Source organism: Paraburkholderia sp. IW21, assembly GCF_041321145.1.
Lineage (GTDB): Bacteria > Pseudomonadota > Gammaproteobacteria > Burkholderiales > Burkholderiaceae > Paraburkholderia.
This window is the reverse complement of the sequence record NZ_JBGGWA010000005.1, coordinates 285,263-342,933: the sequence shown is the minus strand read 5'-3', so window position 1 is coordinate 342,933 and position 57,671 is coordinate 285,263. Positions and strand designations below refer to the sequence as shown.

Sequence of the window (57,671 nt, the reverse complement as noted above, 5' to 3'; positions counted from 1 at the left end):
TGTAACACCGTGACACGAAGATGGCACCAGAACACGTTACCGAGCGTTACACCTAGCCGATTGTTACCCGGGCTCGCCTTACGGCGCGCAGGTTTTACTGGCCCCTTCGATCCACAGATTGCCCACATGACGCTTGCCCGCATAGAAGCGGTAAGTGGTCGCGCCGTTGTCGCTGCGCACCTTGACGATATTCGAATCGCCGAAGTCGAGCATCTGGCCTTGGGGGATGGCCGTGGATTTGAACGCGGCGTTGTGACTGGTCGCCTCTTGCGTCAGGCAGGCAACCACGTCGTTGACCGAGCGCTGTGTGGTGGTGTCCTTGACCGGCTCGCCGGCATCCGGATTCTTCTGGAAGTACGCACAAGCGCTGAGAAGCAGGGGAACTGATAGGACTACGGCAAACTTCTTCATATCTCTCCTGGCGTTTCATTCGGCCGACGATGGGCAAGACGCCCACATAGTGGCAGCCGTGCCGCGTCGGACCGCGGATCAACCGCCATTATATCGGTGCGGCGCACCTGCTCGAACCGATAGAGCACGCGCTGTGCCCGGACCGTCTGAATTCACTGACCGCAGTCTTCCAGCGTTGTGGGCCGCGATCGCCTATCTGCGGCGCTGGGCCTGCGCCGCGAGACGCACGGCCGCATTCGCCGCGCCATAGCCGTCGTAACCGCCGCGCCGTTCGACGATTTCGAGGAAAAAGCGCTGATCCAGTTGCTCGGTGTAAGCGTGGAAGAACTCGCCCCCGCGCTCGTCCCGGTCATACAGAATATTGTGCGCGCGCAGCGCCTCGAGCGTTTCGTCCGGCAGCGCGTAGCGGGCGGCGAGGTCGTCGTAGTAATTGCGCGGGATGCGCAGCACTGGCAAACCGTCGGCGACAAACTCCGGAATCGCGCTGAAGATGTCGCCGGTGCTGAACGCGACGTGGTTCAGGCCCGAGCCGTGATAGGTATGCAATGCCTCGGCCACCGCCGTGTGATGGTCTACCGACGCGTTCAGCACAATGCGCACCGAACCGTCACGGCTGCGCAGCGCGCGGCTGCGCACCAGCCCGTACGGATCGGGAACCAGCACGCCCGGCTCGGCCTGGAAGCCCAGTGCGGTTCTCAGAAACAGAACCCACGTATCCAACGACGGCGCAGGCACCGACAGGCAGACATGGTCGATGCGCGAGAGCGGTCCCACTTCGGTGGGACCGTTGACGTCGGTCAGGACGAAATCGGCTTCGAACAGCGTGGGCTGATCCGGCGTCTCGTCGACGAAATAGTTCAGGCTGCCGTCGGGCGCCTGCACGGCGGGCAGCACGCGCTCGTTGGGGCCGATCTGACCGGAGAACGGCACGTAGCCGAAACCGGCGGCACGCTCGAACGCCTGATTGGCGTCGTCCACGCGAAACGCCGACGCGCACAGCGACAAACCATGCTGCTGGAAGAAGGCGTTGGCGAACGAATCCGGCTCGGCGTTCAGCACGATCGACGCCGCGCCGTGCTGATACAACGTCACATCTTTCGAACGATGCCGGCCGGCCTCGCGAAAGCGCAGCTTGCCGAGCCAGTCGACGAGGCGCGCGCGGGTGGTGCGGTCGACCGCGAACTCGAGGAACTGGTAGCCGACGTGCGCGGGCGCGGCCGGCGATCGATAGAGCTCGCCCACCGGCTGCTGTGTGCCTTCAAGCAGCGCGCGGGTCTGCTCCTCAAGGAACAGCAGCGAGCGGTGGCCGTCCGCGGCGGTGATCGTGGTGGGCGCGGCGCGAAAGCCGTCGTTGAAAATTTCGAGCGAAAGCGGCCCTGTGTAGCCGCTTTTCACGACCTGCGCGGTAAAGCCGGCCAGATCGAAATCGCCCTGGCCCGGGAAGCAGCGGTAGTGGCGGCTCCATTCGAGCACGTCCATGGCGAGCTTGGGCGCGTCGGCGATCTGCACGAAGGCGATGCGCTCGCCCGGAATGTCGGCGATTGCCTCCACCGTATCGTTCAGCGACAGCGTGTGAAAGCTGTCGAGCACGAGCCCGAGATTCGCATGATTCACCGCGTTGACGAGTTTCCATGCGTGGCGGTAGGTCTTCACGTGCTTGCCCCACGCGAGCGCTTCATAGCCGGCGATCACGCCGGCCGCTTCGGCCGCGCGGGCCAGCGCACCTAACTGGTCGGTGATGAGCGAATCGTCGCCGATGGTGTCGGGCGAAACGTTGCTGCACACCAGAATCCGGTCCGTGCCCAGTTCGTGCATCACGTCGAACTTGCGCTTCGCCCGATCGAGATTGCGCTCGAGGCGCTCCGGGCTTACGCCCTCGAAATCGCGGAACGGCTGGAACAGCATGATTTTCAGGCCGAGATCGTCGGCAATGCGCCGCACATCGGCAGGCGAGCCGTCGAAATACAGCAGATCGTTCTCGAAAATCTCAACGCCGTCGAAGCCCGCCGCCTGGATTGCGGTCAGCTTCTCGACGAGGGTCCCGCTGATCGACACGGTGGCAATCGAACGTTGCATGAACGGCTCCTGCAAAAACGATGAAACGGCGGTTGGAAAGGGCGCGAAAGCGGCCGCCGTGCCGCAACCGCATGTCTTGCGGGCCGCCATGCTGCAATGCGCAAAATGGTCTAACTAGTTACTCTTGACTAGCAATACACAGGCCGGAATAACCCGCTATAGCCCAAGTTTCCGCAATTCTATACAAACTAACTAGATGGTACAAATTCGTATAAACCCCGAATGACGACCGCGGCCAATGGGCGCACACTGCGTTCACGTTGTAGAGCTGCGGCGCGTGTCGTGGCCCGCTTTATGCCTTACTTTTGCAGGAGTGGTCGTCATGAGTTTTGCATCAGTGCTGGTCCTCAACGGACCGAACCTTAATCTGCTCGGCACGCGTGAGCCGACCATCTACGGCTCGGAAACACTCGACGACGTCGCGAAGCTTTGCCGCGACGCGGGCGAGCGCCTCGACCTGTCGATTGACTTCTGCCAATCGAACGCCGAGCATCAACTCATCGACTGGCTGCATGCGGCCCGTACCAAGGTCGACGGCATCGTCATCAATCCGGCGGCTTACACGCATACCTCGGTGGCGATCGCCGATGCGCTCACGGCCATCGAGAAGCCCGTCATCGAAGTGCATATTTCAAACGTGCATCGTCGCGAAGCGTTCCGGCATCACTCGTACGTGTCGGCGGTGGCCGAGGCGATCATCGTCGGTTGCGGCACACAAGGCTATGTGCTCGCGCTGGAGCGGATGGCGACCCTCCTTAAGGATAGGGCGGCCAAATGAACCCACAAACGAACCCACAAGCGGGCACAAAATCGTATCTTGTCGGTCTGATCGGCTCAGGCATCGGCGGATCGCTCAGCCCCGCGATGCATGAAGAAGAGGGCAGCAAGCTCGGCCTGCACTATGTGTACCGGCGTATCGATCTGGAAGCGTTGAAGCTCGACATTACGGCGCTCTCCGATTTGCTGGTGGCCGCTGAACGCATGGGCTACAACGGACTGAACATCACGTATCCGTGCAAGCAGGCGGTCATCCCGCTGCTTGACGAACTGTCCGACGAAGCGCGCGCACTCGGCGCGGTCAACACGGTCCTATTCAAAGACGGCAAACGTATCGGCCACAACACGGACTGGTCCGGTTTCGCGCGTGCGTTTCAACGCGGCTTGCCGGACGTGTCGCTGGAACGCGTCGTGCAACTGGGCGCGGGCGGCGCGGGCGCAGCGGTCGCGCATGCCGCGCTGACCATGGGCGCGCAAACGCTCACGCTTTTCGACGTGGATGCCGCGCGCGCCACATCCCTCGCTGCGGAATTGCAGACGCGGTTCCCTGCCTCCACCGTCAGCGCGGGCAGTTCGCTTGCCGAATCGCTCGCCGCCGCCAATGGCCTGATTCACGCGACGCCCACCGGCATGGCGAAATTGCCGGGCTTGCCGTTGCCGGCCGAATTGCTGCACCGCGATCTGTGGGTGGCGGACATCGTGTATTTCCCGATCCGCACCGCGCTGTTGCAGGCCGCGGAGGCGCTCGGCTGCCGCACGTTGAGCGGCGGCGGCATGGCGGTGTATCAGGCGGTCGACGCGATGCGCATTTTCACGGGTCTGGAACCGGACGCCGAGCGCGTTTACACGCATTTCCAAGCGTTGCTGCAACGCTAAGCCGCGAGTACAGAACCGGTACCGAACGGGTACGCAACCGGACCACGACCAGATCGAGGAGACAAACACAACATGCCGCAACCCACTCAATCCACTCCCGCCGACGCAACGCGCCAGGCGGATGCCACGGCGAGCACCGTGCGCCGCTCGAAAGCCCGCTATCAGATTCTCGGGCTACTTGCGGTCGGCACGATGATCAACTATCTGGACCGCACGGTGCTCGGCATCGCGGCGCCGCAATTGACCAAGGAGCTCGGCATCAATGCCGCGCTGATGGGGCTGCTGTTCTCCGTGTTCTCGTGGAGCTATGTGGCTTCGCAGATTCCGGGCGGCCTGTTTCTCGACCGTTTCGGCAGCAAGCTCACGTATTTCCTGTCGATGACGTTCTGGTCGCTGTGCACGCTGGCGCAAGGCCTCGTGCATGGCATCGGCGCGTTGTTCGTGTTCCGGCTCGGCCTCGGCGTGTCGGAAGCGCCATGCTTTCCGACCAATAGCCGCGTGGTGGCGACCTGGTTTCCGCAGAGCGAACGCGCCATGGCGACCGGCACCTACACGGTCGGCGAATATATCGGCCTCGCGTTTTTCAGCCCGTTTCTGTTCATGCTGATGGGCGCGTTCGGCTGGCGTTCGCTGTTCTACACGGTGGGTGGCGTGGGCCTGGTGTTCGGCGTGATCTGGTGGATGTTCTATCGCGAGCCGCGCGATCATCCGTCGGCCAATCAGGCGGAACTCGACTATATCGAAGCGGGCGGCGGTCTGACGCACCGGAAGAAGGACGCCGATTCCTCCGGCGCACCGGCAAAGAGCGGTTTTGAATGGCGCACCATTGGGCGCCTCCTCAAGCATCGTCAACTGACCGGCATCTGCCTCGGCCAGTTCGCCGGCAACTCGACGCTGGTGTTCTTCCTCACCTGGTTCCCCACGTACCTCGCCACCGAACGCCATATGGCATGGCTGAAGATCGGCTTCTTCGCGATCATGCCGTTCATTGCCGCGTCGATCGGCGTGATGTTCGGCGGTATCTTCTCCGATTGGCTGCTGCGGCGCGGCAAGTCGGCAAACGTGGCGCGCAAGCTGCCGATCATCGCCGGCCTGTTGCTTGCGTCGACGATCATTCTCGCCAACTATGTCGAGAGCAACGTGGCGGTGATCGCGATTCTGTCGGTGGCGTTTTTCGCGCAGGGGATGGCGGCCTTGGGTTGGACGCTGGTGTCGGACATCGCACCCGATGGTCTGCTCGGCGTGACCGGCGGCATCTTTAACTTTGCGGCGAATCTGGCCGGCATCGTCACGCCGCTGGTGGTGGGGTTTATCGTTGCGGCAACCGGCTCGTTTGTCGGTGCGCTGGTGTTTATCGGCGCGATCGCGTTGATCGGCGCGCTGTCGTACATCTTTATCGTCGGCGATATCAAGCGGATCGTGCTGGTGGATTGAGCGGCATGGCTTGACCGGATGGATCGAGAAAGGGGACGCGGCGAGGCCACGTCCCCTTTCTTGCGTTTCAGCGTCGCCTCAATCGTCTTTGCGCACGAAACGCAGCACGGCGTCGACAATCATCGCGCGATGCCGCGCTCGCAAGCGCGGGTGCGACGGATCGCGGCCGAACGCCGTGCCGAACGTATGGCGATTGCCCACGCGGTGAAAACACAGCGAGCTGATCATCAGGTGCAGGTCGATGGCGTCGATGTCGCTGCGGAATTGTCCCGCCGCGATACCGCGTGTGAGCAGATCTTCGATCGTATGGATGACGGTGACGTTACGGCCTTTGAAGGTCTTCACCTGCTCGACATACTTCGCGCCGTGAATGTTTTCGATCGTCACGAGGCGCACGAAGTCGCGCTGGCGGTCGTGGTAGTCGAAAGTGAATTCGACTAGCGCCCGCATGCCCTCTACGGGATCGAGCTCGCTGACGTGCAGATCCTGTTCGAGCGCGCGAATGTCGCCGTACACCTTTTCCAATACCGCCTGGTACAACCCTTCCTTGCTGCCGAAGTAGTAGTACAGCATGCGCTTGGTGGTGTTCGTGCGCTCCGCAATCGCGTCGACCCGCGCACCGGTCAGTCCCATCGCGGAGAACTCCTGGGTCGCGACGTCGAGGATGTTGCGCTTCGTCTGTTCGGGATCGTACTTGCGCCGGGCGTCGCTCCGTCGTGCGTCGGTACGTGGCGTGTCGGACGCGATGCCGTTGGTATCAGGCTCGGCGGCCTTGCTTCCCTTTTTCATTGTGTATTCGAGCGGCAGTGACGGCGCATTCTAGCATGGCGAAACTGGCGTCTGGAGCGGGTCTCCGGCATAAGCGGCAAGGTATTGGAAAGCGTCACGGCGTCGACCGGGTTGAGGGGCGCCGTGCGGCGAGTGCGTCACGCGTTTGCATGGCGGTGTAGGTCAGTTGCGCTGCAGCGAGACCCAGCGCGCCGTAGGCGGGCGTCAGGCCGAAGGCCGCGAACGCCTCGGGCACCGGCCGCTCGCCCGCGATGGCCGCCGCCAGCAATTCGCCGGATACGGTGGTCGGCGCCATGCCGTGGCCGCCGAAGCCGACCGCGTACCAGACGCCATCCGTGCTACGGCCGATTTGCGGCATCTTGTGCCGCGCGTAGCTCATCAGGCCGCCCCACGCGTGGTCGATACGCACGTCGTGCAACTGTGGATAGACCTTCAGCAGATCGCGCCGCAGCAAGCGCGCGATGACTTCGGGAGCGCGGTCGCGCACCGAGATGCGGCCGCCCCACAGAATGCGTGTGTCGGGCAGCGGGCGGTAATAGTCGAAGGCAAAGCGGGTGTCGTAGACGGCTGCTTTGGTGTCGATCGCGTCGTTCAATCGCGCGCCGAGCGGCTCGGTCGCCATCACGTAGGTGGCGATCGGCAGCACCGCGCGCTCGACCCTTGCGTAGACATTGCGCGCATAGCCGCCGCCCGCCATCACGACGTGACGCGCTTCAAGCGCGCCGTGCGGCGTATGCACCACGAAACCGGCGCCTTCGCGCTGCAAGCGTACGACCGGCGACTTCTCGTGGATCTGCACGCCCGCGGCGGCCGCGGCGCCGGCCACACCGAGCACATATTTCAGTGGATGGAAGTGGAACGCGTTGCGCTCGAACAGGCCGCCGTGATAACGGCTCGTCTTCAGTTGCAAGGCGAGCGGCGCTGCCGCCACCGTTTCCCACTCGACGCCGAACGAATTCCGCATCAAGCGCCGTTGCGTGTCGAGCCGCGCCGGTTCGTCGAACCAGTTGGCGAGGATCACGCCGGCGTCGGTCACGTCGCAATCGATGCGGTAGCGCTGAATGCGTTTGCGCATCAGATCCACGGCATCCGTGGTCAGCGTATAAAGTTCGCGCGCGCGGGCCGGCCCGAGGGTTTTCAGCAGATCGGCGCAGTCGAGGCTGTAGCCGCCGAACACGAATCCGCCGTTGCGTCCGGAGGCGCCGAAGCCCACCTGCTGGGCTTCGAGCACGGCTACGTCGGCGACGCCGCGCTCGGCGAGGCCCAACGCCGTGGACAAACCCGCGAGACCGCCGCCGATGATGCAGACATTGGCGCTGCGCCGGCCGGTGAGCGGCGCATAAGGGGACGAGCATCCGGCGCAACGGGTGACGGTGGCTTCGTAATAGCTTTGCATACGGTTAGGGTAGCGGCAATGCCGCGCTCGCGTCCAGCCATTGCCCAACGGTTGTGCCGGGGACCGATAAAACAAAGGCCGGCATCCGCAAAAAGCGAATGCCGGCCTTGCCCACTGATACTGAACCGGCTTAGGACACCGGCAGCAGCTTGCCGCTGAACACCACCGGGCCCGTCGGCGCGTTGTGATCGGGCGAGCCGCCCGGCGCTTCGATCGAAACCGCCAGCGCCGCGTAACTCTGCGGCTTTTGCTGACCGGCGGTTACCTTGCCGCTGGCGCTGTCAGGCAGCAAGCCGAGCGAGACCGGATGGCCGTTCGCCGGAATGCCCCAAAGCTCCATTGCCCGGCCCGCCGGCAAGTCGACCTTGCCGAGTGGATGCAGCGTCATGGTCGAATGGACTTCGTCCCACGCGACCAGCATGACCGGATGGGCTTCCTTGTTGTTCAGCACAGCGACATGCGAAACGGCTGCTTCCGGTTGCTGCGCAACGGTTGTCACGGTGGACGGCACGGTGCTGGACGGCAGCAGCGAGCGCACGGCGACCACCACCGCGACCGCCGCGAGTCCCGTGACGCCGAGCGCCCAGCCGCGCCAGAACGCGAGATTCTCGAAGATGCCGCGGGACGGCCGCGCCGGTGTTTCCACCACGGTGCGAGGCCGGACCGCTTCACGCGTAGCCGCGAGCCCCAGACGCCGCTCGATGGCTTCCCAGACGGCGGCGGGCGGCATGCGCGGCTCGGCGAGTTCGGCCATCGGCGAGATCCGCCGCTGCCATTCGTCGACGGCCCGGCGAATCACCGTGTCGTGGTCGGCGTACAGTTGGAAGCGTCGCCGTGCGCCGCCGCGCAGCGTGCCGAGCACATACTCGGCGGCCAGCATATCGACCAGTTGAGGATAGCGATGCAGGTTCATCACTCGCCCCCCAGACAGGTTTTCAGCTTGGCAAGGCCGCGCCGGATCCAGGATTTGATGGTGCCGAGCGGCACCGTCAGCGCTTCGGCGATCTCGCTATGGCTCTGATCGCGCAGGTAGGCGAGGGCAACCGCCTGACGCTGCGCCGGGTCCAGCTGCTGCATGCAGCCGGCCAGCAAACGTGCCTGCAGGCTGACCGCGGTCAGCGCTTCGGGGTCCGGATCGCCGGTTGCCACAAGATCGTCCAACGCATCGCTCCATTCTGTTTCCTGCGAGTTGACCCGCCGCAGGTGATCGAGAGCACGGTTTCGGACGATTGCCGACATCCACGTCATCGGCGCCGACAGTGCGCGGCGATAGTCGCCGGCAAAGCGCCAGATGTTGATGAAGCTGTCCTGCAATACTTCTTCGGCCCACTCGTGCTTGGTCAATATACGGAGCGCGAGGCCAAACAGTTTCGGGGCGGCGAGATCATATAGCTCGCGCAATGCCGCAGCGTCTTCTTTGGCAATGCGTTCGAGCAGCTCGGCGAGGGTTTCCGGCGTCAGTTCTCGAGGATTGGCGGTCATGGACAGTGGTGTGGTGAGCTTGCGGGGCCTATGTTACTCAATTTCCTCGCGACCTTACATGTGGTTTTCCCGTTGCGCTGCATCCGCTGAGCTTATGGCCGCGTATATCGCTGCGTGGCCCGGGGTTGCGTGCGGGGTTGCGCCATCGCGGCGTGACGGGCACGGCGGCACCGGGTGGCTTGGACGCGGGGTGCGTGTAGGGGGGCAGGGCCGTTGCACAAGCCTGAGGAACGGCGGGCAACGGAGCCACACGATGCGGGATGGATAGCGCATCGTGGGCATGTTCGATGGTGAAGGGACCGGGCTCATTCCCTTTGAGGTCCGGGCAGGCGTTGATTCGTCGACAACTGCCCGGACCGGGATGGGCTCGCGTGCCCCGTTGACGTGTCCTTCAAGGTGCGTGAGTTGCCTGGGGCGACCTTAGCGGCCCCAGCGCAACACCAGCGGATCGAGCCGGCGGGCGACTTTCAGCAAGCCCGCACGCGTGGCCGGATGCATGGGCGGCAACGGATGGCGTACCGCGTCCGAGCGAATCACACCCCCTTCCTTCATCAACGCCTTGCACGACGCGAGGCCACCCTGGCGGTTTTCGTAGTTGATGAGCGGCAGCCACTGCTGATAGTGGGCGGCCGCCGCCTCGGTGTCGCCTGCCGCATAGGCGTCGACAATCAAGCGGATGCCGTCGGCGTAGCCGCCGCCGGTCATCGAACCGGTTGCGCCCGCATCCAGATCGGCCATCAGCGTGATCGCTTCTTCTCCGTCCCACGGACCCACTACTGCGTCGCCGCCCAGTTCGATCAGCTCGCGCAGCTTGTTCGCCGCCTGCGGCACTTCGATCTTGAAGTACGAGACGTTGTGCAGTTCACGCGCCATGCGCGCGAGAAACGGCGCGGACAAGGGCGTGCCGCTGACCGGGGCGTCCTGAATCATGATCGGAATCTCGATTGCGTCGGACACGGTGCGATAGAACTCGTCAATCCCGCGCTCGCCGATGCGGATCGTCGCACCGTGATACGGCGGCATGATCATCACCATCGCGGCGCCCGCAGCCTGCGCGCGCCGGCTGCGTTCGGCGCACAGGTGCGAGCTGAAATGCGTGGTGGTGACGATCACAGGCACGCGGCCGGCAACGTGTTCCAGCACCAGGTGCATCAGCGTGGTGCGTTCCTCGTCCGAAAGCGCGAACTGCTCGGAGAAGTTCGCCAGAATGCACAGGCCGTTGGAACCCGCGTCGATCATGAAATCGATGCAGCGCTTCTGGCCTTCGAGGTCAAGGCGGCCGGCGTCGTCGAAGATGGTCGGCGCGACGGGGAACACGCCGCGCAATGGCGCATGGTTGTGTGTTTGGGTCATGGTGAGGTGCGTTGTGCCGAGGTGGGTCAGGCGTGGGTCTTTGAATGTCTCCGCGGCTGACTATACGGCGCCGTGCGTGGCGGGTATATTGAATTGTTTCCATCTTGTGATCGCTTTTGCGACTCACCCGGCAGCTTCCCGGCATTCCATGAAAGACACCCTGAACGTTCTGCTGTCGAGACTGCGCATGAAGCAGCTGCAATTGCTGATCGCGCTCGACGACCACAAGTCGCTGCACAAAGCCGCCGGCGTGATGTCCATGACGCAATCGGCGGCCAGCAAGGCGTTGCAGGAGTTGGAATCGATGCTCGAGGCGGCGCTTTTCGAGCGCTCGAAGAACGGCATGATTCCGAACCAGCTCGGCCATTGCGTGATCCGCTACGCGCGCCTCGTGGCGACGGACCTCACCGCGCTGTGCCAGGATGTCGCCGAAATACGCTCGGGGCGCGGCGGGCGGCTCGCGGTTGGCGCGATCATGGGCGCGATTCCCGAGTGCGTCGTGCCGGCGTTGAACGAACTGCATGCGGGGCAGCCGAATCTGTCGATCGAAGTGGTGGAAGACACCAGTGCGCGCATGCTGCTGCAACTCGATGAGGGCCGGCTCGACCTCGTGATCGGCCGCGCGGCGGTCGCCGCCGATCCGTCGAAATATCATTATCGGCCGCTTGGAGACGAGCCGTTATCGGTGGTGGTGGGCTATGGCCATCCGCCATTGCCGAAGAAGGAAGTGAAACTGCGCGATCTGACGGGCCACCGCTGGGTGATGTATCCATCGCATATGCCGTTGCACGCGTTGCTCGAACGGGAGATGGATCTGGCGGGTCTTGAGATGCCGGACAACCCTATCTCGACCGCCTCGACCTTCGTGACGGTGGCGCTCCTGCAAAGCAGTTCCGATCTGGTTTCGCTCTTGCCCACCGCGATCGCGGCGTTGTTCGTGCGGCGGAAGATGCTGCGCCTCGTGCCGGTCAAACTGAAGTCGCCTTCGCAAACCTTCGGCATCGTGACGCGCAAAGGCGGCGTGCTGTCGCCGCCGGCTGAGCAATTCATCGAGTTGCTGCGCGGACAGCAGGCGGGGCAGGCGGGGCAGGGGGTGGCGCAGGAGAACCAGACGCCCCAGAAGCAAAAAACCGCCTGAAGCAGCGGTTTGTGATCCACGAAGGATTATCAATATCGCATGGCAATCGGCGCTCCGCCATGCCTTGCGATGCGGTGTTGCGGCGGCGACACCCTCGGGTAAATCCGAACAGATTGCATGCTCATTTTCCGAGCTACACTTGATCGAAGGTGCGCCACGTTTAGAGCATGGCGCCCGCTCGGGAGAGCAGCCATGAATCGGCCACTGGTTCGGTTTCCGCTTCGCGCGATAGGCACGGCGCCCGTCCGGAAGTGGCTCAAATGGGGGCTGGCAGCGGCGTTTCTGCTTGCGCTGGCGATGGCGGCACGCTTTTTCCAGGTCGAGATCGAAACCTCGCGCCTGCAGTCGCACTATCTCTCCGAACTGACGCGCGACGTTGGCTTTTCTGTCGCCGAAGGTCCAAGTCATTCCATCCGCTTTCCTCAATCAGACAAAGGCCCTTACGACAGCCGCCTCGGCTACGCGTTGCTGCCGTCGTTCCAGCAGCGGCTGCTCGAACGCGGGTTCGAGATTGGCGCGCAATCACGCGATTCCGAGCGGATGCTGTCGCTGGCGGACGACGGTCTCTTTCTGCCCTACGCCGAAAAAGATCAGGCGGGATTGCAACTCTTCGACGGTACGGGCACGCCGCTCTTTGGTGCACAGTTTCCGGGCCGCGTTTATGACAATTTCGACGCGGTCCCGCCGCTTGTCGTCAATTCGCTGCTTTTTATCGAAGACCGCTATCTACTCGATCCGAATCAGCCGAACCGCAATCCGGCGATCGACTGGGGACGCTTTGGCCACGCATTAGTCGACCAGGGCGCGCGCGTGTTCAACCGTCATCAGTCGACGCCTGGCGGCAGTACCCTTGCTACCCAGATCGAGAAGTTCCGTCACTCGGCGGGCGGCCGTACGGCAACGCCGCCGGAGAAGTTGCGGCAAATTGCATCGGCCTCCGTGCGTGCCTATCTGAACGGCCCGCAGACCATGCCCGCGCGCCAGCAGATCGTCGTCCACTATCTCAACTCGGTGCCGCTTGCCGCGCAACCGGGTATCGGCGAAATCAACGGGATGGGTGACGGCCTCGCGGCCTGGTATGGACGCGATTTCAACGAGGTCAACCGCATCCTGAAGGCGCCCTCGACAGAAGCGAATTTCGCTGAGCAGGGTGTGGCATTCCGCCAGGTGCTCTCGCTGATGATCGCGCAGCGCGCGCCGTCGTACTTCCTGCATCACGGCTATGCCGAACTCGAACGTCTGACGGATAGTTATTTGCGGTTGCTGGCGGGCGCTGGCGTCATATCGATTCCGCTGCGTGATGCCGCGTTGTCCGCGCAAGTGGAGCTGCGCCGCGCGCCCGGCAAAACGCAGAACGCGGACTCGTTCGTCTCGCGCAAGGCCGTGACGTCGATGCGCTCGCACCTGTTGGCGGCGCTCGGCATTCCGAGTTTCTATCAACTCGACCGGCTCGATTTGCAGGCGAAGGGCACGCTCAACAATGCCGTGCAGCAGGCCGTCAGCGAACGCCTCGCCGCAGCGGGGACGCGCGACGGCGCGAAAGCCGCCGGTCTTGTCGGCTATGAAATGCTGCGCGCTTCCGACGATCCGTCGAGAATCGCCTATAGCTTCACGCTCTTCGAACGGCGCGACGGCGCCAACCTTGTGCGGGTGCAAACCGATAGCGTGAATGAGCCGTTCGATATCAACTCCGGCGCACGCTTGAATCTCGGCTCGACCGCGAAAATGCGTACCGTAGTGACGTATTTGCAGATCGTCTCCGACCTGCACGCGCGTTATGCACCGCTGAGCACAGCGGAGCTGAAAGCCGTCAAGCCCGATCCGAACGATCAATTGACGCGCTGGGCGCTCGATTATCTCGCGCATACCTCGGACCGCTCGCTGCAAGCCATGCTCGACGCGGCTGTCGAACGCAAATACTCGGCGAGTCCCGGTGAAACGTTTTACACGGGCGGCGGCGCGCAAACCTTCAACAACTTCGAGTCCGACGACAACAGCCGCATCCTCACCGTGCACCGTGCATTCCAGCATTCGGTGAATCTGGTGTTCGTGCGGCTGATGCGCGATATCGTCCACTACGAGATGGTGCAGACCACTGGGCCGTCGTCGCAATGGCTGGGCGACCCGGCGATCCGCAAGATGTATCTGACGCGTTTCGCCGATCAGGAAAGCCGCGTATACATGAATCGTTTCTACACGAAGTACCACGGCAAGACGCCCGATCAGGCGTTGGCCTTGCTGGTGCTCGGCGTGCGCAAGTCACCGCCGAAAGTGGCAACGGTGTTGCGCAGCGTCGCGCCGGATGAGTCGAATGCATGGTTCAACGCGAAGATGCGCGCTGCGCTGAAGAACACGCCGGCCGCCTCCATGCTGGACGATGAGGATCTGGCGAATCTGTACGCCAAATACGCCATCGACCGCTTCAATCTGAACGACCGCGGCTACATTTCGAGCGTTCATCCGCTTGAACTGTGGACCGTCAACTATCTGCGCACGCATCCCGAAGCGACGCTCGCGCAGATGGAGAACGCGAGCCGCGACGTGCGTCTGTCGACCTATTCCTGGCTCTTCAAGACTCGCTATCACGCCACCCAGGATCGCCGCATCAAGCGGATGGTCGAACTGCGCGCCTACGATGCGATCGGCAAATCGTGGCAGGCGCTCGGCTATCCGTTCGCCACGCTCACGCCCTCGTATGCGGCGGCGATCGGCGCGTCGGGCGACCGGCCGGCTGCGCTTGCGCAACTGATCGGGGTGATTGCCAACGGCGGCAACAAGGTGCCGACCGAAAGCCTGACGCAACTCGATTTCGCGAAAGACACGCCGTACGAAACACATTTCCAGCGCGCGGCGATCGCGCCGCAACAGCAGTTATCGCCGGAAATCGCCGGGGTGGTTCGCGGGCTGTTGCGTGATGTTGTGCTGGGCGGGACGGCCAGGCGTCTCGCACAGGGCATGACGTTCCCTAACGGTCAGACATTCGAGGTGTACGGCAAGACCGGCACCGGCGATCAGCGCTTCAATGTATTCGCCAAAGGCGCGCGCCTGATCGAGTCGCGCAAGGTGAACCGCAGCGCGACTTTCGTGTTCGCGATGGGAGATCGCTTCTACGGCACGCTGACCGCCTACGTGCATGAACCGTATGCGGCGCGTTACGAGTTCACCAGCGCGCTGTCGGTGCAGTTACTGAAGTCGCTGGCGCCGGCGTTGCAGCCGTTGCTGCAAAATCCGTCTGGCAGGACCGCTTCTGTCACGAAGGTCGGTGCGCAATGAGCCATGAGCTAATAACCCGCATCCACGGCCGGCTTCAGAAATAGCTCATGCATCGGCGCGAAATGCGCGTACAGCGGCAGAATCGCGCCGCCCATTGCTCGCGCATCGGCGCCGATGGTGCCCTCCAATAGTTGCGGGCGCACCATTCCTTCCCATTCGAAGCGATCGAGCACACGCTCCGTACGCCGGATGATTTCGCGTACCAGTTGCCGGTCGAGTTCGCCGTCGATTACCACCGCTTCCAGATCGAGCAGGGCGGCCGCATTGGTCAATGCGTTGGCGATCGCGGGGCAGGCGGTGTCGAGCCATTGCTCGGTCTGCCGCCACAGTTCCGGCGACAACGCGCGATGGTCGTGCGCGGCGGCGGCCGCCGCGCCCGCGTCGCTCAGCAGTTGTTCCAGAACAAAGCCAGATGCCGCGTGCAAGAGTTGCCGCGCGGGTTTACGCGCGCTGCCGTCCCTCAAGGGAATTGAACCGACGGCACCCGCATTGTCGTGCGGTCCGCCATGCAAACGGCCGTCGATCACCAGACCGCCGCCGATAAACGTGCCGACGAACAGATACAGAAAATTGTGAATCCCGCGGCCCTGGCCCATCACGAGTTCGGCGGCGCATGCGGCGGTGGTGTCCTTGGCGAACTCCACGGGCAAGCCGGTCATCGTGGCGATGCGACTGCGCAAATCGATCTCGTTCCATGCCTCCAGTGCATCGGGCGGTGCGCCGAGAAAGTCTCGCCAGCCGCCGAGCCACAAAGGTGCTGCAACGCCCACGCCAACCACTTTGTCCGCCTTCGCGCCGAGCGCCTGGTTTACGCGCGCCAGTTTGCTTTCGAGCGCCGGGAACAGCGTGCGCGGATCGGGATAGGCATACTCGAATACATCGCGGCAGACCACGTGGCCCGCGAAATCCATCGCCAGCACGTCGAGACTGCGTCGCCCCACCTTGATGCCGATGGTGTACGCGCCGTCGGCACGCAGCGCGATCGGCACCGACGGCTGACCGATCCTGCCGCGCACGCGCGCCTGCTTTTCGAGCAGGCCGTCGTCGATCAGACGGTCGACGATCATCGACACTGTCTGCATCGACAGACGCGTGAGACGGCTCACGTCGGCTTTCGGCAGCGGCCCATGTAAACGGATCGTTTGCAACACGATGCGTTCGTTGAACTGCCGCATGCCGACCTGATTTGAGCCGACCGTGCGTTTGAGGGGGGAGCGGGTACCCGTGGTTTCCATCGTTGCGTGCCGCTCAGTAGGATGCAGACATCATGCAATCGCCTTGACGTCCGCTTGCCTGGCGCCCGTCATGATCGCCACGGCGTCCGACATGTGGATGTCTTTCGTGTTCACCACCGCCGCCCGCTTGCCGAGCCGCTGGATATGAATGCGGTCCGCGACTTCGAACACATGCGGCATGTTGTGGCTGATCAGGATCACCGGCAAGCCGCGCTCGCGTACGCGGCGGATCAGTTCGAGCACCATGTTGCCTTCTTTCACGCCGAGTGCGGCGGTAGGCTCGTCGAGAATGACCACATGCCGCGCAAACGCAGCACTGCGCGCCACGGCAACGCCTTGGCGCTGACCACCCGATAGCGTTTCGACCGCCTGACGCATCGAGCGGATGCCGATCTGCAGATCCTTCATATGCGCGGTCGCTTCTTCGAGCATGCGGCGCTTGTCGATCATCTTGAAGATCGAACCGCGCCAGCCCGGCTTGACGAGTTCACGGGCGAGGAACAGGTTTTCCGCGATGCTCATGGCGGGCGCCACAGCGAGTTCCTGATACACGGTTTCGATGCCTTGAGCGCGTGCATCCAAAGGGCTGCGAAATTTGACCGGCTTGCCGTCGAGCAGGATTTCGCCTTCATCGGGTACGGTGGCGCCCGAGAGCGCCTTGATCAACGACGATTTACCCGCGCCGTTATCGCCGATCACGGCGAGAATCTCGCCGGGCAGCACTTCGAAATCGCAACCATCGAGCGCGGTGACGTTGCCGTAACGTTTGACGAGTCCGCGTGCTTGCAGAACGGGCATCACGGCAGACGCGGAAGTAGGTGTCGACATGACAGGCTCCTGTGGAGTGCTCAACCGCGACGATGGGAAAGTTTGTCCGCGGCAACCGCGAGAATCACCAGCATGCCGGTGATCAAAACCTGGTAGACCGAAGAGACGCCGATCAGCGTCAAGCCATTGCGGAACACGCCGACGATCAGCGCACCGAGCAACGTCCCGACAATCGAGCCGCGTCCGCCGAACAGACTGGTGCCACCCAGCACGACGGCGGTAATGCTGTCGAGATTCTCGGTTTGCCCCGCCTGTGGATCGCCGACGCCGGTGCGCGACACCGACAATAGCGCGGCGATACCGTAGATCGCACCGGCCAGCGAATACACGGTAAGCAGAATCTTTTGCGACGAGAGGCCCATCAGGCGTGCCGCTTCGGCGTTATTGCCGAGCGCGTACAAATGCCGGCCGGGCACGGTGTCGCGCAAGACGAACCAGGTCGCCACGTACATCAGCAGCGTGAGCACCGTGCCGTAGGTGACATCGGCGGGGCCGAGTTTGAACGTATTGCCCAGGAACATGATCGCGTCCGGCAGGTTCGAGACGCTCTCGGCGTTCGAGTAGATCTGCGTGAGCGCGAACGCGATGTTCAGCGTACCCAGCGTGACGATGAAGGCGGGCAGCTTGATGCGCGTGATCAGCACACCATTGAGCGCGCCAAACAGCGTACTCGCGGCGATACCGCACAGAATCGCGAGGATCGGCGGCACGCCGAGCGTAACCGCGAATTTGGTCATGATGATCGAGCCGAACGCCATCACCATGCCGCACGACAGATCGATCCCGCCGGTCAGCACGATCAGCGTCTGACCGATGGCAATGACGGCGACCACCATCGTCTGTTGCAGGATCAGCGAGAGATTCTGGAACGACAGGAAGCGGTTGCTCTGCGAAATGAAGAAGCCGCAGGCCAGCACTAGCGCGATCAGCGGTCCGATTTCAGCGAGCGACGGCAAGCGGTCGGCGAAGGTGCGCGAGTGGCCCGCGGGCGCGGAAGGGGTCGACATGATAGGTGTCCTCGATGCATGAGCGTGGCGGGCAGGCCACGCGGCAATCCGGTAGCGGCCCGGTGCAGCGGGCCGCCGTTCAATGCGCGTTACTTGTTGCCCCAGCAGTTGTCGAGGCCGAACTTCGTATCCTTGCTATCGATGCCTGACATCGGTTTGTCCGTGATCAGCGTCACGCCCGTGTCCTGATAGCCGGAGACCTTCTTGCCGGTCTTCGCGTACTCGACACCCGCCGTCACGCCGAGCGAGGCCATCTTCAGCGGATACTGCTGCGAGGTCGCGGCAATCGCGCCGGCCTTCACATTGCGCACGCCTTCGCAGCCGCCGTCGATCGAGACGATCATCACGCTCTTCTCCTTGCCCGCTGCCTTGAGCGCACGATAAGCGCCCGCCGCGGCCGGTTCGTTGATCGTGTAGACCACGTTGATACCCGGTGACTTCTGCAGACAGTTTTCCATCGCCGTCTGACCCTTGGACTGATCGCCGCGCGTGTCCTGGCTGCAGACGATCGACGGATCGCCTTCCTTCACGCCGAAGCCTTCCAGAAAGCCGTTATGGCGCAGCACGCCGACCGACACGCCGGGCGCGAGATCGAGCGTGGCGATCTTCGCGGGCTTGCCGTTCATGGCGGCTTTCGCATACTTGCCGATCAGCACGCCCGCTTTGAAGTTGTCGGTGGCGAAGAGGGCGTCGGTGGCGTCTTGCGGATCGGTCGGCGTGTCGAGCGCGACCACCATCACGCCGGCGGCACGTGCTTTCTTGATGCTCGGCACGATCGCTTTGGTATCGCTAGGCGTGATCAGAATCGCTTTCGCGCCGGCCGTCATCATGTTTTCGATGGCGGTGACCTGGCTTGCGTTATCGCCGTCGAATTTGCCGGCTGCGGCGATCAGCTTGGCGCCGTCTTTCGAGGCGGCCGCTTCGGCGCCCTGTTTCATCTTCACGAAGAACGGGTTCGTGTCGGTCTTGGTGATGAGGCCGACGACGGGCTGGTCCGCCGCCTGGCTCGCGCTCGCGCACCACACGGCCGATGCCGCTACGCACAACGACACGATTTTCCTGGCGACAGGATGCCTGCGGGAATTCTGATTCATGGGACGCTCCTCCGGTGATTGGCAACGATGTTGTGGACTTCGGGCGGTTGCGCATGCGAACGCTGCGCCCGTGCAACCTGATTTGGAACCTGGTTTGAAACCTGTTGTGATTCCGAGGCTCTCCGAAACGGACCGCCTAAATCACTTTGGTTGATTTAGTACAACAGGCATGAGCGCGCTCGTCAAGAAAACGATCGGGATGAAAGTTGACCTGTTGAAGCGGCTATGAGGGCGAAGAGGCTTACGTGGCGGGGATTGGCGGCAGTGGTGCGGTGCGGGATCGAGAGCGGGGACTTCGGGAAAGTCCTAACTCAGGTGAAAGCAGATTGAAATGCTAACAGCCTTTTTCCCCGCGGCATTTTCTGCGTGCGAGGTGCATTAGGAAAAAATCGCGCACGCCGTTAAATCGCCTTGCGTGGTGCGCCGGTCGATGCCCGCACAACCAGTTCCGGTGCGGAGGAAATCCGCATCGGCACGCTTGCCGAAGCGGCCCGCGTCTGCCCATACGACGATTCGATCAACTCGCGCAACAGCGATACCGCGAGACCGGCGACTTCGACGGTCGGCACGGCGACCGTCGTCAACGCGGGCCGGGACTCGCGCGCCAGCTGAATGTCTGTGATGCCGATCACGGACAGATCGCCCGGCACGTTCAGGCCGAGATCGGCGGCAGCATGCATTGCGCCGAGCGCGGGCAGATCGTTGGTCGCGAAGATCGCGGTAAGTTTCGGATCGGCTTCCAGCAACGCGCGCGCCGCGGCGTAACCGCCTTGCATCGTATCGGCCGCATGCTTGACGCGGCTTTTCGGCGCTCCGGCTGCACGCAAGGCGTCGACAAAACCGTCATAGCGAGCCGCGTGAATGCCGGAGGCCTTGCTGCCGACGATCGCGCCGATCCGGCGATGGCCGAGTTCCAGCAGATGCGTTCCGGCCAATTCGCCTGCCAGACGAAAATCGACCGCGACGCACGGTAGCCCGGGCGGCTCATTGGGACGTTCCCACATGCACAGCACCACAGGCGTGCCACGCGACTCGGTCGTATGAAGGTCCGCAAAATCGAGGTTCGCGTTCGTCACGAGCACGCCCTCGGAAAGCGTCCCGGCGATCTGGTCGAGATACGCGCGCCCGGTCATGGGATCTTCGTTCGTATTGCAGATGATCACGAAGTGGCCGCTACTGCGTGCCGCGCGTTCGACAGCGAGCGCGAACTCCGGATAGAACGGATTGGCGATGCTCGACACCATCAGGGCGAGCGTCGGTGCGCGGCCCTCGGCGAGCGCGCGGGCGGCCAGGTGCGGGCGATAGCCGAGTGCGTCGACGGCGTCGAGCACCCGCTGGCGGGTGGTCGCGCCGACCCGGCCGCGATTGCGCAGCACGTTGGATACGGTGGCGGGGGTGACGCCGGCGTGACGCGCGACTTCGCTGAGAGTAGGCATGGCGTTTTCAATATTTGGGATGGCTGCTCGACATTTGCGTCGTAGCCAAAGGCGCGGCACCATTTGCCGCACAGTCAAACGATATCGGAGACAGGCAAGGCCAAGCGATCGCATGCGATCGATTTTTTCGGCCCTGCTGATTAAGCGCTTAATCTTCGACATCGAGCCGATTAAATCACGGAGTCGAGGCGATGGCGAGCATTTCGTTGAGAGGCGTGCAGAAGGCGTATGGCGACGGCGCGCTGGTGATCCGCGATGTCGATCTGGAGATCGGCGAGAACGAGTTCTGCGTGTTTCTCGGTCCGTCCGGCTGCGGTAAGTCCACCTTGCTGCGGATGATCGCCGGTCTTGAAGACGCGAGCGACGGCGACCTGTTGATCGCCGGCCGCATTGTCAACGACGTACCGGCCGCGCAGCGCGGCGTGGCGATGGTGTTCCAGAGCTACGCGTTGTTTCCGCATATGACCGTGTTCGAGAACATGGCATTCGGCCTCAAACTATCCAAAACCCCGAGGGACGAAATCGACCGCAAGGTGCGGGAAGCCGCGCGCATCCTGCAACTGGAGGCGCTCCTCGAGCGTCGGCCGAAGGCCTTGTCCGGCGGCCAGCGGCAGCGCGTGGCGATTGGCCGGGCCATTGTGCGCGAGCCCGGTGTGTTTCTGTTCGACGAACCCCTGTCCAATCTCGACGCGACGCTGCGCGGCCAAACCCGCATCGAAATCGCGCGGCTGCATAAGCAGTTCGCCAAAGCCAGCGTCGTGTACGTCACGCATGACCAGATCGAAGCGATGACGCTTGCCGACAAGATCGTGCTGCTGCACGCGGGCAAGGACACCGAGCGCTACGGCAGCATCGCGCAGATCGGCGCGCCGCTCGAGTTGTATCACCGTCCCAAGAGCCGCTTCGTCGCCGGTTTCATCGGCTCGCCGCGCATGAACTTTTTGCCGGGGCGTGTGGCGTCGGTCGATCCGCAAGGCGTGGTCGTCACACTCGATCACACCGCCGAAAACGTGCGCGTGCCCGTGAGCGGCGATGGTCTGCAGGCGTCGCAGCCTGTCACGCTCGGCGTTCGCCCCGAACACCTGACGTTCATCGACGCGGCCGCGGCCAGCCCGGAAGACGCCGTTTTGACCCGCACCGTTTCCCTCGTCGAACAACTCGGCGAGCACAGCTACGTCCACCTCGATCAGCCCGGCGGCGCCGCGCTGATCGCCAAGGCGCCTGGCGACACGCGCCTCGCGCCAGGCGACACCGCCAGCTTGCGCGTCCCCAGCAGCGCTTGCCATTTGTTTGCCGAAGACGGTTTTGCAGCCGCTTCGCTCGAATCCGTCGAACATCACGCATAGAGGACATTCGAATGCGCCTTGGAGTCTGTTATTACCCGGAACACTGGCCAGAGTCGATGTGGGAAGACGACGCTCGCCGGATGAAAGCACTCGGCATCGAGCAGGTGCGGATCGCCGAATTTGCGTGGAGCCGGATGGAGCCGACGCCTGGCGAATACAACTGGGGCTGGCTCGATCGCGCAATCGACGTGCTCGCGGCGGCCGGTTTGCAGGTCGTCATGTGCACGCCGACCGCGACACCGCCAAAGTGGCTGATCGACCGTCATCCGGACATTCTGCCGATCGGCGCGGATGGGCGTCCGCGTGCATTCGGCTCACGGCGTCATTACGATTTCTCGTCGCCTTCGTATTTCGCCGCATCGCAGCGGATCTGCACGGCAGTTGCCGAGCGTTACGGCAAGCATCCGGCGGTTGCGTACTGGCAGACCGATAACGAATTCGGTTGCCATCACACGGTGGTCAGCTATTCGCCGGCAGCAGTGGAGCGCTTTCGCGAGTGGCTGAAGGCACGCTATCAAACGATCGATGCACTGAACCGTGCGTGGGGCACGGTGTTCTGGAGTATGGAATACCGCGGCTTCGACGAGATCGACGCGCCGGTGGCGACCGTTACCGAAGCGCATCCGTCGCATCGGCTCGATTACCGTCGTTTCGCGTCCGACGAAGTGGCGCGCTACAACCGCATGCAGGTCGAGATCATCCGCGCGCATTCGCCGGGGCGGCCGGTCGCGCACAACTTCATGCAGCTCTTTGCCGAGTTCGATCACTACAAGGTGGCGGCCGATCTCGATGTTGCGGCCTGGGACAGCTATCCGCTCGGCGCGCTCGAAGAGCAATGGTTTGCGCCGGACGTGAAGGCGCGCTGGTTGCGCAGCGGGCATCCCGACTTTGCTTCGTTCAATCATGACGTGTACCGCGGCATGTCGAAGCTGCCGTTCTGGGTGATGGAGCAGCAGCCGGGGCCGGTGAACTGGGCGCAGTGGAATCCCGCGCCACTGCCTGGCATGGTGCGGCTGTGGAGTTGGGAGGCGTTCGCGCACGGCGCGGGCTGCGTGTCGTATTTCCGCTGGCGCCAGGCGCCGTTTGCGCAGGAGCAGATGCATGCCGGTCTGAACACGCCCGATAACAGGCAGGACGTCGGCGGCAGCGAGGCCGCGCAGGTGGCGGATGAGATTCGTACCGTACTCGCCGCGAATGCGGATGCCAATGCTGCGATTCGCTCGAAGGTCGCCCTCGTCTACGACTACGAAGCGAAGTGGCTCTTCGAGATTCATCCGCAGGGTGCGGACTTTCACTATCCGCGTTTCGCGTTCGAGTATTACTCGGCGCTACGTTCGCTTGGCCTCGATGTCGATATCGTGCCGGTCGATGCGCCGCTCGATGGCTACCGTCTGATCGTCGTGCCGCCGCTGCCGGCCGTGCCGGATGATTTTGCGGCACGGCTGGCAAGCACGGGCGCGCAAGTCGTGCTCGGCCCGCGCACCGGTTCGAAGACGCACGATTTGCAGATCCCGGCGAACCTGCCTCCGGGTGCGCTTGCCTCGGTGCTGCCGCTGCGCGTGTGGCGCGTCGAATCGATGCGGCCGAACGTGACCGAAGCGGTGCGGCTGGTAGACAGTAAGAATGCGGCGAAGGACGACGGCTTTGCGCGCCACTGGCGCGATTTCATCGAGAGCAATACAACGGCTTCGCTCGACGTGCGTGCCCGTTTTGCGGACGGCCATCCCGCGTATGTGCGAAGCGGCGCGTTTCATTACTTCGCGAGTCTTTTCGATGATGCGCTCACGGTCCGTCTGTTCGCACAGATCGCCCAGGAAGCGGGCGTCGACACGATACCGCCCGGCGACAACGTGCGTATTAGCCGGCGCGGTGCGCTGACCTACGTATTGAACTACGGGGCACACCCCCACACGCTTTCCGATGTCACCGACGATGCTTTTGTGATCGGTTCACGCAATATCGAACCACAGGGCGTGGCCGTTTATCGATCGAGCTGACGACCTGATGCGCTGACCGAAGGATTCCATGCAGTAACAACAACGATGCAAAATCAAGGAATAAAGGAGACGGCAACATGACACTGAAACCTCGCAAGATTCTGCTGGCACTCGCGCTGGCCGCTGCGGCCGCAGGGACGTCCGTGGTCAGCACGGCGCAGGCCGGCACGCTCGCGGTCAACATCGCGTTCAAAGGGGCGAGCCAGCGCGCGGTCTGGCAGTCGATCATCGACGACTTCAAGAAAGCGCATCCCGGTACCGACGTGAAGGTATCGTTCGTCGATGAAGAGGCGTACAAGGTTCAGTTGCCCGGTTGGCTCTCCACCGTCGCGCCCGATATCGTCAACTGGCATGACGGCGAGCGGATGGCGTATTACGCCCAGCGCGGCCTGTTCGAAGACCTGAGCGGCGACTGGGTGAAGAACGGCTGGAACGACATGTATGCGTCGACGAAGGAAGCATCGTCTTACAAAGGCAAACAGTACGCCGCGCCGACCGTGTATTACTCGTGGGGCATGTTCTATCGCAAGGATCTGTTTCAGAAGGTCGGCATTGCCGGTGAACCGAAAACGTGGGACCAGTTTCTTGACGACTGCAAGAAGCTGAAAGCCGCCGGAATCACACCGATCGCAGTGGCGGGCCGCGATTCATGGACGCTCGCCGGCTGGTTCGATTACCTCGACCTGCGCCTGAACGGCAACGCATTCCATCAGAAACTGATGGCGGGCGACATTGCGTACACCGATCCGCGCGTGAAAAAAGTCTACACGACGTGGAAGCAATTGATCGACGCGGGCTACTTCATCGACAATTCGCTCTCCTACGATCTGGATGCGGTGCAGCCGTTCCTGTTCCAGGGCAAGGCCGCGATGATGCTGATGGGCACCTTTATCACGGCAGGTTTTCCGCCAAACGTGAAGCCGGAAATGGGCTACTTCCAGTTCCCGATCATCGACGCGAAGGTGCCGACCGCCGAAGACGGTCCGGTCGAATCGCTGCATATTCCGTCGAAGGCGAAGAACAAGGCGGATGCGCATACCTTCCTCGCGTTCGTCGAGACGCCGGAAAATGGCGCGAAGCTGGCGGCCGGGCTCGGCTCGCTGTCGGCGAACAGCAAGTCGCCTGAGCCCGAGGATCCGATCTCGAAGATCGGCTTCCAGATTCTTGCGAATACGAAGGGCGGCATCGCGCAGTTCTACGATCGCGACATGACGAAGGAAATGGCCGATGAAGGGATGAAGGGGATGCAGCAATTCATCTCCGATCCCTCGAAGCTCGACGACGTGCTCGCGCAGCTCGAACAGACGCGCAAGCGGATCTACAGGAAGTAGGCGGTAGCGGCCCGGGCTTGGGCCGCTACTCGTTGCATCAGATTGGCAACCATGTTGCATGGGATCGGACTAAGTGCTTTGCATGGGACTCGAGTAAGCGCTAAAGCGCCAACTCTAGTCGACAGCTAAAGCGCCAACTCCGATCGACACAGGAGAATGATCGTGTCGCACTCCGTCACCCGTCACACTGTCGGTGGTCCTGCCGAGCCCGGTGAACCGGGTCTGCCCGCATCGGGTGGCGCATTGCGCGGCGGCACAATAGCCGGCGTGCGCCGGCGCCGTCCATCGCCGACCGCGCGCCGGCAGCGGCGAGCCGCCTTCCTGTTTCTCGCGCCGGCCTGCGTGATGGTGGCGATCTACGTCGTATGGCCGATCCTGTCGACCATACGCCTGAGCTTTTTCAACTGGGACGGAATGACCGAGCCGTCTTTCGTCGGTCTCGCGAATTATGTCGAGCTGTTCCATACGCAAACGTTCTATACGGCGCTGAAGAACAACCTCATCTGGCTGCTGCTGTTCCTGCTCGCTCCGCCGATGGGACTTGCCGTCGCGCTATATCTGAACCAGGCGGTGGCCGGCATACGCATCGTCAAGTCACTGTTTTTCGCGCCGTTCGTGTTATCGGGCGTGGTGGTCGGCTTGATCTTCTCGTGGTTCTACGATCCCACCTTCGGCTTGCTCGCGGTGATTCTCGGCCACGGCGTGCCCGTGCTCGGCGACCCTCGCTATGCGACCTTGGGGATCGTGTTCGCGGCCCTCTGGCCGCAAACCGCCTATTGCATGATTCTTTACCTGACCGGCCTGACGTCGCTGAACGCCGAGCAGATCGAGGCTGCGCGAATGGAGGGCGCGCGCGGCTGGTCAATGTTGTGGCACGTGATCCTGCCGCAATTGCGGCCTACGACCTTCATGGCGATCGTCGTCACCGTGATCGGCGCGTTGCGCAGCTTCGATCTGATCTCGGTGATGACCGGCGGCGGACCGTTCGAGAGTTCGACCGTGCTTGCTTATTACATGTACGACCAGGCGATCAAGTATTACCGCATCGGCTATTCCGCGGCGGTAGCGGTCGTGCTGTTCTGCATCATGCTGGTGTACATCGTTTATCACTTGCGGCGGATGCTGCGAGCCGAGCAATAAGGAGCCGACCATGTTTCCGATCCCGATCGACAAATGGAAGCCGGTATCGCGCCGGGTGTACAAACTGACCTTGCCGCTCGCGCTGCTGATCTGGCTGCTGCCGATGATCGCGGTGCTCGTGACGTCGGTGCGCTCGACGGAAGAACTGAGCGAGGGCAACTATTGGGGCTGGCCGAAGCATTTCGCGATGTTCGACAATTATCGCGAGGCGTTGACTACCTCGCCGATGCTGCATTACTTCTGGAATAGTGTGCTGATTACGGTGCCCGCTGTGGTGGGCTCGATTGCACTGGCGGCGATGGCTGGATTCGCGCTGGCGATCTATCGGTTTCGCGGCAATTCGACGTTGTTCGCGACTTTCGTCGCGGGGAATTTTGTGCCGGTGCAGGTATTGATGATTCCGGTGCGGAATCTGTCATTGCAGCTCGGGTTGTTCAATACGGTGAGCGCGTTGATTCTTTTTCATGTGTCGTTTCAGACTGGATTCTGCGCGCTGTTTCTGCGGAATTTCATCAAGCAGTTGCCGTTTGAACTGATCGAGGCGGCGCGCATCGAGGGTGCGAATGAGTGGACCGTGTTCTTCAAGATCGTGTTGCCGTTGATCCGTCCCGCGCTTGCCGCGCTGGCGATCCTCGTGTTCACGTTCGTGTGGAACGACTACTTCTGGGCGCTCTGCCTGACGCAAGGTGACGACGCTGCGCCGATTACCGTAGGCGTCGCGGCGTTGAAAGGGCAGTGGACGACGGCCTGGAATCTCGTGTCCGCTGGGTCGATTCTTGCCGCGTTGCCGTCGGTCGCCATGTTCTTTGCGATGCAGAAGCATTTTGTGGCGGGCTTGACGTTTGGGGCGACGAAAGGGTGAGTGGACGCTACGCGCCACTCACGGCTTCGTGGAAGGGGTGGGCGGAATCTCGTACATCGCAGCGGCGACGTCGGCGTGGCCCGGTTTGGCGGAGTGAACGTGCGTGGTTTGCGTCTGCCGGCTGGGCACCAGCAAGACCGGACAGCATGCGCTACGCACCACGCGTTCGGCGACGCTGCCGAGAAACAGACGCTTGAAGCCGCGCCGGCCGTGCGTGCCGAGCACCAGCAGGTCCGCGTTGAATTCGTTCGCCGTGATGCGGATACGCTCCGAAATATCCTCGCCGATTGGCTCGACGTCCACCATCCGCGGTGTGCCGGCCACGTTTTCGTGCTTCATGCGGGCCAGTGCGTCCGCCAGCAATCGCTGACCTTCTTCCACGAACGCGTCACGCAGTATTGTCGGATCGTAGCCGGAGGCGTCGTATGCCAGCAGCGGGTTGTCGACGACATAGAGCGGTTGCAATTGCGCGCCGCTCTCGTACGCGAGCTGTAAAGCGGCGTCGAATGCATGTTCGGACGTTTCGCTGCCGTCGATCGCCACCAGAATGCGCTTATACATGTCGGCCTCGGAGAGTTCGTTTAAGGGGGAATCGCTGGGTGCGGTCCTGATTTCGATGAGGTGACGCCCAATCGGAGGCAGCGCTGCGAATCTCATCAGATTGCGCCTAATCGCGACGCAACAAAAGCGGTTAACCCGGATACGGCGCGGGACCCGTCTAAACGGCTTTCAGATCGGGCAGCAGTCGGTCGAATTCGCGCCTCACCACGCCGTAGCATTCGCACACGCGCGCTTCGAGACCTGGACGGTCGATCACTTCGATATGACCATAGCTGTAGCGGATCAACCCCGCATCCTGCAGTTTCATGGCTGCTTCGGTGACGCCCGAACGGCGCACGCCGAGCATGTTCGCAATCAATTCCTGGGTCATCCGCAGTTCGTTGGACGGTAAACGGTCGACGCTTAACAGCAGCCAGCGGCACAGTTGCTGGTCGATCGAATGATGCCGGTTGCACACGGCCGTTTGCGCCATCTGCGTGATGAGTGCCTGCGTGTAACGCAGCAACAATCGCTGCATGGGGCCGGCGCGACGGAACTCTTCTTTCAGAAGGCGTGCTTCGAGCCGGTACGCCTGTCCGGCGCTTTGTACGACCGCACGGCTCGGCGTCGTCTCGCCGCCCATGAAGAGCGCGATGCCGATCAGCCCCTCGTTGCCGACAATCGCGATCTCGGCGGAGGCGCCGTCTTCCATCACGTAGAGCAGAGAGACGATCGCGGTGGTGGGGAAGTAGACATAGTCCAGCCGGTCGCCCGATTCATACACGACTTCGCCGAGCGGCATATCGAGCGCGACGAGATGCGGTGCGATGCGCTCCCATTCCGCTTTCGGCAGCACGGAAAGCAGATGATTGTCTTTCGGTTGATGTGTGTTCGACATGAACCACCTCCCGACGCCCTGAATTATAGTTCGTGCCACCGTGATATTCCGTTCACCCCGGACGTGCATCCAGCCGACTCATTCCCTGCCTGGCCCGCAGCCCGCCAAACGTTTGCGCGACTACCTCCGAACGTCTGATATGTCTGATTATTGGTGGGGTTAAAGATTTGCGTCTTACATGTCGTTATCCAGTCAAATAGTCGGGACCATCGGACATCGCTCTGTCTCAGGACGGCGTGGGATGAACGAGGCAATAGTTCTTCGGGGGAATGAATCTTGAATCACCAACGATCGCCATGGTCGCGCGCCGCGGCTCCGGGCGAAGTCATCTATTCTGAAGGCTTCGCGGGCGACGCCGTCATCTACGTGATCGCAGATGGCAAAGTCGAAATCTCTACTCAATGCGAGGAAAAAAAGGTCATTCTCGCCACGCTCGGAAAGGGGGAGTTTTTTGGCGAAGCGTCCTTGTTGCCGGCCGAACCGCGCGCGCACACCGCAAAAGCCATTAGCTTTTGCCAATTGACCGTCATTGCAGCCCACGTCGTGGAGGAGGAGCTCGAGCGCGTATCGCCGCTGCTGCGCCATATCGTGCGCACCATGATCCGGCGCGTAAAGAAGAAGGACGACGTCCTGGCCACCCATACGCATGCCGATTTCCTGCCAGGCGTTCTCTCGTACGCGCATGTTCTGTCGCTGATGGCCGGTACCGAGAACGCAGACCGGCTGGACGGACGCGCGCGCCGCGCTCAAGGGGAGGAGTTCTCGGTGCCGCTGCCTGAAGTCATCAAGAAGTGCCATGCGATTGCCGGTCATTCGCGTCCGCATGTGATGGCCATGCTCAAGCGGATGGAGAAACTCAACCTCGTCACGCTCGAGCCGGGCCGCTCGGACCGCGTGAGCACGCTGTCGGCGCGCTATTCGGCGCAAGACGGCGCAGCCGGGCGGCAACTCGTGACCTTCGATCCCGTGCGGATCACGGAGCGGGCTCAGCAGGTGGCGGACCACGATCTCGACATTTCGATCAACAGTGAACTGGAACTGATCGAGCTGGCCGACCTGGAAGCCCTGATCGGCATCGAGAAGAAGCTGATTCTCAACAAGCTCTCGCACGCGGAAATCGCAGAAGACATCTTCGCCTTTCGCAAGTCCAAGGTGTTGAATTACGTCGAGGAAAAGGGCATCACGTATTTTTCCCGGCGCAGTCCCCGTGGCACGAGCGAGTTGAAGTCTCTGGACGATCTGGAGTGTGTCGACCAGCGAACCTTGTTCGAAGCCGTGAGCGCTTTCGACACCTACGACCTCGCGAAATTGCTCTCCGCCCTGACGGGCGAGCCGATCTCCGATCGTTTGTTCTCGGTGATGACCGAGGCGAGAAAGAAAGAGGTGTCGTGGGTCATGCGGCGTGAAATCAAAATCGATCCGCTGGAGATTGCCGAAATCGAGGAGCGATTCATCGAGACCGTACGCGCAATCAAATCTCCGGCGGCCGCCGCCGCGCCGCTTTCCAATCTGAATGCCTGACACCTGGTGCACGGACAACAGGCCGCTTTCACTTCTGGTTCGATGAGGGGGCGCCCGTTCGAGAGGATGTATGGATCTTTTGACACTATTCGGCGCTCTGTTCGGCGTAACGGCTATCGTGGCCGGATTCTCGCTCGAGGGCGGCCACTTCACCTCGCTGTTTCAGCTGGAGGCATTCGTCATCGTATTGGGTGGCACCTTCGGCGCGGTGATGATCCAGAATACCTGGGCAAGATTTTATGACGGCATGAAGCAACTGCGGCTCGCGTTTGTGAAAGCGCGCCAGGTCGATCGTGAAAGCTTGTCCGTCCTGCTCGAGTGGGGCGATCAGGCGAAGCTGAACGGCATGCTCGTGTTCGAGTCGATCGAGGCGGGCGGAATCAATCCGTTTGCGAAAAGAGGCCTGGAACTTCTGGCAAACGGTGTATCGACTGCCGTGCTCGAGGACGCCTTGCAAAGAGAACTGGATGCCTATGAGCGCAATCACATGGCAGCAGCGCGGATATGGCAGCAGGCGGGGGGCTATGCGCCGACGTTCGGCATTCTGGGCGCGGTGCTCGGACTGATTCAGGTGACGGGTCATATGCTCGAACCGGCGCAACTCGGGCAAGGTATTGCCGTCGCTTTCGTGGCGACGCTTTACGGCCTCGCGCTGGCGAACCTGGTCTTTCTGCCCTTATACGGAAAGATAAGGGCGCAGGTGGATAGCGAGTTGCGCTTCAGGCGTTTATACCTCGATGGTTTGCTCGCCATCTCGCGCAAGGAGTCGCCGCACACGATCGAAACCCGGCTGGCGGGCGACGTGCGGGGAAGATCCGCTGAGTTGCTGGGCTGATCGACCTCGCAGCCGGTCTCGAACGGTTGGCGAAGCCTCGCCAGGCGCCCATTCAAACGCATATCGGAAGCAGACGGTTCGAGCATGAACACCACCTCGGGTAACAAGCGCCTTGCGGCGGACAAAACCGGCTATCAGAACGAAGACGATGGCGAGGAGCAGTCCGGACGCTGGTTGATTTCCTACGCGGACCTTGTCACCACGTTGATGGTGTTGTTCCTTGCGCTCTATGTGCTGCAACTGGCGAAAAACCGGGAATTCGAAATAAAGACGCTCGCGCACCGCGAGGTGAAAGAGGTCACGGGTGCCGGCGGCGCCAGCGCTACGGTCGCCGCACCCAATGTGCCTGAGTTCGCAAGGCGTCAGCTTCTTTCCTTGCTGGAGCCGCTTCAGGGCAACCGGCAGATTACGATTTCAAATGCCTCACAGGGCGTTGAAATCGCCATCAACGCGAAGATCTTGTTCAACTCGGGTGACGCGCGTTTGTTGCCGGAATCTTTCGGTGTGTTGGACCAGATTGCCGGAGTACTGCGCGACCGTTCGAAAAACAACATCCTCGTCGAGGGTCACACTGACAGCGTGCCGATATCCACAGCGAAATACGAATCCAATTGGGAGTTGTCGTCCGCACGGGCAGGCGCCGTGGTGCGATTCTTCGCCGACAAGGGAATCGAAGCTCACAGAATGGCCGCGATCGGCAGGGCGGACAATTTTCCCTTGATCATTGGAGACGATGCGGCAGCGCGAGCCGCGAATCGCCGCGTCACTATTCTCGTGGAGTATTAAGTCACACACTGTGCGAACGCGCCGCGCTAAAAAAATGATCGGGACGTGCAATGGTCAGCTTGACGGGCGCATCGAATCGCCTCGCAGCGGTTCGATGCGGCTCGGGAACATCACGGGGCCAGCGTGCCCGCGCTCTTCACCGTGCAGGCGGCAGTGACTTTCTCGCCGTCGCTGAACGAGAGAGTCAGCGGGATCGTCGAGCCGATCTTGAGCGGCTGTTTGGGGTGCTCCAGCATCACGTGGTAGTTGCCCGGCGCAAAGACGAGCGAGCCGTGCGCGGGTACCGCCACCTGATCGACCATCGCCATCGACGACGTGCTGCCCTGGCTTTGCGTCTGATGCAGCATCGCCATGCCGAAGACGTCAGAGCTGACGCCGACCAGATTCATCGCCTGGTCGCCCGCGTTGCTTACCTTGAAATAGCCGCCTGATGGCAGATCGCCCGGCAACGCGCGGATCCAGCAGTCCGATACGTTTGCGGTTGCAGCGGCGCCCGCAAACGCGTGAATGGATGAACCGCACAGCAAGGCGGCGAGTAGAAGTTTGCGTGGTGTCTTCATGGTGTGCTCCTGGGTTTTGGCAGCGGGAAACAAGCTTTAAGCAGGGTGCGAGGCGCGGGCGAAAATCGCGCGGTCGGCGATCCAGACCGCGAGAAGCGTGGCGCCCATCAGCGGGAAGACGATGCCGAGCAGGACGAGGCCGGTTTTCCAGCCGCGCATGGGCGGTGCGGCCCGTTCGCGCGACGGGGCGCCGAGCGAACGCTGCGGGCGCCGCTTCCACCACATCACGCAGCCGGTCACGGCCATTCCCGCAAGCCCGAGTGAAATCACGGCGCAGACAAGCTGATTGGCGAGGCCGAAATAGCGGCCCATATGCAACGAGGTGCCGTACGACACCGCCTTCGAGACGGCGCCGTAGTCGCCATAGCGGATATCCTTCAGCACCGCGCCGCTGTATTGGTCGAGGTACAGCGTGCGCTCCTGCTTCGGGTCGGCCGGAAAGTACGAGACGGTGTAGACGCCGGTAGCGGTAGTGGGCAGCACGATGTCATAACCGCTCGAGACGCCGAGCGAGGCGACCAGCGCGACGATACGTCCAAGCGGAAGCGCCTGCGCCGCGTGGGTGTCGGCGGATGCCGGCACGGGCGTGTTGCCGACGGCCCATGGCGTGATCGGCAACGGCAGGTCGTCCATCACCATGCCCGGCATCGAGTCCATGTTCGCTTCGTGGGCGCTGTGCTCATCGTGCGCATTGGGTGCTTTGTGGGCCGTCCGCGCTTGCGCCGTTCCGCCCTGTCCAGCGGTGTGCACGCCAGGCAGGGCGGAACGCAACGGCAAGCCACCCCACGATCCGGGCGGTGCGCCAAGATGGGCGGCAGTCGCGAGCGCCTTGAACTGCTTACCCCACGAGCCCGTCCAGGGCAGGCCGCTCAGCACGAACGCGAGCGCGCCGAGCGCGAGCCAGATGCCCATCACGGCGTGAAGGTTCTTCCACAGCGCGCGTCCCTTCAGCGCGAAACGTGGCAGCAGCGCCGCGCGTGCCGTGGTTTTCTCGCGCGGCCACCAGAGGGCGATGCCGGTGCCGATCATCACCAGCGTCCAGCACGCGGCCAGCTCCATCAGCAGTTCGCCTGGTTTGCCGAGCAGCAGTTTGCGGTGAAGCATGCGATCCACTTGCATGAAGCGGCGTTCGACGCTCAGCGTGCCCAACACTTCGCCGCTGTACGGGTTCAGATAGACGCTCTGTTTTTCGCCGTTGGCGAGACGGAAGACGAATTCAGTGCTGCGATCCGGTGCGCTCGCGATGGGGGCCGTCACCGCGGCTGCGTCGGCGGGCATCGCCGCGCGGGCCTTGGCAAGCAGTGCGTCTTCGGTCAGCCTGGGCGCGGCTTGCGGCTCGACGATCAAGCGATGCGGGTAAAGCAGCGGCTCGATCTGCGGCTGGAAACAGTACAGCGTGCCGGTGATCGCAAGCACCACCAGAAAGGGCATCACAAAGAGGCCCGCATAAAAATGCCAGCGCCAGAGCGTCCGGTAGCCGGCGCTCGCGGCGCCCATTGCCGACGTCATGCGTTGAGCGGTGATGGTGGACATTTCAATCCTCCTGATGCAAAAATGGATCGATCGGTTTGCGCAGCGATGCACATGTGTTGAGGTGTGCATCGCGCGGTCACATACGCAGCTTCGCTTCAACGTAAAACGTGCGGCCCGGATACGGGTGATAGACGAAGTAGCGCGCGTCGAACAGGTTGTCGACACCGACGCCGATTTCACTCAGTCTGGTCGGCTTGAACGTGAACTTGGCGTCGGCCACCGTGTACGAACTGGTGCCGCCGAATACATCGGGATTCGTGTCGGTATTGGTGAGCGTGTTGTATTCGCGGCCGGAGTAGCGCGCGGCGAGCGTAACCGCCGCGCGTTCGTCGATGTGATAAGTCGCGGCAAGATTGGCGCGCCATAGCGGAATCCGATAGAAGTACTTGCCGACGGTCGCCGGGTTCTGCGCGTTGGCGATGATCTTCGACTGCGTGTACGCCACGCTTGCCAGCAGATCCAGGCCGTGCACGAATACATCCTGTCCCGAGTAGCTCGTTTCGGCGCCGCGTGAGCGCACCTTGCCGATGTTCTGGAAGTTCGTCACGTTAGGAATCACGGTCGTATCGGTCTGACTGAAGATCGTGTTCTTCACGTCGTCCTGAAACAGCGAGAAGCGGAACACGCCGTTCCAGTGCGCCCATTCGGCGGTCAGCTCTTTCGAGAGATCGTCTTCGGGCTTCAGGTTCGGATTGTTGTTGATGATCGACGAGCCGTTGATTTGCCCCTGGAACATCTCGCCCACAGTCGGAAACCGATAGGCACGGCCAATGGAAGCGCGCAAGGTCAGATCGTCAGTGACATCGAACGACAACGAGGCCTTCGGCGAGAAGTGGTGCTGGCTTGCATCGCTATACGGGATCGCCTTGCCGGGCAGTGCCTGCGAGCCGCCGTAGGCTTGCCAGTCTTCATACCGTATGCCGTAGACCAACTTCCAGCGGGGCAGAAAGTGCCAGGCGTCCTGCGCGTACAACGCCTGGGTCTGCGTCTTGCCGGCGAACGCATTTGCAAAGGACGTGGCCGCGCCGTCGCGCCAGTTCAGCGTGCTGTAGCTTTCGTTGTCGAGGAAGTAGTTGTCGTAGTGATAGCCGAAGCTCAGCGAATGGCTCTGCAGCCCCGCCTGAGGCGTGGCAGGGGTGTAGGTGGTGCGCAGGTCGAGCGTTTTCCAGCCGGTGCCGTCGCCGAAGATCACGGTGCCGGGACCGTTGCCCGGCGCACCTGAATTCGCGGTGCGCGCCACGCTGTTGCCGATGTCGTAGTACGAAGCAATCGCTTCACCATTCCAGCCGGTGGCATTGCGCGTCTTCAGCGATACGCCGTACAGCCAGTTCTCGCTGTGGCCGAGACTCGGGGCGAGGGCGGCAGCCGGAATCGCGTACTCATAGCCGCCGATTGCAACCTTGCCGCTGTATACCGGGTTGCCGTTCGCGTCGCGCAGGAAGCTCGACGTCTGGCTGTCATAGGTCTGGTGCCAATAGCCCAGGGTGAAGGCCGCCTGCAGTGTCGGCGTGAAGTCGTACTGCATCTTCAGCTTGAACTGGTCCTGCACCGTGTGTTCGATCCCTTCGCCGTTCACACCCAGCACCGCGGTCGGCGTGTTGGTCTGGTTGTTATAAAAGTACGCACCGGTGACGGGTGTGTCACCGGCTTTCGCGGGCGTGCTGGACTTTGCGAGCGTGGCGAATTGCAAGGGCTGGCTCGTGTTCTCCAGGTGATTCACACCCAGCAAATACGAAAACTTTCCGATCCGGTCACCGATCGATGCACTCGCTTCGCTGCCGTTGAAGTTCTGATTCACGCCGAACAGGCTGAAATGCTGGGTGAAGGCTTTGACGTCGGCGTCGGCTTCGAACTTCTTTGGCATCCGGGTGCTGATGAGCACCGTGGCGCCCAGCGAATTGCCCGGATAGAGCGCGGAGAACGGCCCGTAGATCACGTCGACCTGCTGGACCTCGTCGGGAAACACCATCGACCAGCGTGGCGGAAATGAGTAGCTGTTGCCGAGCAGATTGCTGAGCAACAGACCGTCCGCATAGACGAGACCTCGCGCGCTCTGCGTGTTGCTGGTGCCGCGTACGGCGATGATCGAATTCAGATCGCCGATAAAGCGCTTGCGTACTGCAAGGTTCGGCATGTACTTCAGGACGTCTTCGGTGTTGACGACGTTCCAGTTGTCGAATTGTTCGCGAGTCACGGTCTCGACCGAGGCCGGCAGGTTCGGATCGACGGCACGCGATGTGGCGACAGCATTTGCGCTGACGCTGACAGCAGGCAGTGTGGCGTCGGCGGGCGCGCTGTCCGCATGAGCCGGCACGGCGACAAATGCCGGCACGAACGCCGGAATCAACGCTGGGAAATACGACAGCCAGGGCCGACCGGATGCAGTGCGCCGAGCGCCGCGGCGGGCGCGAAAAGGCAGCCCTCGCAGGACGAAGTTGAACATGAACGTTTCCTTGATGCATTGAACAGGCGATCGCGCGCCCTCAACGGATGCGACGGGATGCGCGATCAGGAACAACAGCGATCAGGAAACGGCGGGCGGGTCTCTTGGGCGTCCGGACGGAAACGCGCCGAGCGGGGTGAAGCGGGTGGAGAGGGCCGGCGGCGCGGTGCCGGCAATTGCGAGTGCTGCCGGCGGTTCGGCGGCAGCGACGGTCGGCATGGCGACGTGATGCTGCAGCAGGTGGCAGTAACCACACGCGCCGAAGGCGTCGTCGTGGCTTAAATGGACCGGTGCCGGGCTGGCGTGGGGAGTCGGGCTTGCCTGACTCAGGTCTCGCGGTTGCAACGCCGAACAAAGCGCGGCGAAGGGCTGGTTCGCGCGGTTCGACACCAGCATCTGACTCACGACCGGCGCGAACACGACGAGCCACATGGCGATCAGGCCAAGCCATGCGGTCATGCGGTTGCGGGAGCGTAGAGTCATGATGGTGAGCGTAAAGACGCGGGCGATTTTAGCATTGCCGCGCGGACTTTTCTCGTGTGATTCTGTTTATAGCATTGGATAGAAAGCCGAAACCCGCTTGATGCACGAGCGCAGCGATTCGCCGTGCTATCCGCACATGCAGCGCCTGTTCCGGCGGCCGCCGGACGAAGGCGGGCGGTCAAGGAGAACATTGGCCGCCGCAAAGCGTGTCGCCGGCGATTTGACTTAAGCAATATCACCATGCTGTTTCGAGCGCGCGGCATCGCCCTCTCACTTGAGCGCCTGCCCACGCTTGCGGCCCGCTTGCGCCGTAGTATGGAACAGGCTCTCGGTCGTCTCGATCGCGTGACCGAGGAACTGCAGGAACATGCTCATCGCGACCGTCGTGGTCAGGTCAGAACGTTGATAAAGACAACTGAACGACTTGGCGCCCGCATCGGCGAGGGGCATCCATGCGAGTTTGCGCTGCGTCACGTCTTCCGCGACATTCTCCGAGATCAGGAAACCGATGCCCACCCCGTCCGCTACGAGCCGGCGGACCATCGAAACCGAACTGGTTTCGACGAGCGGGCGCGCCTTGCGCTGCTCCCGATGGTCGATCTGATCCACCATCGCCCGCAGTTCGGTATCCGGTGTCATGAGGATGAGCGGATAGTCGAGACAGTCGCGCAACCGTGGCCGCTTGGCGAGTTTCGTCAGCGGATGCCCCGGCGCTGTGACCAGCCCGAGATGCTGCGAGAACGCACGCACCTCCACGACGCCGGGCGGCGGCTTGCGACGCAGGCCATAGCCGATGTCGGCTTCGCCGGTCTCCACCCACTTGAGGATGCTTTCGCCGTTTCCCGACCGCACGCTATAGGTCACGCCCGGATAGCGCTTCATGGCGGCCTGAATCGCGTCGGGCACCAGTTGTTCCGCCGAAGAGGGCGACACCGCCAGGTTGATATGCCCGCGGCGCAGCGAGCGCAAGTCTTCCACCTGGGTCATCGCGTTGTCGAAATCGCGCTGTCCGCGCCGCACCGCAGCAATGATGATTTCGCCGGCCGTGGTGATCTGCATGCCGCGCGGCAATCTGTCGAAGAGCGGCGCCCCGACTTGCTCCTCCAGATTGAGGATTTGCTGGTGCACCGCGGCAGCGGTCAGGTGTAGCGATTCGGCCGCTTTGCGGATCGAACCGCGCCTGACCACTTCGTCGAAACAGCGGAATGTCTGTGATATTGGACGCATAAATCGACCGTATGGTTTTTCCATACGGGCCGTAAAGAATAATCAGGTTTTACTGACGGGTCGAATAGCCTAGATTGGGTTCCATCATCTTAACGGAGCGAATCGTGACTACTACAGTCGATCAAATTACCCAGCGGCGCCGCGGCGTCGGCCTCATTGCGCACGACCCCAAGCTTTCGGCCGGCGGCTACACGCTCATCGCCCCGCAGACGGCGGGCGGTCACGTCTACCTTGTCGGCATGGGTGGCGAAGTCGTTCACGAGTGGAAGATGCCGGTGCGGCCCGGCCGCCACGCGGTCATTCTTCCGAACGGCAACCTCGGCTACAACGGCAACCATGCGAACTCGGAAGACCGCTACGCGCCGTGGTCGATGTGGCATGGCGGCGATTTCTCCGAAGTCACGCCTGAGGGCGAAGTGATTTGGCACTACGAAGATCCGGCGCATCACCATGACGCGCAGTGGCTCGCCAACGGCAATCTGCTTTATGCGGCTTGCGCGCCGGTACCGGCGGGTTTTGCCGAGCGGGTTCGGGGCGGCACGGCACACGGCGCCGAAGAAGTGATGTACGGGGACTTGATCCGCGAAGTGAATCGCGCGGGCGAGCTGGTGTGGGAATGGAAGGCGTGGGAGCACTTGAAGCCCGAGGACTTTCCGATCGCGTCCGGCTTCGGCCGGTATCACTGGCCGCTTGTGAACGGGCTTGGCGTGAATGCGACGGGCGAGGTGCTGATGAGCCTGCGTACCACGTCGGGCATCATCGCGGTCGACCGTAAGACAGGCGGCGTCACGATGCATATTCCGCCGAGCGTGGTCTCGCACCAGCACGCACCGGTAGCGCTTGCCAACGGCAACATTCTCACATTCGACAACGGCAATTTCCGCACCGGCGCGCACGTGGCGTTCTCGCGCGTGCTGGAGATCGATCCGTCGACCCATGAAGTGGTGTGGTCGTACGCCGACGACATGGTGAACGCGTTCTACAGCGCCTTCATGGGCAACGCGCAGCGACTGGCGAATGGCAACACGCACATCACCGAATCGGCAACCGGGCGCCTGTTCGAAGTCACGCCGGCAGGCGAGGTGGTGTGGGAATACGTGATTCCCTGGTTCGGCGAATACCCGGACGAGGCGGCACGCAAAACCGGCCCTGGCCAGTTGAACAGCGTCTTCCAGACCTTCCGCTACAGCCGCGAGCAATTGCCGTGGCTGCGCACCTGAACGTCGGGTTTTCGTTCTCCGGAGGTAGCGTGACAGATCCAGCCACACATAGCGTCGACACGCGTTTGCCTGCATGGCAACTCGTGCTGTTCGGCCTGCAGCATGTCCTGTCGATGGCGGCTTCGCCCGTCACCGCGGTTTTTCTGGTGTCGAGAATGTTGTCGCTTTCGTCGGACCTGACCGTGCAGCTGATCGGCGCGACCTTCTTTGCGTGTGGCGCCGGCACGCTGCTGCAATCGCTCGGGGTCGGTTCGATCGGCTCCCGGCTGCCTTTCGTGATGGTGCCGGGCGGGGCGCCCGCCATGCTGTTCGCCGTCATCGCCACGCAGACGGATCTGCGCACCGCCGCGGGCGCGGCGATTCTCACGAGCCTGTTTTACTGGCTCGTGCTGCCGGTATTCGCGCGCTGCTTGCGATTTTTCCCGCGCGTGGTGGTGGGGACGATGCTGCTGCTCGTGTCGGTGAGCCTCATCAAGATCTACGCCGGCATCGTCGTCGGCCAACCGGGAACGCCCGGCTTCGCGCAGCCGCAGTCGCTAGGCCTCGCCCTGGTCACGATCGTGGCGACGCTGGCAGTCGCGCGCCTGTTCAAGGGCACGGCGGGGCGGCTTGCCGTGCTGCTCGGCCTCGCGGTCGGCACCTTCGCCGCCTGGGCGAGCGGGCTGATGCCCGCAGGCGGCATGTGGGCGGGTCCGCTCTTGACGCTGCCGACGCCGCTGCCGTTCGGCATGCCTCGTTTCGACGTGCTTGCCGCGCTGCCCATGCTGATCTTCAGCGTTATCTCGATGGCTGAAGCAACGGGGCAGACGGTCGCCGTCGGCGAGATCACCGGCAAGAAGATCGACATGCGCCGCGATGTGCCGAGGACCATTCGCGGCGATGCCGTGGCGTCGCTGCTCGGCTCGCTGCTGGGCACCTCGCTCATCATCACCAGCGCGGAGAACATCGGCGTCGTGCAGACCACCGGCGTGCGCTCGCGCTATGTGACCGCGACGGCCGGTGCGATGCTGATGGTCATCGCGCTGTTTGCGCCACTCGGGCGCTTCGCGTACGCCATTCCGGCGCCGGTGGTGGGCGGCACGGCGCTGATCGTGTTCGCGATGATCGGCGTGATGGGCGTCAGTCTGCTCGGCAAGGTCGATCTGCACGCCCGTGGCAATCAGTACACGCTCGCAGCGGCGCTCGTCGTGGGCTTGATACCGATTCTGGTCCCCAACGTGTATGCGTCATTCCCGGCCTATCTGCAGATCGTGCTGGGCAACGGCATGGCGGCAGGAACGCTCACCGCAATCGTCGTCAATCTGGTATTTGGCCCGTGGCGCGTCACGCCGGCGGAGAAGATCCAGGCAACCTGATTTCGGGCGTTAACTCTGCGCCCTCGCCATCGCAGTCTTCCCTCATACGCTTCAACCAACACGCCATGAAAACTAATTTCGCTTTCCGCGCGACGGTGCTCGCGTGCGTGGCTGCGCTCGTCGTTTCTACCGCGGCTCACGCCCAGAGCAGTGTCACGCTTTATGGAAGTCTCGACGCGGGCCTCGGCTATGTCAGCAACCTGCACGGGTCTCAGGCGTTTATCGCCGAGCAGGGCACGCTGCAGGCCGACCGCTTTGGCTTCCAGGGCGTCGAGGAGATCGGCGCAGGCAGGTCGGTCGTGTTCAGGCTGGAAAGCGGCTTTGTCACGACGACCGGGGCGTCCGCCAGCAGCAGTACCTTCTTTAATCGCCAGGCATACGTGGGCATCTCCGATCCCCGGTTCGGCACCGTGACGCTCGGCCGTCAGACCGACTGGAATTTCGATTGGCTCGGCTCGGTCTCGACCGCTCAACTGCTCGGCGACTTCTCCGCGTTTCACCCAGGCAATCTCGATGGCCTCGGGAGTACTTTGCCGGTGCAGTTGTCGAGCACGGTGAAGTGGAAAAGCGCGAGCTACGGTGGGCTGACCTTCGGCGCACTTTATGGATTTCCCGGCGCGACGGCCAGCAATACCAATGGTCGGACAATTAGCTTCGGCGGCAACTATATGAATGGGCCGCTCAAGCTGGTGGCGGTGTATTCCGAGTACCGCAACCGCTTGCTCCCGCTTTCCAACGGACTCGGCCTGACTTCGTTCGAAGGACAGACGCTTGCGCCCGGTGCGACTTTCAACGCGAAACAGGTGCGCGATATGGGGATCGGCGGATCGTATCGCTTTGATCGCGTGACGCTGCATGCGCTTGCAACGGATGTGCGGATTCAGTCGGACGGCGGCAGCGAACACTTTCGCACTATCGACGGCGGCGCCAACGTGCGTTTGACGCCGGCCGAGGAGGTCTCAGCCGGCGCATGGACCGCGACGCTGGCCGGGCGCCGCTGGAGCCAGTTCACGGTGGCGAACGTGTATTCGCTGTCGAAGACGACGCAACTTTACGCGGACCTGATGTTCGAGACCGCCGGTGGCGGGGCGGTGGCGAACACGCTCGGGATCGGGGCGGCGTCGGGTGGAAGGCAGACTGTGTTCCTGAGCGGGATACATCATCTGTTCTGATTGTGTGAAGGGGTAGTGTCGTCGCGTTCGGTCCCCAAGGCGACAATTCGCAGCGATCTGCCCGTTTTCAAGCCGCTTTTCGCGGACCATCTGAATACGGGCATTGGACATTGATAGTCAGTTATTGCATTGACGGCGTGCTTGCTTCTCATGGAAATCCCGTATGGAACAAGGATCTCCGTGTAAGCCGAGGGAAGGATTCGTTCCCCTAGAATCGCCCCATCGATGCAGACAGGCGGCGTTCCGCCGCCCGACAATAACGGAGACTATCGATGACCCCTAGCTTTCGCACGCTGCGCCATATCGCCATTGCTTCCAGTCTGCTGTTCGGCCTTGCGTCGCAGCACGCGACAGCCGCCGACGGCGGCAAGATCACGATCATGGTGGGCGGCATCACGAAACTGATCTATTTGCCGGCGCGCCTGACCGAACAGCTTGGTTATTTCAAGGATGAAGGGCTCGACGTCGAACTGCTGTCGCAGCCGGCCGGCGTTGACGCTGAAAACGAACTGCTGGCCGGCGCTGTTCAGGCTGTCGTCGGTTTCTACGACCATACGATAGATCTGCAAACCAAAGGCAAGGACGTCAAGGCGATCGTCGTGTTCGGACAAGTGCCGGGCGAGGTCGAAATGGTGTCGACCAAAGCGGCCGAAACGGTCAAATCGATGGCGGACGTCAAGGGTAAGACACTCGGCGTGACGGGCCTCGGTTCTTCAACCAGCTTCCTGACGCAATACCTCGCCGGACAGCATGGCATCCAGTCGACGGAATACACGATGCTGCCGGTGGGCGCCGACGCCAGCTTCATTGCGGCGATCAAACAAGGCCGCATCGACGCCGGCATGACGACCGAGCCGACCGTCTCGGCATTGCAGAAGTCCGGTGACGCGAAGGTGCTCGTCGACATGCGCTCGGTCGAAGGCACGAAGGCGGCGTTGGGCGGCACCTACCCCGCGTCGAGCCTCTACGTCCAGGCGGCATGGGCCGATTCCCACAAGGCTGAAGCAGCAAAGCTTGCGCACGCGTTCGTTCGCACGATGCAATTCATTCACACGCATAGCGCGGAAGAGATTGCAGCGAAGATGCCTGACGACTATCAGAAAGACAAGCCGCTTTACCTGAGCGCGCTGAAAGGGTCGCTGCCGATGTTTACGAAAGACGGCAAGATGCCTGCCGACGGTCCGGAGACGGTGTTGAAGGTACTGTCGGCGTTTAATCCGTCGGTCAAAGGCAAGCATATCGAGTTGGCCAAAACCTACACCAACGAGTTCGTCGGTTCGAAATAACCCGGCGCTTTCTCCGGACCTTCCAACGTAACGTATATAAGTGAAACCACTTAGTCGTACAAATGGTACGGGAAAGATGCGTGAAAGATTCAGGTAATTAGGATTGCGCACATCGGTTGACCGTTACGGTCGTTCTGATAGCTGGATGCTGGCCACAGCAGGCAACAAAAGCGAAAACTTTAACGTAGTAATCTGAGGAGACGATCTTGAAGAAAAAGTATCTGGCTTTGGCCGTTACGGCAGGCGCTTTTGCAGCGACCGGCGCGCATGCCCAATCGAGCGTTCAGCTGTATGGCCTGATGGATCTCAGCGTTCCGACCTATCGGACGCACGCGGATGCCAACGGCAATCATGTCATCGGCATGGGCAACGATGGCGAACCGTGGTTCAGCGGCAGCCGCTGGGGCCTGAAGGGTGCGGAAGACATCGGTGGCGGAACGAAGATCATTTTCCGGTTGGAGAGTGAATTTGTTGTCGCCAACGGCCAGATGGAAGATCCGGGTCAGATCTTCGACCGTGACGCATGGGTCGGTATCGAAAACGACACATTCGGCAAGCTCACGGCGGGGTTCCAGAACACGATCGCGCGTGACGCATCGACGATCTATGGCGACGCGTACGGCTCCGCGCGCTTGACGACGGAAGAGGGCGGCTGGACCAATTCGAACAACTTCAAGCAGATGATTTTCTACGCGGCCAGCGCGACCGGCACACGTTATAGCAATGGCGTGGCGTGGAAGAAGCTGTTCAGCAACGGCATTTTCGCCAGCGCCGGCTACGCATTCGGCAACTCGACGAGTTTCGGTTCTAACTCCAACTACCAGGCAGCCCTCGGGTACAACGGCGGCGCGTTCGACGTGTCGGGCTTCTACAACCACGTGAATCGTGTTGGCTTCACCAACCAGACGTTCTCGGTAGGCGGTAACTACACGTTCGGTATTCTGCGTGCCAATGCGGGTTACTTCCGTTACCTGGGCAATCAGGGTGCGCTCGGCCAGCGTCAGGACAACGCCTGGACGGTATCGTTCAAGCTGTCGCCGAAGGGGCCGCTCGACTACGAACTCGGTTATCAACAGATGCGCGTGAAGAACGCCGCGTACGACAGCAATGGCGATATTCCGAACGCGAACATCGGTGCGTTCGATCCGACGTCCGGCCTCCACAATGGCTTCAAGGAAACACTGTACGGGTCGGTCTTCTATCACCTGTCCAAGCGCACTGAAGTGTATCTGGCCGGCGACTACATGAGACTGCATGGCGGCTACACCGTCGGAACCACGTTCGGCTCGACCAACCAGCTCGAATTGACCACAGGCGTGCGCACCCGCTTCTGATCCGGGAATCAGATTCTCGCTGATCCATTCATCGGGCGGCGGCGGACTTTTCCGCCGACCGCCTATCGATGCCGCGATTCGTCATTTCGAGCGCATTGCTGCCGGTGATCTGGCAACCGAGATCAAAACACTGTCCAAGAAGGAGCGTGTGTGCCAGATGCAAGGAGGTGTGCGATGAACGGTCGAGCAGCAGTCCGATGCATTTGCGCCGGTCTGCTCGCGTGCAGTCTTTTGGCAGGTCTTGCCGGATGCGATGCGCTGAGCGGTCCACCGGCGGTGGAGTGGCCAGGACCTCACGCCCCGTATCCTTTCCCGAACGACGTGCCGCATCGTACCGAATGAGCCGCACGAGTTGCGCCATGCCACTCAAGGTTATTGTGGCGGGACCGTCCGGATTCGGGTGAAAAGGCGACGAATTGTGCAAGGCACGTCACAATTGGGGATTCACCGCGAGTGACCCCATGGAAAACCTCCTCAAAAAACTCGACCTCACCTCACTGCGGCTGTTCGTCGCCGTCTGCCAGGAACACAACATCGCGCGCGCGGCGGAGCGCGAGTTCATCGCGTCTTCCGCGGTGAGTCGGCGCATCGCCGAGATCGAAGCGATGATCGGCTTGCCGGTGATTCAGCGTCAGTCGCGCGGCATTACGGTGACGCCGGTCGGCGAGACCGTGCTGCGCTATGCGCTGGCGATCATCGGCAGCATTGAGCAGATGAGCGCCGAGTTGTCGCGCTTTTCGTCGGGCGCGAAGGGGCGGGTGCGGGTGGTGGCGAATCTCTCGTCGATCGTGCAGTTTCTGCCGGAAGACGTCGCGGCGTTCGGGCGCATGTTTCCGGAAGTGTCGATCGAACTGGAAGAGGAGAACAGCGCGGAAGTGCTGCGTATCGTCGACGAACACGGCGCGGACTTCGGCATCTGCAACCCGGTGGCGGGCAGCGAAGCCTTCGAGCAGGTGCCGTATCGGGAAGACCGCCTGGGGGTGCTGGTGCCAGGCGGTCATCGCCTCGCCAACGTATCGCACGTGGCGTTCGACGAACTGCTCGACGATAGCTTTGTCGGTCTGCGCCGTGAGAGCGCGCTGACTCAGCTTCTCGCGCAGCAGGCGGCAGCGAGCGCGGGGCGGCAACTCGACGTGAAAATCCGCGTCAGCAGCCTCGATGCGCTGTGCCGGATGGTTCATGCCGGCCTCGGTATTGCGGTCGTGCCCGAGCAGGTGGGACTGCTCTATGTGAACGCGCTCGACGTGCGCCTGCTCTCCTTGAGCGACGCCTGGGCCGTGCGGCACCTCATCATGATCTTCAAGGCGCGTGATCAGTTAAGCGCGAGCGCAACGGCGCTGGTGGGCTTTCTCGGCAATCAGCCCTAGCGCGTACGAGACTACGTCGCGCAGCGTTCGCCAAACGAGACGTCTGTGTTGCCGGACCGGCACTTCGGCATTGTCCATGCGCGCCGTATAGTGAGCGCAAGGAGAACGCCCATGAGCGACACGATTCGTCTGGACGGCCGCGTGCTGTACCTGTCCCAGGACCCCGCGGTGATCGAGGCACAACTCGCCGGCCACAATGTCACGCGCGCCACGGCGGGCCCGCTACGCGATAACGTCTCGACCGACGAGATCACGCCCGTCACGGTGATGCTCACTTACGACGAACGTCTCGGCCAGTTTCCGTATGTCGGCTTCAAAGCGGGCGAACGCATGCCGATCGGCCGTCATGCCGTCAAGGACGGCGGCTTCCAGGTGACGGTGGCGGGTAAGCGCTACGGTAAGGGTTCTTCGCGCGAATCGAGTCCGTTGGCGGAGTTGTCGGCGGGCATTCGCTTGATCGTCGCGGAAAGTTTCGAGCGCATCTATCAGCAGAACTGCGACAACATCGGCATTCTCACTACCACCGATTTCTCCGTGCTCGATCGCCTGATCGCGGGAGAAGCGGTGCCGATCGAGGAGTTTCTCAAAGGCCGCGATGCGCTCACGCAGCAGATCATTCGCAGCGGCGGACTGCTCGCTTACAGCAAGTTTGCGGATTGGCCTGCACCGGGCGTGAGGGATATCGCAAACGCGGCAAACGGGGCAAACGGCGCAAACGGTGCAAACGCCACCGAGCCGAAGACGCTCGTCGAGAAGATCATCGAACGCCATCTTCGTCCCGGCATTGAAAGCGCGCAGCGCGGCGACGGCGTGTTCATCGCCGCCGACTGGCGCTTCAGCCACGACTACTTCACCGGCATGTGCGCGCATCTGATGCATCGCGCGTTCGGCAAGCCCGCCCCGCTGCATGCGCCGGATCACATCATCGCGTTCCAGGATCATCTGGTGCTCGCTTCGCAGAGCATTCCGCATGTGCGCGGCGGTTTACTGCCAGGTGTCGCCAATCTGATGGAAGGACATACATCCTTCTCGCGCGACTATCCGGTGCGCTCGCATGGCGCGCTCGACAACTCGCCGGGGTCCGAAGGGATCTGTCATGCGCTGATGGCCGAACAATATGCATTGCCGGGACAGGTGGCGTGCGGCACCGATTCGCATACGCCGCATTCGGGCTCGCTCGGCTGCCTGGCATTCGGTGCGGGCGCAACGGAAATCGCCAATAGCTGGGTAACGGGTTACGTGCGCTGCAAAGTGCCGGAGACCTTGCGCATTGAAATCGACGGCAGCTTGCGCGACGGGGTGACTGCGAAGGACGTCGTGCTGCATCTGTTGCAGATGGAAGCGATCCGCTCGGGCGGCGCGATCGGGCTGGTGTTCGAATACGGCGGCGCAACGGTACGCGCGATGTCGATCGATGAGCGCGCGACGCTCACCAATATGGTCGCGGAACTGGGCGGTTTCACCGGTATCGTGGAACCAGACGAACGCACGGTGGCGTTTTTGAAGGAGCGGCGCGGCATCGACTTCACCCTTGAAAACTGGCTGAAGAGTGATCCGGGCGCCACGTACCGCGACACAATCCGCATCGACGCCACCGCAATCGAGCCGATGCTCGCGCGCCCCGGCGATCCGGGCAATGGCGTGCCGGCCCAGCACCTGGAGCAGGACGTCGCCATCGATATCGCATACGGCGGCTCATGCACGGCGGGCAAGCGGGAAGACTTCGACTTCTATCACGAGGTGTTGCGCTGGGGCGTGGAGCAGAGCATGCGTGTGCCGGAGGGCACGCGTCTGTTCCTGCAATTCGGCACCATGGCGGTACGTGCGTATTGCGAGAGCCAAGGTTATTTGCCGGTCTTCGAGCGCGCCGGCGTGACGCTCGTCATGCCGGGCTGCGGTTCGTGTGCGAATTGCGGACCGGGACAATCGGCCGAGGCGAACGAGGTGACGATCAGCGCGATCAACCGCAACTTCCCCGGCCGCTCGGGACCGGGCAATGTGTGGCTAGCGAGTCCGTACACCGTTGCCGCGAGCGCGCTGGCCGGGAAAATCACCACCTTCGAACAATTGAAGCGCGCACGCGGCTAGAATGCCGGCCGGACCTTGGGGCCCGGCATCGTGATGCGCATGACGCGTAAAGGTACGAGAGGCCGGCATAAGACCGGCCGCGGCGAGCTTCATCGCGCTTCGTCAGGCTCACCAGGAGACACACAACATGGCAACCCCTCATCACGCCGGGTCCGTCGCGCGCAGTGCCGACGGCGCGGCGTCTTCCGCAACCATCGCCGGCTCGGCCGCTATGACGCTCGACGCCGGCAATATCTCCGCGCGCCTCGACCGGCTGCCCGCCACACGCAGCATCTGGAAGCTGGTGGTGCTGTTGAGCCTCGGCTTCTTCTTCGAGCTGTATGACTTGCTGTACTCGGGTTATGTCGCGCCGGGTCTCGTCAAGAGCGGCCTGCTGACCGCGACGACGCACGGCCTGTTCGGCTCGACGGGCGTCGCGAGTTTTATCGCCGCGCTGTTCAGCGGGCTTTTCATCGGCACGATCGCATGCGGCTTTCTGGCGGATCGCTTCGGACGCCGCGCCGTCTTCACCTATTCGTTGCTCTGGTACACGGCGGCCAACGTCGTGATGGCGTTTCAGGACACCGCTATGGGCCTGAACGTCTGGCGCTTCGTGGCGGGCATCGGCATTGGCGTCGAATTGGTGACAATCGGCACGTATATCTCGGAGCTGGTGCCCAAGCAGATTCGCGGCCGCGCTTTCGCGTGCGAGCAGGCGGTCGGTTTTACGGCGGTCCCGGTGGTCGCGTTTCTGTCCTATCTGCTGGTGCCGCGCACGCCGTTCGGTATCGACGGCTGGCGCTGGGTGGTGCTGATCGGCGCACACGGTGCATTGTTTGTCTGGTGGATCCGGCGCGCGTTGCCGGAAAGCCCGCGTTGGCTCGCGCAACAAGGCCGCCTTGCCGAAGCCGATCGCGTGATGAGCGAACTCGAAGCGAAAGTGCGCAGCGAATACGGCCGCGAATTGCCGCAGCCCGCGCCGCCGGTGCCGGTCGCGCCACGCGGCAGCTTCCGCGATATGTGGGTGCCGCCCTACCGCAGCCGCACGCTGATGATGACGATCTTCAACATCTTCCAGACTGTCGGGTTCTACGGCTTTGCGAACTGGGTGCCCACACTGTTGATCAAGCAGGGCATTACGGTCACCACGAGCCTGATGTACTCGAGCGTGATCGCGTTAGCCGCGCCAATCGGTCCGGTGATCGGCCTCTTTATCGCCGACCGCTTCGAGCGCAAGACGGTGATCGTGGTGATGGCGGCCGTGAATATCGTCTGCGGCCTGTGGTTCAGTCAGGCGTCGGGAGCGGTGTTGCTGGTCAGCCTCGGCGTGTGTCTGACGCTCGCGGGAAATATCATTTCGTACAGCTACCATGCGTATCAGACTGAGCTCTTTCCGACCAGCATCCGTGCGCGAGCGGTGGGCTTCGTCTATTCCTGGAGCCGTTTCTCGGCGATTTTCACGGCGTTCCTGATCGCGTCGGTGTTGAAGCGCTTCGGCACTTCGGGCGTGTTCATCTTTATCGCCGCAGCGATGCTGATCGTGATGCTGGCGATCGGGTTGTTGGGGCCGCGGACGAAGGGGCTCGAACTGGAGAAGATTTCGAAGTGAGGCGGCGTTAGCCGACGCTATAGGATCGATTCGATCAAAGCGGTCAAGCAACGGGTCGCTTTGAGACGGGCGCGGATGCGATCAGGCTACCCGCCGAGGCATTGCCTGATCGCGCGCATGCTGGATCGGAACAACGGCAGCTTCAGACTTCTTTGGTGTCGAATACGAGGAGCTCGACGCCGGCCTGGGCAAATTTGGCCAGATCGCCCGCTGCAGCCTGGCCTTCGGGAGAATTGAGCCCCTGTTGCAAGGCATCCATGGAATCGAAGCTCAGGATAGCCGCAAGATGGTAGGGCGAATCGCCCTGCGGCGTTGCGACCGGTCCAGTATTGACTTCATAGCGCCGAAGGCCGGGTACCTGTTTGGCGAGCGGCACGTGATTCGAGAAGTAGTGGGCGTCGAATGCTTCTGGGTTTGACGGAACTTTGTAAAGTGCGATGAGCTTTGCCATGGTCATGTCTCCTGGAACGCCAGTTGAATTGGTGCGGGGCAGCATGAGCGCCTCGCGCTTTCAAACCACGGGCGACGGGGATCATGCGTGACTGATAGGGTTTCGGGGTAACCGCCGCGTTGGCCGGTGAAAAGTCCCGTCTGGATTCTACGCCGGCTGCGCAGTCGCGCTCTAAGCGCGATGGCGTGCGCGCCACGGCTATTGAGCCGGAAAATATCTCGCGCTATGAGTGGCTCACGTTTTTGGGTCGCTCAGAACAGCTGTTTCTGACCGCTCATCAGCGTCGTAAAGTCATCTCTCAGCAGTGGCAGGATCGCATCGGCGACGGGTTGCAACTGCCGTGTCAGATAGTGTTCGTAGTCGATCGCCGAGCGCAGCGTTTCCAGCGGTTCCGGTCCGGCGACCGTCATCACATAGCTGATCCAGCCGCCGTTCTGATATTGCAACGGCCGCCCCTGTTGCCGGTTGAATTCGTCGGCCACGCGTGCCGCGCGCACATGGGGCGGGACGTTGCGCTCGTAATCGCCGAGCGGCCGGCGCAGGCGTTTGCGGTACACAAGTTGATCGTCCAGCTTGCCGTCCAGCGTATCGCGCACGTAGTCGCGGACATAATCCTGATACGGCTGTTGCTTGAAAATGCGTCGATACAACTCCTGCTGAAACTGCTGCGCGAGCGGCGTCCAATCGGTTCGCACCGTTTCTAGCCCTTTGTAGACGATTTCCTCGCTGCCGTCCGGCAAAACAGTCAGTCCGGCATAGCGTTTCTTGCTGCCTTCCTCCGTACCGCGAATTGTCGGCATGAAGAAGCGCCGGTAGTGCCGCTCGAATTGCAGCTCGAGCGCACTGTCGAGCCCGAAGCGTTCCTGCAGATTGTGCCGCCACCACGCGTTGATGTGCTCGACAAGCGCCCGGCCGATGCGGCTCGCGTCCTCCTCGCCATGCGCGTGTTTCAGCCACACGAAGGTGGAATCCGTGTCGCCGTAAATGACTTCAAAGCCTTCGGCTTGAATCAGCTCGCGCGTGGCGTGCATGATTTCATGGCCGCGCATGGTGATCGACGACGCCAGGCGCGGGTCGAAGAAGCGGCAGCCGGTGGATCCCAGCACGCCATAAAAGGCGTTCATGATGATTTTCAATGCCTGCGAAAGCGGCTTGTTGTGCTCGCGTTTGGCCGTTTCACGCCCCTGCCAGACCTGGCCCACGATCGATGGCAAGCAATGGCGAGTGCGCGAGAAACGCGCACCGAGAAAGCCTGGCACCGACTGCTCATCGCCGGGATTCAGCATGCCTTCCACGAGGCCCACCGGGTCGATCAGAAAGGTGCGGATGATAGAGGGATACAGGCTCTTGTAGTCGAGCACCAGCACGGAATCATAGAGGCCGGGCCGCGAATCCATCACGAAACCGCCGGGGCTCGCGGCGCCGGCTACGTCGCCGAGATTCGGCGCGACATAGCCTTGCCGATGCATCCGCGGCATGTATAAATGGGTGAACGCGGCGACCGATCCGCCGCTGCGATCGGCAGGCAGGCCAGTAACCGTTGCGCGCTCCAGCAAAAACGACAGCAACTCCGTCTTCGCGAAGATGCGCGTGACCAGCTCGCAATCCTTCAGGTTGTAATGCGCGAGCGCGGGCTTGTCTTCATCGAAACGACGCTGGATTTCGTCCATGCGCTGATACGGATTGTCGATCGCCTTGCCTTCGCCCAACACCGAGCGCGATACATGTTCGAGACTGAACGACGGGAAACTCCACGTTGCGGAGCGGAGCGCTTCAATGCCGTCGATAATCCACCGTCCCGCAGCACCCGCGAAGAAGTGGTTCTGTTGGTGGCCGTGCTCGCGCCATTCCATCACGGCGCCGCCGCGGCCGAGTCGCAAGGGAACGCGAAACTGTTCGGCGTGCTGCTGCAGCACCCGTAAATCGAACTGCACGAGGTTCCAGCCGATGATCGCGTCAGGGTCGTGCCGTTCCAGCCACGTGTTCAGTTTTTCGAGCAACTGGGCGCGGGTTTCGCAGTATTCGAGCGCGAAGTCGAGCCCGCTGGGGTCGCCGTTCGGCGGCCCCAGCATGTAGACCTGACGCTGTCCGCAACCTTCCAGGGCGATGGAATAGAGCTCGGCGTGAGCGCTGGTTTCGATATCCAGCGACACCAGCTTCAATGGCGGCCGGTAGTGCGTTGCCGGTTTCAATTCGCTGTTCAGAAGCGGGCCGCCAGTCTGCGCATCGCCACCGAACCATACCGGCGCGGTGATGAACCGCTCCATCATGTAGCGCTCCGGCGGGAAGATATCGGCCTCGTAGACATCGACGCCGCCTTGCTTCAGGCGTTTCTCGAACCCCGTCAATTGCCGGTATTGCCGGCAATAAAGCCCTATCACAGGACGATGCTGGAAGTCGCACAGTTCGAGCGGGTGCAGATCGAGCGGCGCTTCGCGGCGCAGGATCGTTTCGGCGCGTTCGCGGTGCTCGGCCGGAATGAAGGCCACCGAAGACTGAGGGCGCAAGCGGACGTGACGGGGGCCGCCGTCTGTTGCCAGCCAGAAATCGACCTCCGTGCCGGCGGGAGTGTCCCGCCAATGTCGGGTCAAAATGAAACCCTGTTCAAGCTCAGTCAAACTTCCACCTCTAAACGGGCGTCATCGCCTTGCGCGATTTTACCGTTATGCGGTGGTCACGGTGGCTGAGCACCCGAGCAGGGAGCCGGCGGAGCCGCCGGCTGAATTACGCTTCCAAAGCGAGCGTGGCGAACGTGCCCAGCCAATGCTCGCCCATATAGTCGCCGGCCACGTGCGGCAAGGCGCTCTGAAGATGACGCTCGGCCGAATCGAACAACACCGCGCGGCGCACGTCGCCTGCGGGCAGCGCACGCGCCAGCAAGCGTTGGCACCACGCGCGGCTCAGATTCAGACCATCCAGGTGGGCAATCTTGCCGTCAGTGCGATCGGTTACGGTGACGGGTTCGAACAGGGTAGCGGGCTTCTTCGCGCCAATGTCCGGCAGAAAGCGCCCAAACCATTCGACGAATTGCGCGGGCGGCAGCACGCGCCGCATCAATTCCGCTTCCATCAGCGAGGGCGACAAAAACTCGTCGCCGGCAGGTTCCCACGCCTGACATGCGACGTCGTTCAAAAACCAGCGCTCTGCCGTATTCACCAGCAACGCTTCAAGCGGTTCACGCGAGGTTTGCCGCGCGAAATCCAGCGTGAGCGCGAGCGCGAATGCCATGTTGAAGTGCGTACCGACGCGCAACGGGTAGGTCGCTTTCGGAAGAAATTCCTCGAAGCGGTCGACAAAGGCCTCGGTAAGCGGTGCAAAAGTTTTAGACCAGCGTGCGGCTTCCGAGCGTTTCAGCGAGTGGAGTTGAGCACTCAGTGCGAGCAGCCAGGCCCACCCATACGGGCGTTCGAAACCGCGGTTATGCGGCAGGTCGAGATAGGCGAGTTCACCGGCTACATTTGCCTCGGTGAAATGCTCGTCGACTACCGCCACGATGCGTGCCGCTTCAGGCAGATCGGGAAAGCGGTCGAGCAGATGCAGGATCAGCCAGTAGCCATGCACGCATGAATGCCAGTCGTAGCTACCGTAAAAAATCGGATGCAATGCTCGCGGCCCTTGTACGTCTTGCGGACCGGCAAGCGAGTGGGTCAGCTTGTTCGGATACTCGCGCGTAAGGTGGGCGAGTGCGAGATTGGCGAATTTGGACGCGAATTCGGGAGTGAGTTGAACAGTCATTGGTGCCTCCTCAAAAGCGGAATAAGAACAGGAACGACAGTATGGTCTGGACAATCACCAATAGTAAAGCAATTGGCCACGGTGCCTTGATCATGCCATTCTGTTCTTTCAGCTCCAGACTGGAATAGCGGACTAGAACAACTCAAGAATCCGGTGATACATCATTCCGAGTTCAAGCGCCGGCCCGCGCAATGCGGGGCCACCCGGAAAGCGCGCATGCCGCAACTGCGCGAACAGATCGAATGCCGCCGTTTCGCCGGCCATGGCTTTTGCAATCACGCGTCCAGCGATGCCCGTCAACGCGACGCCGTGCCCGGAAAAGCCCTGCACGTAGAAGTAGTTCGGATCGATCGAGCCGAAATCGGGCGCGCGATTACGCGTCACGTCGACAAAACCGCCCCACGCATAGTCGACTCGTACATCGCCGAGCTGCGGGAACACGCCGATCATGCGCTTGCGAATCGCCTCGCCGAGTTGCACGGGCGAAGCGCCGGTCGAACTTGCGCGTCCGCCGAACAGCACGCGATGATCAGCCGACAAACGGAAGTAATCGAGGAAAAAGTTGTTGTCGCAAATCGCCTCGCGCCTTTTGATCAGTGCGTCGGCGCGAGCTTGACCGAGCGGTTCCGTGGCGACGATGTACGACGCGATCGGTGCGATGCGCGCGGCCACCGGCGCGGGCAACACGTCGCCGATCGTCGCATTGCCGCACGCCGCGACGAACCGGCAGCGCACTTCGCCGGCGGCGGTCCGAACCACAGGTCGCGCACCGCGCACCACTTCGAGTACGGGCGAATGCGTGAACAGTCGCGCACCTTCGCGACGTGCCGCGTCGGCCAGGCCCAGGCAGTATTTGAGCGGATGCAGATGGCCCGAAAACGGATCGTAGACGCCCGCCAGATAGCGTTGCGAAGCGACCCGTGAACGCACTTCGTCAGTATCGAGCCACGAGAGCTCCGTATAGCCCCAGCGTCGCGACGCCGATTCCATCCAGGCGCGCAAATCCGGTACGCGTTTCGGTTTTGTCGCCACCGTCAGATAGCCAGCGGTGAAATCGCAATCAATGCCATAGCGCTCGATGCGCTCGCGCACCAAGGCCACGCCCTCCACCGACATCGCCCATGCGGCGCGTGCGCCGTCGAGCCCGAGTTGCCGTTCGATGATCTCGTCTTTGGCGAAGCCGACCAGCGTCTGGCCGCCATTACGGCCCGATGCCCCCCAACCCGGACGATGCGCATCGAGCACGACCACCGACAACCCGCGCGCCCGGCATTCCAGCGCCACCGACAAGCCGGAGAAGCCGGCGCCGATCACGCAGACGTCGGCCTCCACGTTGCCGTTGAGCGCCGGATCGTCGATAGGCGGACGAGTAGCGCTCGCCTCGTAGTAGGAGTTAGCGATCAGCGCATCGGCGCGGCAGTCAAGGGTGTTGAAGCCGGGTATGGGAGCATTCATCAAAGCAGGTCCTTCATTCGATACCAGGCCATCGCAAGCACGAGGGCAGGGGTGCGCAGTGTAGCGCCGCCGGGGAAGTCGCGGTGACGAATCTTGCCGAACAGATCGAAGCGCGACGCCTGGCCGTCGATCGCCTCGGCGATCAGTTTGCCCGCGAGCCCGGTGGTGTTCACGCCGTGACCGGAGAAGCCTTGCGCGAAATACACCGTGGGCGACAGTCGGCCGAAATGCGGCGCGCGATTCATTGTGATGTCGACGAAACCGCCCCACGCATAGTCGATTTTGACATCGTCGAGTTGCGGGAAGGTCTTCAGCATATCCCGGCGCATCGCTTCGCCGAGGTTGGGCGGCGCGAGCTTCGAGTAGCTGACTTTGCCGCCCCACAGCAGACGGTTGTCGGGAGCGGGGCGGAAATAATCGAGTACAAAGCGGCTGTCGCACACGGCCGCTTTTGCGGGCATCAGCGCTTCGGCCCGATCGGGGTCGAGTGGTTCGGTGGCGATTACATAGGTGCCGACCGGCATGATCTTGCAGGCGACATGCGGCGCCAGTTGGCCGAGATAAGTATTGCAGGCAAGCACGACGAATTGCGCCTGCACTTTGCCACGCGCGGTTTCCGCTACATGGCGGCCGCTTTCCGCGCGCAAAGCGGTGACGCAGCTGTCTTCGAAAATCCGCACACCGGCGGCGCGTGCAGCGCGCGCAAGGCCTAGCGTGTAATTCAACGGATGCAGATGGCCGCTATCCGCATCGAACAATCCGCCGAGGTAGCGCTGCGATTGAACGTATTCGCCGACGCCATCGATGTCGACATAACTGAAGCGGTCATAGCCAAAACGCCGTCGCGCTTCGTCGCGCCATTTTTGCAGTACGTCGATATCGCGCGGTTTGTTCGCGGCGGTCAGATAGCCGATAGTCAGATCGCAATCGATCTGATGCTTTGCGACGCGCTCCTTGACGATCGCCAGGGTTTCGAGTCCCATGTCCCAAACACGCTTCACGTCATCCGCGGGCATGAACTTCGCGAATGTATCGATATCGCACGCAAAGCCGCCGATCAACTGGCCACCGTTGCGGCCACTCGCGGCCCATCCGACTTTCGATGCTTCGAGCACCGCGACCGAATGGCCCCGTTCGGCGAGATTCAACGCAGTCGAGATGCCGGTGAGCCCGGCGCCGATCACGCAAACGTCGACGTTGAGCGATTCTTCGAGCGGCGGATGACAGGTGGCGTCGTTGGCAGTCGCCGCGTAATACGAGGCGACGTGAGGCTGGTTTGAGAATCGGAGCATAGGCAGTGCATGCAGAAGAAGCCTTGGCGCGTGGCACGCGGAAGAGCCGGGCCACGCGATCAGGCGGGTCGTTTTAGAACGAGTAGATGAACTGCGTCGCGAGCAGGTCGTTGGATTTGCCGTACGAACCGTCGTTCTTCAGGAACACCTGCTTGTTGGCCCAGTCGTGACGGTATTCCACCTTGACCGTGATCTGCTGGGTCGGATAAAACAACAGGTCGAGCGAAACGTCCTGGCGGGTGGCGCCCTTGCACTCGAAGCCGAGACCGCCGTTCGCCTTCGAATTGGCGAGGCAGTCCGCGCCGATACCGAAACCGTTGGACGTGTCCATGCCGTTCGAATTCAACGCGATGCCACCGCCGCCACCGCCGTTCTTGCTGTCGACGAGCAGGTCATAGCGCACTGTCGCGCCCATGCGGCCCACCACCGGCAGATTGAACTTGCGGTGCGCGAGCAGCGAGAGGCCGTACCATTGCGCCTGGCCGCCGTTGAACGCGGCGTTCTGTTGCTGACCGTAGTCGAGTTCGGCGTTGTACTGCACGTCGGCGAGGGTGTAAGCCAGGTCGGCTTCGGTGAAGAAGAATGTGCCGCCCGCGCTAGGCGACTGGCCGCCTACGCCGTAGGAGACCGCGCCGGTGTTCGGATTGATCGCGCTAGGCAAGGTCTGACGGCCAATGTTGAACGACGCGCCGATATCCAGTGCGCTCGACCACGTGTAGTCCGTCCGCGCGGTGAAAGTCGGGATCTTGTTGCTGGTCGTGATCGGATCGCCCAGCGAGTTGGTGCCGATCTGCGTCGTCGCGCCGTACGTGCGGTACTGCTCGTTGCCGAGGAAGAACTTCCACGCCCAGTTGCCCGCCGTGTAGTTCGCGCCGGCCCCAATGTAGCTGCCCGGGTCCGAGAAGTCATATAGCAGGTTGTGCGTGAGCGTCAGCATCTGGTTCGACTGCTGCACTTCGTAGCCGCCGAAGCTCGGAATCAAACCGGCAACGAACGTGGTGGTCGCCGTGACCGGCACATTGACGACAGCCGTGTTCAGGATGTTGTTGCCGATGTTGCCATGCTCGTTCTGCAGCAACGTAATACCGTTGCCGCGATTCGGCATCAAGGTGATTTCGGCCGACGGCGCCATCGGGCCGACACCAAAGGTCTTCTTGATGTCGAGATACAGATCGCCGAACGTACTGTTGAAGTAGTTGTAGCTGCTTTCGTGGTTCGCGA

At 62.2% G+C, this 57,671-nt stretch carries 47 protein-coding genes (1 of these 47 cut by a window edge); 21 read left to right on the top strand and 26 right to left on the bottom strand.

The genetic code is table 11. The features are described from left to right. Window positions 1-78: 78 nt before the first annotated feature. Both ACAX43_RS14745 and ACAX43_RS14740 read right to left on the bottom strand, forming a co-directional pair. Complete coding sequence (locus ACAX43_RS14745) at window positions 79-411, bottom strand: hypothetical protein (RefSeq protein WP_370709133.1); 333 nt, start codon at window positions 409-411, stop codon at window positions 79-81. Window positions 412-603: 192 nt separating this feature from the next. Then, window positions 604-2,487, bottom strand: a complete 1,884-nt coding sequence (locus tag ACAX43_RS14740) for a bifunctional sugar phosphate isomerase/epimerase/4-hydroxyphenylpyruvate dioxygenase family protein (protein ID WP_370709132.1) — start codon at window positions 2,485-2,487, stop codon at window positions 604-606. A 322-nt stretch (window positions 2,488-2,809) separates the two neighbouring features. Here ACAX43_RS14740 and aroQ point away from each other — a divergent pair, with 322 nt between their 5' ends. From aroQ to ACAX43_RS14725, 3 genes are all read left to right on the top strand, one after another. After that, on the top strand, window positions 2,810-3,265 hold the full coding sequence (gene aroQ / locus ACAX43_RS14735; RefSeq protein WP_370709131.1) for a type II 3-dehydroquinate dehydratase: 456 nt from the start codon (window positions 2,810-2,812) through the stop codon (window positions 3,263-3,265). Further along, a complete protein-coding gene (locus ACAX43_RS14730) occupies window positions 3,262-4,140 on the top strand; it encodes a shikimate dehydrogenase (RefSeq protein ID WP_370709130.1) in 879 nt (292 codons plus the stop codon). The genes aroQ and ACAX43_RS14730 overlap by 4 nt, the downstream gene beginning before the upstream one ends. A 72-nt stretch (window positions 4,141-4,212) precedes the next feature. Beyond that, on the top strand, window positions 4,213-5,574 hold the full coding sequence (locus ACAX43_RS14725) for an MFS transporter (protein ID WP_370709129.1): 1,362 nt from the start codon (window positions 4,213-4,215) through the stop codon (window positions 5,572-5,574). A gap of 78 nt (window positions 5,575-5,652) precedes the next feature. On the opposite strand, the gene ACAX43_RS14720 is transcribed toward ACAX43_RS14725, so the two are convergent. From ACAX43_RS14720 to ACAX43_RS14700, 5 genes are all read right to left on the bottom strand, one after another. After that, window positions 5,653-6,363 carry a TetR family transcriptional regulator gene (locus ACAX43_RS14720; RefSeq protein ID WP_370709128.1) on the bottom strand — a complete coding sequence of 237 codons (711 nt, stop codon included), beginning with the start codon at window positions 6,361-6,363 and terminating at the stop codon, window positions 5,653-5,655. Between the two features lie 94 nt (window positions 6,364-6,457). Continuing rightward, the gene (locus ACAX43_RS14715; protein ID WP_370709127.1) at window positions 6,458-7,759 is read right to left on the bottom strand and encodes an NAD(P)/FAD-dependent oxidoreductase; all 1,302 of its coding nucleotides are present in this window, start codon (window positions 7,757-7,759) and stop codon (window positions 6,458-6,460) included. 130 nt (window positions 7,760-7,889) lie between these two features. Continuing rightward, window positions 7,890-8,672: an anti-sigma factor domain-containing protein gene (locus tag ACAX43_RS14710; protein ID WP_370709126.1), complete on the bottom strand. Its 783-nt coding sequence runs from the start codon at window positions 8,670-8,672 to the stop codon at window positions 7,890-7,892. After that, window positions 8,672-9,241, bottom strand: coding sequence for an RNA polymerase sigma factor (locus tag ACAX43_RS14705; protein ID WP_370709125.1), 570 nt, complete (start codon window positions 9,239-9,241; stop codon window positions 8,672-8,674). Before ACAX43_RS14705 ends, ACAX43_RS14710 begins: the two co-directional genes overlap by 1 nt. A gap of 420 nt (window positions 9,242-9,661) precedes the next feature. Beyond that, window positions 9,662-10,594 carry a dihydrodipicolinate synthase family protein gene (locus ACAX43_RS14700; protein WP_370709124.1) on the bottom strand — a complete coding sequence of 311 codons (933 nt, stop codon included), beginning with the start codon at window positions 10,592-10,594 and terminating at the stop codon, window positions 9,662-9,664. Window positions 10,595-10,742: 148 nt separating this feature from the next. Between ACAX43_RS14700 and ACAX43_RS14695 the strand changes: the two genes are divergently transcribed. Both ACAX43_RS14695 and ACAX43_RS14690 read left to right on the top strand, forming a co-directional pair. Next, window positions 10,743-11,732 (top strand): LysR family transcriptional regulator, encoded by a 990-nt coding sequence (locus tag ACAX43_RS14695; RefSeq protein ID WP_370709123.1) that lies wholly within the window; start codon window positions 10,743-10,745, stop codon window positions 11,730-11,732. Between the two features lie 192 nt (window positions 11,733-11,924). Next, entirely contained in the window at window positions 11,925-15,005 is a 3,081-nt protein-coding gene (locus ACAX43_RS14690; RefSeq protein ID WP_370709122.1) for a transglycosylase domain-containing protein, read from the top strand. 8 nt (window positions 15,006-15,013) lie between these two features. Here the strand turns inward: ACAX43_RS14690 and ACAX43_RS14685 are convergent, their stop codons facing one another. The 5 genes from ACAX43_RS14685 to ACAX43_RS14665 form a co-directional block, all read right to left on the bottom strand. Beyond that, window positions 15,014-16,240 carry an ROK family transcriptional regulator gene (locus ACAX43_RS14685; RefSeq protein ID WP_370709121.1) on the bottom strand — a complete coding sequence of 409 codons (1,227 nt, stop codon included), beginning with the start codon at window positions 16,238-16,240 and terminating at the stop codon, window positions 15,014-15,016. Between the two features lie 30 nt (window positions 16,241-16,270). Further along, window positions 16,271-17,068, bottom strand: a complete 798-nt coding sequence (locus tag ACAX43_RS14680) for an ATP-binding cassette domain-containing protein (protein ID WP_370709120.1) — start codon at window positions 17,066-17,068, stop codon at window positions 16,271-16,273. 20 nt (window positions 17,069-17,088) lie between these two features. After that, the gene (locus tag ACAX43_RS14675) at window positions 17,089-18,075 is read right to left on the bottom strand and encodes an ABC transporter permease (RefSeq protein ID WP_370709119.1); all 987 of its coding nucleotides are present in this window, start codon (window positions 18,073-18,075) and stop codon (window positions 17,089-17,091) included. Window positions 18,076-18,164: 89 nt separating this feature from the next. Then, entirely contained in the window at window positions 18,165-19,169 is a 1,005-nt protein-coding gene (locus tag ACAX43_RS14670; protein ID WP_370709118.1) for a sugar ABC transporter substrate-binding protein, read from the bottom strand. A gap of 401 nt (window positions 19,170-19,570) precedes the next feature. Continuing rightward, the gene (locus ACAX43_RS14665; protein WP_370709117.1) at window positions 19,571-20,605 is read right to left on the bottom strand and encodes a LacI family DNA-binding transcriptional regulator; all 1,035 of its coding nucleotides are present in this window, start codon (window positions 20,603-20,605) and stop codon (window positions 19,571-19,573) included. Window positions 20,606-20,796: 191 nt separating this feature from the next. On the opposite strand from ACAX43_RS14665, the gene ACAX43_RS14660 reads away from it, so the two are divergent. The 5 genes from ACAX43_RS14660 to ACAX43_RS14640 all read left to right on the top strand — a co-directional run bounded on the left by ACAX43_RS14660 (window position 20,797) and on the right by ACAX43_RS14640 (window position 27,281). Next, a complete protein-coding gene (locus ACAX43_RS14660; protein WP_370709116.1) occupies window positions 20,797-21,951 on the top strand; it encodes an ABC transporter ATP-binding protein in 1,155 nt (384 codons plus the stop codon). A gap of 11 nt (window positions 21,952-21,962) precedes the next feature. Further along, window positions 21,963-23,948, top strand: a complete 1,986-nt coding sequence (locus tag ACAX43_RS14655) for a beta-galactosidase (RefSeq protein ID WP_370709115.1) — start codon at window positions 21,963-21,965, stop codon at window positions 23,946-23,948. A 77-nt stretch (window positions 23,949-24,025) separates the two neighbouring features. Then, entirely contained in the window at window positions 24,026-25,279 is a 1,254-nt protein-coding gene (locus ACAX43_RS14650) for an ABC transporter substrate-binding protein (protein ID WP_370709114.1), read from the top strand. A gap of 156 nt (window positions 25,280-25,435) precedes the next feature. Beyond that, window positions 25,436-26,419 (top strand): carbohydrate ABC transporter permease, encoded by a 984-nt coding sequence (locus ACAX43_RS14645; RefSeq protein WP_370709113.1) that lies wholly within the window; start codon window positions 25,436-25,438, stop codon window positions 26,417-26,419. A 10-nt stretch (window positions 26,420-26,429) separates the two neighbouring features. After that, a complete protein-coding gene (locus ACAX43_RS14640; protein WP_370709112.1) occupies window positions 26,430-27,281 on the top strand; it encodes a carbohydrate ABC transporter permease in 852 nt (283 codons plus the stop codon). Window positions 27,282-27,299: 18 nt separating this feature from the next. Here the strand turns inward: ACAX43_RS14640 and ACAX43_RS14635 are convergent, their stop codons facing one another. Further along, the gene (locus ACAX43_RS14635; protein ID WP_370709111.1) at window positions 27,300-27,842 is read right to left on the bottom strand and encodes a universal stress protein; all 543 of its coding nucleotides are present in this window, start codon (window positions 27,840-27,842) and stop codon (window positions 27,300-27,302) included. 157 nt (window positions 27,843-27,999) lie between these two features. Next, the gene (locus tag ACAX43_RS14630) at window positions 28,000-28,719 is read right to left on the bottom strand and encodes a Crp/Fnr family transcriptional regulator (protein WP_370709110.1); all 720 of its coding nucleotides are present in this window, start codon (window positions 28,717-28,719) and stop codon (window positions 28,000-28,002) included. 276 nt (window positions 28,720-28,995) lie between these two features. On the opposite strand from ACAX43_RS14630, the gene ACAX43_RS14625 reads away from it, so the two are divergent. The 3 genes from ACAX43_RS14625 (at window position 28,996) to ACAX43_RS14615 (ending at window position 31,861) form a co-directional block, all read left to right on the top strand. Beyond that, window positions 28,996-30,240, top strand: a complete 1,245-nt coding sequence (locus ACAX43_RS14625) for a Crp/Fnr family transcriptional regulator (RefSeq protein WP_370709109.1) — start codon at window positions 28,996-28,998, stop codon at window positions 30,238-30,240. Window positions 30,241-30,310: 70 nt separating this feature from the next. Further along, window positions 30,311-31,075, top strand: coding sequence for a flagellar motor protein (locus ACAX43_RS14620; protein ID WP_370709108.1), 765 nt, complete (start codon window positions 30,311-30,313; stop codon window positions 31,073-31,075). Window positions 31,076-31,159: 84 nt separating this feature from the next. Beyond that, a complete protein-coding gene (locus ACAX43_RS14615) occupies window positions 31,160-31,861 on the top strand; it encodes an OmpA family protein (RefSeq protein WP_370709107.1) in 702 nt (233 codons plus the stop codon). A gap of 110 nt (window positions 31,862-31,971) precedes the next feature. Here the strand turns inward: ACAX43_RS14615 and ACAX43_RS14610 are convergent, their stop codons facing one another. The 5 genes from ACAX43_RS14610 to ACAX43_RS14590 form a co-directional block, all read right to left on the bottom strand. Continuing rightward, window positions 31,972-32,421, bottom strand: coding sequence for a copper chaperone PCu(A)C (locus tag ACAX43_RS14610; RefSeq protein WP_370709106.1), 450 nt, complete (start codon window positions 32,419-32,421; stop codon window positions 31,972-31,974). 36 nt (window positions 32,422-32,457) lie between these two features. Then, window positions 32,458-33,954, bottom strand: a complete 1,497-nt coding sequence (locus ACAX43_RS14605; RefSeq protein WP_370709105.1) for a PepSY-associated TM helix domain-containing protein — start codon at window positions 33,952-33,954, stop codon at window positions 32,458-32,460. Window positions 33,955-34,030: 76 nt separating this feature from the next. Continuing rightward, window positions 34,031-36,397, bottom strand: coding sequence for a TonB-dependent receptor (locus tag ACAX43_RS14600; RefSeq protein ID WP_370709104.1), 2,367 nt, complete (start codon window positions 36,395-36,397; stop codon window positions 34,031-34,033). 81 nt (window positions 36,398-36,478) lie between these two features. Then, window positions 36,479-36,880, bottom strand: a complete 402-nt coding sequence (locus ACAX43_RS14595) for a DUF2946 domain-containing protein (protein ID WP_370709103.1) — start codon at window positions 36,878-36,880, stop codon at window positions 36,479-36,481. 270 nt (window positions 36,881-37,150) lie between these two features. Beyond that, window positions 37,151-38,107 carry a LysR family transcriptional regulator gene (locus ACAX43_RS14590; protein WP_370709102.1) on the bottom strand — a complete coding sequence of 319 codons (957 nt, stop codon included), beginning with the start codon at window positions 38,105-38,107 and terminating at the stop codon, window positions 37,151-37,153. 104 nt (window positions 38,108-38,211) lie between these two features. On the opposite strand from ACAX43_RS14590, the gene ACAX43_RS14585 reads away from it, so the two are divergent. The 5 genes from ACAX43_RS14585 to ACAX43_RS14565 all read left to right on the top strand — a co-directional run bounded on the left by ACAX43_RS14585 (window position 38,212) and on the right by ACAX43_RS14565 (window position 44,474). Beyond that, window positions 38,212-39,327, top strand: a complete 1,116-nt coding sequence (locus ACAX43_RS14585) for an aryl-sulfate sulfotransferase (RefSeq protein ID WP_370709101.1) — start codon at window positions 38,212-38,214, stop codon at window positions 39,325-39,327. A gap of 29 nt (window positions 39,328-39,356) precedes the next feature. Continuing rightward, the gene (locus ACAX43_RS14580; protein WP_370709100.1) at window positions 39,357-40,682 is read left to right on the top strand and encodes a uracil-xanthine permease family protein; all 1,326 of its coding nucleotides are present in this window, start codon (window positions 39,357-39,359) and stop codon (window positions 40,680-40,682) included. Window positions 40,683-40,747: 65 nt separating this feature from the next. Continuing rightward, window positions 40,748-41,854, top strand: a complete 1,107-nt coding sequence (locus ACAX43_RS14575; protein WP_370709099.1) for a porin — start codon at window positions 40,748-40,750, stop codon at window positions 41,852-41,854. A 272-nt stretch (window positions 41,855-42,126) separates the two neighbouring features. Then, window positions 42,127-43,140 carry an ABC transporter substrate-binding protein gene (locus ACAX43_RS14570; RefSeq protein WP_370709098.1) on the top strand — a complete coding sequence of 338 codons (1,014 nt, stop codon included), beginning with the start codon at window positions 42,127-42,129 and terminating at the stop codon, window positions 43,138-43,140. A 203-nt stretch (window positions 43,141-43,343) separates the two neighbouring features. After that, window positions 43,344-44,474 carry a porin gene (locus tag ACAX43_RS14565; protein WP_370709333.1) on the top strand — a complete coding sequence of 377 codons (1,131 nt, stop codon included), beginning with the start codon at window positions 43,344-43,346 and terminating at the stop codon, window positions 44,472-44,474. Between the two features lie 28 nt (window positions 44,475-44,502). Here ACAX43_RS14565 and ACAX43_RS14560 read toward each other — a convergent pair whose 3' ends face one another. Then, window positions 44,503-44,835, bottom strand: a complete 333-nt coding sequence (locus tag ACAX43_RS14560; protein ID WP_370709097.1) for a hypothetical protein — start codon at window positions 44,833-44,835, stop codon at window positions 44,503-44,505. A 100-nt stretch (window positions 44,836-44,935) separates the two neighbouring features. On the opposite strand from ACAX43_RS14560, the gene ACAX43_RS14555 reads away from it, so the two are divergent. From ACAX43_RS14555 to ACAX43_RS14545, 3 genes are all read left to right on the top strand, one after another. Continuing rightward, window positions 44,936-45,841: a LysR family transcriptional regulator gene (locus ACAX43_RS14555; RefSeq protein ID WP_370709096.1), complete on the top strand. Its 906-nt coding sequence runs from the start codon at window positions 44,936-44,938 to the stop codon at window positions 45,839-45,841. A gap of 111 nt (window positions 45,842-45,952) precedes the next feature. After that, a complete protein-coding gene (locus ACAX43_RS14550) occupies window positions 45,953-47,929 on the top strand; it encodes an aconitase family protein (RefSeq protein WP_370709095.1) in 1,977 nt (658 codons plus the stop codon). Window positions 47,930-48,056: 127 nt separating this feature from the next. Next, the gene (locus ACAX43_RS14545) at window positions 48,057-49,517 is read left to right on the top strand and encodes an MFS transporter (RefSeq protein WP_370709094.1); all 1,461 of its coding nucleotides are present in this window, start codon (window positions 48,057-48,059) and stop codon (window positions 49,515-49,517) included. Between the two features lie 142 nt (window positions 49,518-49,659). Here the strand turns inward: ACAX43_RS14545 and ACAX43_RS14540 are convergent, their stop codons facing one another. The 6 genes from ACAX43_RS14540 to ACAX43_RS14515 all read right to left on the bottom strand — a co-directional run. Beyond that, the gene (locus tag ACAX43_RS14540; RefSeq protein ID WP_370709093.1) at window positions 49,660-49,968 is read right to left on the bottom strand and encodes an EthD family reductase; all 309 of its coding nucleotides are present in this window, start codon (window positions 49,966-49,968) and stop codon (window positions 49,660-49,662) included. A 251-nt stretch (window positions 49,969-50,219) separates the two neighbouring features. Beyond that, window positions 50,220-52,586 carry a DNA polymerase II gene (locus ACAX43_RS14535; protein ID WP_370709092.1) on the bottom strand — a complete coding sequence of 789 codons (2,367 nt, stop codon included), beginning with the start codon at window positions 52,584-52,586 and terminating at the stop codon, window positions 50,220-50,222. A 106-nt stretch (window positions 52,587-52,692) separates the two neighbouring features. Then, the gene (locus ACAX43_RS14530) at window positions 52,693-53,703 is read right to left on the bottom strand and encodes a DUF2891 domain-containing protein (RefSeq protein ID WP_370709091.1); all 1,011 of its coding nucleotides are present in this window, start codon (window positions 53,701-53,703) and stop codon (window positions 52,693-52,695) included. Window positions 53,704-53,835: 132 nt separating this feature from the next. Continuing rightward, window positions 53,836-55,158, bottom strand: a complete 1,323-nt coding sequence (locus ACAX43_RS14525) for an NAD(P)/FAD-dependent oxidoreductase (RefSeq protein WP_370709090.1) — start codon at window positions 55,156-55,158, stop codon at window positions 53,836-53,838. Next, the gene (locus ACAX43_RS14520; protein WP_370709089.1) at window positions 55,158-56,450 is read right to left on the bottom strand and encodes an NAD(P)/FAD-dependent oxidoreductase; all 1,293 of its coding nucleotides are present in this window, start codon (window positions 56,448-56,450) and stop codon (window positions 55,158-55,160) included. The genes ACAX43_RS14525 and ACAX43_RS14520 overlap by 1 nt, the downstream gene beginning before the upstream one ends. A gap of 73 nt (window positions 56,451-56,523) precedes the next feature. Beyond that, window positions 56,524-57,671, bottom strand: the 3' portion of a protein-coding gene (locus tag ACAX43_RS14515) for a DUF3138 family protein (protein WP_370709088.1). 415 nt of this gene lie beyond the right edge of the window; only the last 1,148 of its 1,563 coding nucleotides appear in the window; its start codon lies off the right edge, out of view; its stop codon occupies window positions 56,524-56,526.

Excerpts from the sequence above, each read along its gene's own strand:
- ACAX43_RS14560 (WP_370709097.1), bottom strand. The coding sequence starts at position 44,835 with ATGGCGCAACTCGTGCGGCTCATTCGGTACGATGCGGCACGTCGTTCG.
- ACAX43_RS14725 (WP_370709129.1), top strand. The coding sequence starts at position 4,213 with ATGCCGCAACCCACTCAATCCACTCCCGCCGACGCAACGCGCCAGGCG.
- ACAX43_RS14705 (WP_370709125.1), bottom strand. The coding sequence starts at position 9,241 with ATGACCGCCAATCCTCGAGAACTGACGCCGGAAACCCTCGCCGAGCTG.
- ACAX43_RS14710 (WP_370709126.1), bottom strand. The coding sequence starts at position 8,672 with ATGAACCTGCATCGCTATCCTCAACTGGTCGATATGCTGGCCGCCGAG.
- ACAX43_RS14630 (WP_370709110.1), bottom strand. The coding sequence starts at position 28,719 with ATGTCGAACACACATCAACCGAAAGACAATCATCTGCTTTCCGTGCTG.
- ACAX43_RS14680 (WP_370709120.1), bottom strand. The coding sequence starts at position 17,068 with ATGTCGACACCTACTTCCGCGTCTGCCGTGATGCCCGTTCTGCAAGCA.
- ACAX43_RS14650 (WP_370709114.1), top strand. The coding sequence starts at position 24,026 with ATGACACTGAAACCTCGCAAGATTCTGCTGGCACTCGCGCTGGCCGCT.
- ACAX43_RS14605 (WP_370709105.1), bottom strand. The coding sequence starts at position 33,954 with ATGTCCACCATCACCGCTCAACGCATGACGTCGGCAATGGGCGCCGCG.
- ACAX43_RS14590 (WP_370709102.1), bottom strand. The coding sequence starts at position 38,107 with ATGCGTCCAATATCACAGACATTCCGCTGTTTCGACGAAGTGGTCAGG.
- ACAX43_RS14670 (WP_370709118.1), bottom strand. The coding sequence starts at position 19,169 with ATGAATCAGAATTCCCGCAGGCATCCTGTCGCCAGGAAAATCGTGTCG.
- ACAX43_RS14690 (WP_370709122.1), top strand. The coding sequence starts at position 11,925 with ATGAATCGGCCACTGGTTCGGTTTCCGCTTCGCGCGATAGGCACGGCG.
- ACAX43_RS14575 (WP_370709099.1), top strand. The coding sequence starts at position 40,748 with ATGAAAACTAATTTCGCTTTCCGCGCGACGGTGCTCGCGTGCGTGGCT.
- ACAX43_RS14745 (WP_370709133.1), bottom strand. The coding sequence starts at position 411 with ATGAAGAAGTTTGCCGTAGTCCTATCAGTTCCCCTGCTTCTCAGCGCT.
- ACAX43_RS14740 (WP_370709132.1), bottom strand. The coding sequence starts at position 2,487 with ATGCAACGTTCGATTGCCACCGTGTCGATCAGCGGGACCCTCGTCGAG.
- ACAX43_RS14615 (WP_370709107.1), top strand. The coding sequence starts at position 31,160 with ATGAACACCACCTCGGGTAACAAGCGCCTTGCGGCGGACAAAACCGGC.
- ACAX43_RS14550 (WP_370709095.1), top strand. The coding sequence starts at position 45,953 with ATGAGCGACACGATTCGTCTGGACGGCCGCGTGCTGTACCTGTCCCAG.
- ACAX43_RS14530 (WP_370709091.1), bottom strand. The coding sequence starts at position 53,703 with ATGACTGTTCAACTCACTCCCGAATTCGCGTCCAAATTCGCCAATCTC.
- ACAX43_RS14595 (WP_370709103.1), bottom strand. The coding sequence starts at position 36,880 with ATGACTCTACGCTCCCGCAACCGCATGACCGCATGGCTTGGCCTGATC.
- ACAX43_RS14600 (WP_370709104.1), bottom strand. The coding sequence starts at position 36,397 with ATGTTCAACTTCGTCCTGCGAGGGCTGCCTTTTCGCGCCCGCCGCGGC.
- ACAX43_RS14620 (WP_370709108.1), top strand. The coding sequence starts at position 30,311 with ATGGATCTTTTGACACTATTCGGCGCTCTGTTCGGCGTAACGGCTATC.
- ACAX43_RS14675 (WP_370709119.1), bottom strand. The coding sequence starts at position 18,075 with ATGTCGACCCCTTCCGCGCCCGCGGGCCACTCGCGCACCTTCGCCGAC.
- ACAX43_RS14640 (WP_370709112.1), top strand. The coding sequence starts at position 26,430 with ATGTTTCCGATCCCGATCGACAAATGGAAGCCGGTATCGCGCCGGGTG.
- aroQ (WP_370709131.1), top strand. The coding sequence starts at position 2,810 with ATGAGTTTTGCATCAGTGCTGGTCCTCAACGGACCGAACCTTAATCTG.
- ACAX43_RS14570 (WP_370709098.1), top strand. The coding sequence starts at position 42,127 with ATGACCCCTAGCTTTCGCACGCTGCGCCATATCGCCATTGCTTCCAGT.
- ACAX43_RS14525 (WP_370709090.1), bottom strand. The coding sequence starts at position 55,158 with ATGAATGCTCCCATACCCGGCTTCAACACCCTTGACTGCCGCGCCGAT.
- ACAX43_RS14665 (WP_370709117.1), bottom strand. The coding sequence starts at position 20,605 with ATGCCTACTCTCAGCGAAGTCGCGCGTCACGCCGGCGTCACCCCCGCC.
- ACAX43_RS14635 (WP_370709111.1), bottom strand. The coding sequence starts at position 27,842 with ATGTATAAGCGCATTCTGGTGGCGATCGACGGCAGCGAAACGTCCGAA.
- ACAX43_RS14685 (WP_370709121.1), bottom strand. The coding sequence starts at position 16,240 with ATGGAAACCACGGGTACCCGCTCCCCCCTCAAACGCACGGTCGGCTCA.
- ACAX43_RS14545 (WP_370709094.1), top strand. The coding sequence starts at position 48,057 with ATGGCAACCCCTCATCACGCCGGGTCCGTCGCGCGCAGTGCCGACGGC.
- ACAX43_RS14555 (WP_370709096.1), top strand. The coding sequence starts at position 44,936 with ATGGAAAACCTCCTCAAAAAACTCGACCTCACCTCACTGCGGCTGTTC.
- ACAX43_RS14730 (WP_370709130.1), top strand. The coding sequence starts at position 3,262 with ATGAACCCACAAACGAACCCACAAGCGGGCACAAAATCGTATCTTGTC.
- ACAX43_RS14700 (WP_370709124.1), bottom strand. The coding sequence starts at position 10,594 with ATGACCCAAACACACAACCATGCGCCATTGCGCGGCGTGTTCCCCGTC.
- ACAX43_RS14610 (WP_370709106.1), bottom strand. The coding sequence starts at position 32,421 with ATGAAGACACCACGCAAACTTCTACTCGCCGCCTTGCTGTGCGGTTCA.
- ACAX43_RS14655 (WP_370709115.1), top strand. The coding sequence starts at position 21,963 with ATGCGCCTTGGAGTCTGTTATTACCCGGAACACTGGCCAGAGTCGATG.
- ACAX43_RS14715 (WP_370709127.1), bottom strand. The coding sequence starts at position 7,759 with ATGCAAAGCTATTACGAAGCCACCGTCACCCGTTGCGCCGGATGCTCG.
- ACAX43_RS14720 (WP_370709128.1), bottom strand. The coding sequence starts at position 6,363 with ATGAAAAAGGGAAGCAAGGCCGCCGAGCCTGATACCAACGGCATCGCG.
- ACAX43_RS14695 (WP_370709123.1), top strand. The coding sequence starts at position 10,743 with ATGAAAGACACCCTGAACGTTCTGCTGTCGAGACTGCGCATGAAGCAG.
- ACAX43_RS14660 (WP_370709116.1), top strand. The coding sequence starts at position 20,797 with ATGGCGAGCATTTCGTTGAGAGGCGTGCAGAAGGCGTATGGCGACGGC.
- ACAX43_RS14645 (WP_370709113.1), top strand. The coding sequence starts at position 25,436 with ATGATCGTGTCGCACTCCGTCACCCGTCACACTGTCGGTGGTCCTGCC.
- ACAX43_RS14520 (WP_370709089.1), bottom strand. The coding sequence starts at position 56,450 with ATGCTCCGATTCTCAAACCAGCCTCACGTCGCCTCGTATTACGCGGCG.
- ACAX43_RS14540 (WP_370709093.1), bottom strand. The coding sequence starts at position 49,968 with ATGGCAAAGCTCATCGCACTTTACAAAGTTCCGTCAAACCCAGAAGCA.